This is a genomic window from Rothia sp. 27098_8_27, from assembly GCF_041432805.1.
Classification (GTDB): Bacteria; Actinomycetota; Actinomycetes; order Actinomycetales; family Micrococcaceae; genus Rothia; species Rothia mucilaginosa.
This window is the reverse complement of sequence record NZ_JAPWAJ010000001.1, coordinates 576,714-634,384: the sequence shown is the minus strand read 5'-3', so window position 1 is coordinate 634,384 and position 57,671 is coordinate 576,714. Positions and strand designations below refer to the sequence as shown.

The following is a 57,671-nucleotide window of genomic DNA, read 5'->3' as shown; positions in this document are numbered from 1 at the left end:
TGGGTACAGTACGCCGTCACGGGTTCGATCGGTACCGGCGACCAGAAAACCCCCGTGCAGTACAACCAGCTGCCCGCCGACTCTAGCCTCTTCCCGTACAAGGTGCAGGGTAAAATCCCCAGTAGCGACCACGAAATCATGGTCTCTACCTACTTCGCGAAGAAGCACAACCTCTCGCTGAACGGCAAGGTCACCAGCACCGACGTTGTGGAATCCGTCAGCGCCCCCGGTACTGATAAGACCGCCGAATACACCGTCGTCGGTCTGTTCGACCCCGGTTTTGAAGGCTCCACCACCAATCAGGCTGTCTTCATTGGCGGCACCAGCCTTGGCGAAGCCGCCCTGAAGGCAGCCGAGACAGAAAACAAGAGTTCCGCAGCAGGTTACCGAAGCATGGCTGGCGCGAACCTCATCTACCTCAAGTTCAAGGACGGCGTAACCGACGCCAAGCTCAAGAGCCTGCAGGAGTCCCTCAGCAGCGGCGACACAAAGAACGACCCGCGCGTCATGACCGGTCAGAAGCTGCTGGAGGACTACCAGAAGACCATCTCCACGGTCTTCACCTCCATTAGTGTGGTTCTGGGCGCCTTCGCGGCACTGGCTCTGCTGGTTTCCTCCTTCGTCATCTCCAACACCTTCGCGGTGCTGGTCGGCCAGCGCATCCGTGAACTGGCTCTGCTGCGTACCCTCGGTGCCCGTGGCGGCTCCCTCGTACGGATGCTACTCATCGAATCCATTACCGTGGGCGTGGTGTTCTCCCTCATCGGTGCGCTACTGACCTACCCGGTTGGCGCGCTGGTTGGTGCAAACCTCACCACCATCATGATTTCGTACTCAATCACCCCGGTGATTATCAGTACCCTGATCTGCACCATCGTGACGGTTCTGGCGTCGCTCTCCCCGGCACGAAGCGCCCTGCGCATCTCGCCCATCAGCGCGATGAGCGAGCACACCAACCTTGAGGTGCGCAAGCCCGGCAAGGTCGGCCCGATCCTGGGTCTGGTCTTCGGTGCCGCAGGTATCGGCCTGGCTATGCTGGCTCAGAACCAGGGTTCCGGTGAGGGTGCCGGCAATAAGGCCATCCTCTTCATGATGGGGGCCGCGCTGCTGCTCGGTATTGCGGTCTTCCTCCTCACCCCGCTGGTACTGCCCCCGCTGGTACGTGCCCTCGGTAAGGTCACCCGCACCCAGACCGGCAAGCTGGCGCTCGCCAACGCACTGCGTTCGCCCAAGCGCACCGTCTCCACCGGCCGCGCCGTGCTGGTGGGTACCCTGGTCGTGTCGACTGTGCTCACCGGTTACTCGGTGCTGAGCGCCTCGCTGACCAAGGCCCTGGATCAGCAGTACCCGATTTCTGCGCAGGCAAAGTACAGCTCGTACGACCAGTCCGAGGCTGCCTCCACCGTGACCAAGGCGGAGGAAATCGCTTCCAAGGTCAAGGGTATTAAGAACGTTCAGACATCCGCCGTCGGTTACGCAGCCGGTGTGGTTGACTACACCGTCGAATACGAGGGACAGACCGCCAACCAGAATTCCGACCTGGTGGCCTTGAGCTCCTCCGATTTGAAGGCAATCCTGCCGGGCGAAAACTCGAACCTTGCCGATGACACCGTGCTCGTACCGCAGGGCCTCTGGAAGTCCGCTGGGCTGAATGAGTCCAGCCGTCTGAAGGCACACGGCCCGCTCGGCGAAGTGGAACTCAAGCCCGTCAAGTCCGCAACCAAGCAGCACCTGCTGATTGTCAACCCTGCCACCGCCGCCAAGCTGCAGGACGCCAAGAACCCGCAGAAGGTTGCCAACCCTGCCGCTGAGGAAGCTCAGAAGCGTCTGGAAGAAGCAATCGCCAGCGGTGATAAGGAAGCTCAGACGAAGGCAGCTCACCTGACTGTCACCAGCCAGGCAACCGGTAACGACACCGTCGTTCTGGTGCGCGCCGCATCCCCGCTGACCAGTAGCGAGAACGCGACCCTGCAGGCTGACCTGAACCGAGCCAGCCCGGACAGCTCCTTCACCGGTGGTCTGCAGGAACGTCAGACCTACGACCAGCTGCTGACCGTTATGCTGACCTTCACTCTGGTGATGCTCATGCTCGCAGTGGTCATCTCGATTATTGGTGTGGCGAACACGATGACCCTGTCGGTCAACGAACGCCGCCGCGAGAACGCGATGCTCCGCTCGCTGGGTCTGTCCCGCAAGCAGCTGCGCCGCATGATTTCCATTGAAGCGATTCTGATTACGCTCGCCGCAGTGGTGCTCGGTATGGTTTCCGGTGGTGTGATTGGTAGCCTCTCGGCGCAGATTATTATGTCTTCCATGAGTGCTTCCGCCCCGCTCGTGCTTGACCTGCCGTACGTCTGGTACGTGGTCATCCTCATTGTGGGTGTGCTCGCCGCGATGCTCGCTTCGGCTCTGCCGGCGGCTCGTTCGGCTCGCATGTCCCCGGTTGAGGGTATGCGCGGCTAACCCGCTGTATCTGGCATAGTCACAGTACCTGGCGAACCCGGATACTCGGCGTGAGAAAGCCCCGGAGGGTGCCTCGATTAGGAGGCGCCCGCCGGGGCTTCACTGTGTCCTCTAGTCTGCAGTGCTCACTATTCTGTTGTGCTTGTACTCTCAGATTCTTGGAGCTGACCTGCAGCCTGGCTTTGCGCGTATGATGGGTGTATGAGCACTAGCCACCCCAATCTGCGTCGCGGGTACACGCTACCCCATGAAGCGGAGGTTCTTCAGATCCTCCGTGACGCTGGTGTGCGCCGTGCCCGACTCTTCGGCAGCGCCGCCCGCGGTGAGCTGACCGAAACCAGCGACCTGGATTTTTTGGTGCAGATGCCGGGTGTAGCCCCTTTTGACGAATTCATGCAGATGGTCGATGCTCAGCACCGCATTGAACAGTTGACCGGTCGTAGCGTTGATATGGTCACCCGGTTGCGCCCTCGCATCTATGCGGAGGCAGAACCGGACATGGTGGAGTTGCCGCTATAAGAAGTTGCCTGAGCTGATGAGCGACTTTGAACAAATCATCGACGAGATACAAGAAACTACTTAACTAAAGAGCCCCGGAGGGTGCCTCGATCAGGAGGCGCCCGCCGGGGCTTCACTGTGTCCCTATATAAGGGAGCGCTAGTGGGCGATACCCGCCTCATACGCCATAATGACCGCCTGCACACGATCACGCGCACCCAACTTCGCCAACACATGCGACACATGCGTCTTCACCGTCGCCTCCGACAGCACCAGTTCCCGCGTAATCTCCGCATTCGACAAGCCACGCGCAATCAAACCCAGCACCTCAAACTCACGCGGCGACAACTGCTCAATCAACTCACGATGAGGATAATCCTGCACAGGCTCAAAGCTTGTATGCTCAGCCGGAATAAACGTCGCCTTAGGAAGCTCAGAACCAGCAGCCGGGGGAATAGCAGGAACAGACTCGGCGGCAGGAACAACAGGAGCGGCAGGTGCGGGGGAGTCCAGCACCGGAATCATCTGCTCCAACAGGCGGCGAGTCGCAGACGGCGCAATCACCGCATCGCCGCGGTGCACCGTACGAATCGCCTCCAGCAGCTGCTCCGGCGGAGTGTCCTTCAACAAGAAACCGCTCGCACCCGCACGCACCGCCGAATACACGTACTCATCAATATCGAAGGTCGTGAGCATAATAATGCGCACCCGCTCATCCTCGGAAACTTCACGCTCGCCGTCACGCTCCAGAATACGGCGCGCCGCCTCCAGGCCGTCGCAGTGAGGCATGCGCACATCCATGAGGATGACCTGCGGCGCCTGCCCCTCAGACACCATACGGTCAAAAACGTCAATCGCCGCCAGGCCGTCATCAGCTTCCATGACGACCTGCAGGTCCGGCTGGGAGTTGACGAGCATGCTCAAGCCGCCGCGCACTAGGCGCTGGTCGTCAACGAGCATCACGCGGATCGGCTGGGTAGTCTGTGGCGCAGAAGTCTGTGGTGCAGAAGAGTACATAGTTTCAATCCTAGATTACGAGGTAGTAGAGGGCGCGGGTATTAGAGGTCGCGGTAGGGGAGCGCCGCCTCAACGAGCCAGCTGCCATCGGGTTGCAGACCGTAGGTGAGGGCGCCGTGGTAGAGGGCGATACGCTCGCTCATGCCGCGCAGACCGTTGCCGCTACCGGGGACCGGGCGAGCAATGTGCTGAGCTGTGACCGCAGAAACCGGTTCGTTCTGCACCTGCAACTGCAGGCCCTCATCACCCCAGTGAATGGTGACGGTGGTTGCCGCGCCGGGGGAGTGCTTGAGCGCGTTGGTGAGTGCCTCCTGCACGGTGCGGTACGCCGCAAGTTCTGCACCCTGCGGTAGGGGGCGCGCCATGGCGCCGGTGATTCCGGTGAAGGTGACGGGCAGTCCGGCGCGGCGGCTCTGCTCCACGAGGGCGGGCACATCGTTGAGGGTGGGCACGGGCGCGTAGGCGGTCGCCTCGTCCGTGCGGAGTAGCCCGAGCAGGGAACGCATCTGCGTGAGGGAGTCGCGTGCCGTCTCTGCGATGAGTTCTAGGGTCTGCTCGGCAATATCCGGTTCGCTCTGCGCCCGGCTCGACTGCTCAGCCTGTTCAGTCTGCTGCTGAGCCTGCTGTGCGCGTGCGGTGCGGGCGCTCGCAGCGGCGTAGCGTGCCCCATCCGCCTGGGAAATAATGCTGGAGAGCGAGTGCGCCACAATATCGTGCATTTCACGGGCGATTCGGGTGCGTTCATCCTGCGCGGCGAGGCGGCGTTCCTGTTCCTGCTCGTATTCGAGGCGGCGGGCGCGTTCTTTGAACTCTTCGCTGCGCAGTTCGCGCATGCGGCGGGAATCGCCGAGGAACCAGAAGACGGTGAAGATGGATCCGCAGAGCACGCCGAGCATCAGGGAGATGAAGATGCGGGCGGGTATGTCGTCCCAGTGGTAGAGGAACGAGAGCGAGGCCTGCACGGTGACGGCGAGTGCGCCGACCCAGCCGAGAATGAGGCCGCGGAAGCGGGCGCGGCGGGTCCAGTGCCTGCCGATGTGGTAGGCGGCGAGGCTGACGGGCGGGTAGCAGGTGATGGCGAGTGAGTCGGGGAAGGGCTCCACGAGGGTGAGGCAGAGCGCCGCGATGATCACGTAGATGCTGCCGTAGGGGAAGCGGTAGCGGAAGTAGAGTGCGGTGGTGCTGCAGAGCGCGGAGATGACCGGGATCCAGCCGTAGCTGTTGACGAAGGCTGCGGAGAGTACGCAGCAGAAGAACTGCATGTGCGCGACGACGATGACGTTCATCCAGCCGCGTTTGTCTCTGAGGTAGTTTTGCACGCGGCTGGAGGCGCTGATTGCGTCGGCGGGTAGATCGCTGTTTTCTGAGCTGCCGCGGGTATGCGTTACGGCGTAGCCTGATTCGGCTGTCTCTGTGCTGTGCTGTGGGTTCTGCTGGGGTTCGGTGTGCTTAAGGGGCATGTGTCCAGTGTATCGGGGTGGTGGGGTGGGATTGGGAGCCTCTTTTTTGCTCTCACGTGCAGGAATATTTTGTGGGTTTGTGTGTGGGGGCGTGTGCTTGAGTGAGTATGACACGCCAAAAACAGCTATTTTTAGTGACCTTAATTACTTTTTTATAGATTATTTATTCAACTAAAGCTTGAGAGTTTGGGGTTGTATGGGGTTCGAATTCGGGTTTATGAGACCCATAACTCCCTTAAGTAACCTATTTTGGTTGAAAAACCTTCAACCAAGGCGGAGAGTTTAAGGGAAACCCCCTCATCAAACCATTTTTGGAACCATTGCGGTACAGGTTCTTGATGGGTATAGTTTTGGCTGTACCCGAAATCTGCGCCGGTGGTCTATGACCCCGCAGAGCGAACACCAAGCGCTCTGAAACGCGAAAGTCCCTATGTAGGGGACCGGTTACAGCATTATGTCGTTATCACCAGAGGTTAGGCTCAAGCCGACTCACTCACTCGACTTGTTTCAAGTGATGTTTTCTGCCGCGCACGACGGCGGGTGATAACTTTTATTCCTCAAAATGACATCACTCTCGAAGGACATACATGTCTACTAATATTTCTCGCCGCAAGGTTGTCGCTGGCGCAGCATGGGCTGCCCCGGTTGTTGCAGCATCTGCTGCGGTTCCCGCTTTTGCATCTTCCACTGAGTGCGCGTACGCATCTGCTCCCAAGTTCAGCATTTCCGGTCAGCCTTCCGGTGCTAAGGACACCGTGAAGTTCACCGTTCCCGCGAAGGTTGACAAGATTCGCTTCGAGGTTGCTGGTGGCGCAGGTGGCGGTTCCAACCAGGTTGCTGGTGGTTCCGGTGCTCTCGTGACCGGTGAAATGCCCGTCAAGGAAGGCCAGGTCATCGAGCTGGTCGCAGCTTCCGGTGGTGTTGCATACCTGATTTCCGAGCCCGGTGTTGACAGTGCGGCTATCTGGCAGACCCGCCCCGCAACCGGTGGTAAGGGTTACGGTAACGGTGGTGACGTCAACGAACAGCCCGTTCCCGCAGACGCTAAGGCTCGCGTTGACGCTAACTGGTCCAAGCCTTCCGATATGAAGCGTTACCTCTACGGTGGTTCCGGTGGTGGTTCCTCCGCTCTGGTTATCGACGGCACCCCGGTTGCTGTTGCAGGTGGCGGTGGCGGTGCGGGCATCCGTACCCAGCCCGGTACCAACAACATGCCCGCAGGTGACAAGTTCTACAACCCCAAGGCAGTCGACGCTTCCACCACCCGCCTGAGCGACCCCGACGTTAAGTCCGTTCTGCCCGCAGGTGCAAGCGCATCCGCTGCAACCGGTGACAGCGCTGAGACCTCTGTCTCCCACTACACCGTCCTGAAGCCGTTCGCCTCCGATCGTACCGCTATGAAGGTTGCCGGTGGTAACGGTGGCGGTAACGGTCAGGGTGGTGCAGGTGGCGAGCAGCCCATGCTGTACAACGACAAGGGTAACGTCTACGGCGTTCTGGGCTTCACCAGTCAGAACAAGCAGGAGCTCTTCAGCTCCGCTACCGCTGGTGACAAGGGTGGCTCCGGCTTCGATGGTAAGGGTGCAGACGGCGTCTTCGCGTACTCCTACCAGATCGACAACAACGATATCTCCAAGCTGGAAATCGTTCACGCGACCAACCCTGTTAACCTCAAGGATACGACCAGCCTGAAGGAGGAATCCACCCGCAAGTCCTTCAACGGTTACCAGACCGTTGTCTCCGCAGGTGGTGGCGCAGGCTACGGTGGTGGTGGCTCCGGTGCTGCTCGCGGCCTCTCCTCCATCATCACCTCCCAGAAGTGGAACGCTAACGAAGAGCCCACTCGTTACCGCCAGAACGTTGGCGCACTGCTTCAGGCAGGCGCAGGTGGCGCAGGTGGCTCCTACGTTGCTCCCGGTGTTGCCGGCGGTGCCATCGCATCCGCTAACAATGGTGCAAAGGAAGCTGGCGTTCGTAACCCCGGTTACGTGAAGGTCACCCTCTGCGAGCGCTCCTAATAGCGTCTAAGTTCTTACCCTGTGAGAACTCGTAGATAAACAATATTCCCCGGCTGATGATTCAGTCGGGGAATATTGTTTTAACTGGCAGTACCCATCTAGCCCACCCCTCCCTAGCCCAGAGTCTGAGAACCCGCCCGCACACTCTACCGCCCACCCGTGGTGCGTATTAGGGTAGAGGCATGACTGAAGCACGTAGCATCGACCTCGCCGTCATCCCCGGCGACGGCATCGGCCCCGAAATCATTACCGAAGCCCAGCGCATCCTCACCCGCGCCTGCGAGCTCGAAAACATCACCGTAACCCCCACCCACTACAAGCTCGGCGCCGAGCACTGGCTGGAAACCGGTGAAACCCTGCCCGACTCCACCATGGACGCCCTCAAGCAGCACGACGCGATCCTCTTCGGCGCCATTGGTGCAGACCCCCGCAGCGGTCAGATTCCCTCCGGCCTCATCGAACGCGAAATGCTCCTCAAGCTGCGCTTCGCCTTCGACCACTACATCAACCTGCGTCCCTCCCGCCTGTACCCCGGCGCAGTCTCCCCGCTCGCCAACCCCGGCAACATCGACTTTGTGGTCGTGCGTGAAGGCACCGAAGGCCCCTACATCGGCAACGGCGGCGTGATTCGCCAGGGCACCCCGCACGAAATCGCCACCGAAGTCTCCCTCAACACCGCCCACGGTGTGGAGCGCCTGGTCCGCTATGCTTTCGAGCTTGCCTCCACCCGCCGCAAGAAGGTCACCCTCGTGCACAAGACCAACGTGCTCACCCACGCAGGTCGCCTCTACAACCGCTACTTCACCGAAATCGCGGCTGAATTCCCCGAGGTTGAGACTGACTACCTGCACATTGACGCGACCACCATCTTCATGGTCACCGACCCCGCACGCTTCGACGTGATCGTCACCGACAACCTCTTCGGCGACATCATCACCGACCTCGCCGGTGCAGTGACCGGCGGTATCGGCTACGCGGCAAGCGGCAACATCAACGCCGTCGGCGAGTTCCCCTCCATGTTCGAGCCCGTACACGGCTCCGCACCGGACATCGCCCGCCAGAACAAGGCAAACCCCACCGCCGCAATCCTCGCTGGCGCAATGCTGCTGCGCCACCTCGGCCACGACGCCGCCGCAGCCCGCATTGAGGACGCTGTTGAGGCAGATATGCGCGAGAACGGCGCGAGCGTGCGCGGAACCGACCAGGTCGGTGCGGACGTGCTCGCACGCCTCGGTTAATACTTGCCCGGCTAAAACTGGCTCGGCTAAAACGTGAACTACGCTAGTGAAGCCCGGAAGGAACACACCTTCCGGGCTTCACCCGTACCTAGCTACAGAAGATGGGGGAGGGCATCTCCGATACCTAACTTCCAACAAGCCCGCCGAATCCCACCTGTTCACATCCTGAATGGGAGAAAAGGTGCGCATGCGGCAAACGCATCTTTCCGGTACTCTAAACAGGTCAGGCACACCCGCCCGGCACCTCGGCGGTGGACACCATCCACCACTAGCTTTGATGCATCCAACTAGCACAGACCGCTAGATGCACCATCTGCCCCGCACGACAACGCGCCCGGCGGCACACACCGGTCCCTCGCCCCGCCGCGAGAACCGCCACTCAAAGAACGCCCACAGAGGCAACTAGACGAAGAGGAACGCAGAACGATGGCAACCGAATTCAGCCACGAAGCAAACCAGTCACCCGCCACCGCCGAACGCCGCGCCGAAATCCTCGCAAACCCCGGCTTCGGTGACTACTTTAGCGACCACATGGTCACCATCGACTGGGAAGGCGACTACAAGACCGGCGGCACCTGGTACGACGCACGAGTTCACCCCTACGGCCCGCTCGTCCTCGACCCCGCAGCATCCGTGTTCCACTACGGCCAGGAAATCTTCGAAGGCATCAAGGGCTACCGTCACGCTGACGGTTCCGTGTGGACCTTCCGTCCCGAAAAGAATGCGGCACGCTTCGCGAACTCCGCACGCCGCCTCTCCCTGCCGCAGCTGCCCGCCGAGACCTTCATCGAATCCCTGCGCGAACTCGTGAAGATGGACGAGCAGTGGGTACCCACCGGCGACGGTGAAGCCTTCTACTTCCGCCCCTTCATGATCGCAACCGAGGCATTCCTCGGCGTTCGCCCCGCACGCCACGTGCAGTACCACGTGATCGGCTCGCCCGCAGGTAACTACTTCGGTACCCCCGAACCCGTGGACATTTGGCTCTCCACCACCTACGCCCGCGCAGGCGAAGGCGGTACCGGTGCGGCAAAGTGCGGCGGTAACTACGCGGCATCCATGATTGCCCAGACCGAGGGTGAAAAGCACGGCTGCAAGCAGGTCATCTTCAAGGATCCGCACCGCGGCGACGCCATCGAAGAGCTCGGCGGCATGAACGTGTTCTTCATCTTCGGCAAGGAAAACAAGATCGTCACCCCCGAACTGACCGGCACCATCCTCGAGGGTGTGACCCGCTCCTCGCTGATTCAGCTCGCTAAGGACCGCGGCATGACCGTCGAAGAGCGCGCAATCACCCTCACCGAATGGCGTGAAGGCGTGGCAAACGGCGACATCACCGAAATCTTCGCTTGCGGCACCGCAGCAGTGGTCGCACCCATCGGCAAGCTCAAGGCAGAAGACTTCGAAATCCCGGCACCCACCGAGCACTTCGGCGAAATCTCCAAGAGCCTGCGCGAAGAGCTCGTCGGCATTCAGCTCGGCACCGTTGAGGACCGCCACGGCTGGATGACCCGCCTCATCTAAAACGTGAATCTAACGTAACCAGCGAAATCCCCGCAGGATGCCCCGCCCGACTCCGCACGTCGCGCGGCGAGCAACCCGCGGGGATTCGCTGTGCCCGGAAAATGAGGTGCTCGGTAAATGCTGTGCCCGGTGATGCTGTGCTCGGCGAGTATTGCGCGCGGCGTTGATAGCGTGAGGACAGGGGAGGGGAGGCGCACCCCGCCGCCGCCCCTCGATAAACCGCCCCTCGATAAAACCCGACCCGCCGCTCACACCCTCGAAGGCTGGTACCCTAGAAAGTATGCGTATTGCACGATTTACCGTAAATAATGAGCTCCACTTCGGGCTGGTAGAAGGCGACGCAGGCGAAGAAACCCTGCGCGTACTCGCCGGCGACCCCTTCTACTCGGGCATCGAACCGACCGGCACCACCTACCCCATCGACCAGGTGCGCCTGCTCGCCCCGATCATCCCCCGCTCCAAGGTGATTGGAGCGATCGCAAACTGGGCAGGAACCGAGGCACCTGCCTCCCCGCAGTTCTTCCTCAAGCCCAACACCACCGTGATTGGCCCCGGCGACCCCGTGACCCTGCCCGAGTACTCCGAAGCCGTCAGCGCAGAAGGTGAACTCGCCGTCATTATCGGTCGTATCGCCAAGTCCGTGCCTCTTGAGCGCGTGCACGAGGTCATCTTCGGCTACACCGTGGCAAACGACCTCACCGCCCGCGACCTGCTCGAAGACCGCCAGTGGACCCGCGCCAAGGGCTTCGACGGCTCCACCCCGCTCGGCCCCTGGATCGAAACCGATCTGGATACCGACTCGCTGAACATCACCACCTGGGTTGACGGCGACGTCGTGCAGGAAGGCAACACCTCCGAAATGCACTACTCCGTAGCCGAACAGGTTGCCGCAGCCTCCGAAATCTTCACCCTGCTGCCCGGCGACGTACTGCTCACCGGCACCCCCGCCGGCATCAGCGTACTGCGTGACGGCAACGAAGTAGAGGTCGAAGTCGAAGGTATCGGCTCCCTCGTCACCCGCGTGCGCGACTAAGCAGCCCGCCCCCAAAAACGTAACGTACATCCTGAAACACACCGTCAAGGAGACATCATGACCGAATACCACGGTCCCGTACTCAACAGCCCCGCAGACACCCGCGTCCGCTTCTGCCCCTCGCCCACCGGCACCCCGCACGTGGGCATGGTCCGCACCGCCCTCTTCAACTGGGCGTACGCACGCCACACCGGCGGCAAGCTGATCTTCCGCATCGAAGACACCGACGCAGCACGCGACTCCGAAGAGTCGTTCAACCAGGTGCTCGAATCCCTGCACTGGCTCGGCATCAACTGGGACGAAGGCGTCGGCGTCGGCGGCCCCCACGAGCCCTACCGCCAGTCCGAGCGTAAGACCGCAGGCATCTACAACGAGATCTTCGAAAAGCTCGTTGAAGGCGGCTACGTGTACGAAGACTTCTCCACCCCCGACGAGGTGAAGGAACGCCGCAAGGCAGCCGGTCAGGACCCGCAGCTCGGCTACGACAACTACGACCGCAACCTCACCGAAGAGCAGAAGGAAGCCTACCGCGCCGAGGGCCGTAAGCCCGTGTGGCGCCTGCGCATGCCCGACGAAGACATCACCTTCAACGACCTCGTTCGCGGTGAAATCACCTTCAAGGCCGGTACCGTGCCCGACTACGTGGTCGTCCGCTCTAACGGCGACCCGCTGTACCCCTTCGTGAACCCCGTTGACGACGCGCTCATGGGCGTCACCCACGTGCTGCGCGGCGAAGACCTGCTCTCCTCCACCCCGCGTCAGATTGCGCTCTACCGCGCACTCGTCGACACCGGCGTGACCAGCTTCATCCCCGAATTCGGCCACCTGCCCTACGTCATGGGCCAGGGCAACAAGAAGCTCTCCAAGCGCGACCCCGAGTCGAACCTCTTCCTGCTGCGCGACTCCGGCTTCATCAAGGAAGGCCTGCTGAACTACCTGTCCCTGCTGGGCTGGTCTCTCTCCGCAGACCAGGACGTCTTCACCATCGACGAGCTCGTCGAGCACTTCGACGTACACGACGTTGTCGCCAACCCCGCACGCTTCGACGTGAAGAAGGCAGAGTCCATCAACGGCGACCACATCCGTGCGCTCGACCCCAAGGACTTCCGCGACCGCCTCATCCCGTACCTGCAGGCCGCAGGCGTACTCGGCGAAACCCTCACCGAGCGTGAAGAGCAGGTCCTCACCGAAGCTGCCCCCCTCGTCCAGGAGCGCATGCAGCTGCTCGGCGAAGCACCCGGCCTGCTCGCATTCCTCTTCAAGGCTGACGAAGAAATCAGCACCGCAGACGACGCACGCAAGCAGCTCAAGGAATCCGCACCGCAGGTCCTCGCAGCCGCAATCGAGGCTCTGGAGCCCCTCGAGGACTTCACCGCAGCCAACATTGAGGCAGCCCTACGCGCCGCAATCGTCGATGGCCTGGAAATCAAGCCGCGCCTCGCATTCGGCCCCGTGCGCATCGCAGTGTCCGGTGAGCGCATCTCCCCGCCGCTGTTCGAATCCATGGAGATTCTGGGCAAGGAATCCTCCCTCGCACGCCTGCGCAAGCTTGCCGCTGAACTGAGCTAACCATGAGCCAGCCGAATAACCAATCCATCATCGGCAAGGCGCTGCTCAAGGGCACCCTCATGGCGCTCACCAACGCCTGCATTATCTGGCTGTTCGCCTACATTGCCGGCTTTGACCGCTCTGTGTGGATGGTCGTCATCATTATTGCCGGTGCGGCGCTCGCCTACGTGACCGCATTCCTGGAGGCACGCGCCATGCAGAACGCGGCTCGTGGCGGCGACGTGAGCACCTCGTCGTCTGTTGTTGATTCTTCGGATTCTTCTGGCTCTTCGGACGAAGAAGACGACTTCGTGGACCCGGGCCCCGACCCGGACGCAGGCGACTTCGACGCCGGAAGCTCCAGCAGCTCCAGCAGTTCGGACTACAGCAGCTACAGCAGCTCCGACTACTCTGGCGGCGGCGATTCCGGTGGAGGCGACTCTGGTGGTAGCAGCGACTAAGCTCTAGAGAATCCCCTTATCCAGCGGGAATCTGACGACCGAAAGGTCTGAAGAAACCCGGTGGATAAGGGGATTTTTCATAAATTTGAGAATATTTTTTGTGATGGGTGTTTCCTGTAAAACTACTAGTCAGTATGTTTTATATGGGTGAATATGGCTCCATTTGGAGGAGTGTGACAAGAATTTGGTTTGCGCACCCCGGCAAAGGCTCGTATAGTAGTACCTGTTGTTGCGACGAACTGAAAAGTTCAAAGCAAAAACATGCGGTTGTAGCTCAGTTGGTAGAGCACCACCTTGCCAAGGTGGATGTCGCGAGTTCAAGTCTCGTCAACCGCTCCACTGAAGCCCCGAGGTTCGCCTCGGGGCTTTTTCGTTGTCTCTGGTTTTTTAGTTTTTGGAGGTGCGGGGCGGGGGTCCTGCGATCTTTCCCGAGGTTGTTGCTTGGGTGGGTTGACTGCCAGACTGCTTTGGCTATCTGGCTACCGGGCTATCTGACAACCTGACTGCCCGGTCATCTGGCTATCGGGAGGCGGTGCACGAAAAATCTTCAAAAAAATTTGGGATGCAAAGCGTGCAGGGGAGGGGGTAAAACTGCTCTCCGAGCCCCCTAGAAGCTGCTTTGAAGGGTGAAGATCGGCCCCAAAACCCTCTTTTTGAAGAAATTTAAAAAACTTTTTAACCCCAAAAACCCCGGAAACACGCGGAAGTAGCGGGTGTAAAACCGTGAATGTGAGGCGGCTCTCCAGATTTCGGCTTGCACGCCTCCAGAAAGACCCGTATAGTTATTACTCGTTCCGGTGAAAAGCCGAAAGGTGAAAAACGGAACGGTAACTCAATAGAGTAATGGGATATGGTGTAATTGGCAACACGAAGGTTTCTGGTTCCTTTGTTCTAGGTTCGAGTCCTGGTATCCCAGCTAACCTCCTAACGGAGGTTGCGGCCCCATCGTATAGCGGCCTAGTACTCCGCCCTCTCACGGCGGCAACACCGGTTCAAATCCGGTTGGGGTCACACTAGGAAAAAGCCTGGTTTCTTCGGAAGCCAGGCTTTTTTGTTTATATTTGTATCTGTCGGATGATTTTTTAGATTCTACGGTGCCACCGCATACTCCTCGAAAAGCCACAAGTGTTTCGAGAAGCCACTATTTTTGTGGCTTTTCGAAACACAAGTGGCTTCTCGGCGGGAAAGAAACGGGAAGAAAAAAGGGGAGCGCAAAATTTGACCTTCACGCCAAGCCTCGGTATAGTCTTATCCGTAAGCGTGATTGGCGCAGTGGTAGCGCGCTTCGTTCACACCGAAGAGGTCACTGGTTCGAACCCAGTATCACGCACCAATAACCCCCGTTTCAAGGAACGGGGGTTTTATTATGCCCACCGGTATTTGTGCCCACAAGCAGTACAAACCCAGCCGCGGACACAACCACCCGAGAATGAGGTACCCCGTGACAACACCCGAACTCGCCGCAGCCACCGACTACGGACGCATGTACGCGCGCGTCCGCGGAGGAGAACTCCTCGTCCCCTCCATCACCACCGTCATCGGGCAGCACGCCAACGACCTCAGCGGCTGGCACGGGTACATGGCCGCCAAAGCCGCCCTCGAAGACCAGCGCGCATACCGCGCCACCGGATCCCACGGCCTCAAATTCGCCATCATCCGCGACGCAGCCAGCGCCTCCGAACGATACCGCGACGCAGCTGCCGCCCGAGGGGACCGCGTCCACAACTACGCCGAAAACGTCGCCCTGCGCGCCATGGGACGCGAACACAACCTCGACGAAAGCCGCGAACAGCTCATCATGAACGGCGAACAGGCCTACGCCGACCGCTTCGACGAATGGTGGGAAGCGTTCAAACCCCGCCCCCTCGCCGCCGAAGTCACCATCTGGAACGACACCGTCGGCTACGCGGGCACCCTCGACCTCGTCGCAGAAATCGCAGGCCGAACCTGCATCATCGACTACAAAACCAAAGGCACCGACAAACGCGGCCGCGTCAAAGCACTCGACGAAAAAGTCGTCATGCAGCTCGTCGCCGGACTTAAAGCCGAAGAATCCATCGTCGACCCCGACGAAGGCACCTGGGAACCCTGGAAATACGGTGACGCGCCCGTCCTCATGGGCGTGGCACTCGGCGAAACGCAGGTGCTGCCGCAGCAGGCGAACCCCGCCGTGCTCGAACGTAACTGGTACAAGTTCTGCGCGCTGCGCCGCGTCTGGGAATTCGACCGCCAGGTCCAAGAATTTGAAGACCCCGCGCTCATGCCCGTAGTACCGCCGCCCGCGGTATAGGGGAATACCCCGTCCGTTGAAGGTATGGAAGAAAAACATAGGGGAGAGGCTCAAACCCCTGCGGAGGTGAGCCTAGGGAGATGGGCTCAGCGAGGTGGGGCTCAGCCCTCACCCTGCCGCCTCCACCCCCAGCGCCTCGATTCGTTCTAGATTCGCGCTACTGAATCGGCGACAATAGAACAATAGGCAGAACGGCGCACCTGCTGTGAAGAATGCGCCCGCTGTGAAGAACCCGCTACTGGGAAAAACCGCCAGCGCAGTTCTGCCGCCGTATTGAAATCCGTAAGCACATTCCCGGCACACCGCCGGCAAAGGAGAACCATGACCATCCTGAGCATCCGCACCGTAGGCGACCCGGTGCTGCGCAGCGTCTGCGACCCCATCACCGTCTTCGACGACGACCTGGCACGACTCATCGACGACATGCTAGAAACTATGTACGACGTGGGCGGCGTGGGCCTTGCCGGCCCGCAGGTTGGCATCTCCAAGCAGATCTTCACCTTCGGCGGCATTGACGACCGCGAAGGCTACATCATCAACCCCGTGCTCGAAGTCGGCGAAGAAGACCAGGAAGGCGGCGAAGGCTGCCTGTCCGTGCCCGGCCAGAAGTCCGCAACCCCGCGCAAGAACTGGGCGCGCGTGACCGGAGTGGACCGCCACGGCGAACCCCTCGTGCTGGAGGGGGAGGGCCTGTTCGCGCGCATGCTGCAGCACGAAACCGATCACCTGCACGGCAAGATGTTCATCGACCGCCTCGTAGGTGAAGACCGTCAGCGCGTGATGCGTGCCCTGCGCGCCGCAGACTACAACACTGTCGCCGCGAAGACCATGACCGAGCGTGCAACCCGCGTGGGCGGTGCTTTCGGCGGAGGTGGCGCGTTCGGTGCCGGTTCTGCTGGTTCCTCCTTCGGTAGCTTCGGAAAGTAGGCTCACATGCTCAACATCATTTACGCAGGCACCCCCGACGTCGCTGTGCCCCCGCTCGACTACCTGGCGAACTCCGATAAGGTGCGCGTGGTCGGCGTGCTCACCCGCGAAGACGCCCCCGTGGGCCGCAAGCGCGTGCTCACTCCCTCCCCGGTCGCGCAGCGCGCCGAGGAGCTCGGCCTGCCCATCGTGAAGGCAAACCGCTGGAACGACGAAGCCGCCGCATCCATCGCTGAGCTGAACGCTGACGCAGCCGCCGTGGTCGCCTACGGTGCCCTGCTGCCGCTGCCCGCGCTCGAATCCCTGCGCTACGGCTGGGTCAACCTGCACTTCTCCAAGCTGCCCGCATGGCGCGGCGCCGCCCCCGTGCAGCGCGCCCTCATCGCCGGTGAGCAAGAAATTTTCTCCACCACCTTCCTGCTCGAAGAAGGCCTGGACACCGGCCCCACCTTCGAACAGGAATCCACCCCCGTAGCCGCCGACGACACCGCAGGCACCGTGCTGATGCGCCTCGCAACCAGCGGCGGCGCGCTGCTTGAACGCACCTTCGAACGCCTCGAAGCGGGCGAGAACGGCACCGTGCAGGTCGAGGACGAGTCGGTTAGCTACGCCTCCAAGATGAGCATTGCTGACGGCCGCCTCACCTGGACCGAGCCCGCCGAGCAGATCCTGGCACGTTTCCGCGGCGTGACCCCCGAACCTGGCGCATGGTGCGAACTGGGCGAAAACCGCTTCAAGATCGGTGGTCTGGCGGTTGCTGACGAGCGCCTGGTGCAGTCCCTGACCGAGGCGAACGGCGGCCCCCTCGCACCCGGTGCGGTGCGTCTGCACGCGAAGAAGGTACTCGTGGGCACCGGTACCGAACCCCTGATGCTGCTGCAGGTTCAGCCTGCCGGTAAAAAAATGATGGATGCGCCCGCGTGGGCTCGCGGCGCTGGCAAGGACATGGCGGAAGGCCTGGTGGTACTCGCATGAGCAACGAAAAGCGCCCCTACAAGGGAGGACACGGCAAGCCCGGTCATGCTGGCAATGGCAAGCCCGGCAACGGCAAGTTCAGCCAGGGTAGCGGTCAGGGTAAGTTCAATCAGGGCGGCGGTCAGGGTGAAGGCGGTGCGAAGCGTAAGCGTCGCCGCCGCTCCGGCGCTGGCAGCGGCTCTGGTGTGAGCGAGCAGAGCCGCCCGCAGAAGTGGGATGGCAACTCCCGCGGCGAATCGCGTACCGAATCGCGTACCGGCCGCCGCTTTGACGGCCTGACCAGCGTCGAACGCGCCGCACGCCGCGCCAAGACCGAACACGACGACACCAAACGCGGTGGCGGCGGCACCTCCCAGCGCAATAAGAGCGGCCACGAACGCAACCGCCGCTCCATGTCCGCCCGCGAATTCTCCGCGGCGGCACCCTCCGCACGCTCGCGTACCGCAGACACCGCACGCGCAACCGTCTTCGACGTACTGCGCTCCGTAGCGGAATCCGACGCCTACGCGAACCTCGTGCTACCCAAGGCGATTCGTAGCCACCGCCTCGACCACCGCGACGCAGGCTTCGCCACCGAGCTGACCTACGGCACGCTGCGCCACCAGGGCACCTACGACGCAATCCTCAGCCGCTGCGTAGACCGCCCTATCGAGAAGGTCGGCACCACCACCCTGATCGTGTTGCGCATGGGCGTGCACCAGCTGCTGAACATGCGCGTTCCCGCCCACGCGGCACTGAACCAGAGCGTGTCCCTGGCACGCGAAAAGATCGGTGCGGGCCCGGCAAGCTTCATCAACGCGGTGCTGCGCCGTGTCTCCGAGCGCACCCCCGAAGAATGGTACGAACTCATCATCGAGGACGTGAAGGACGACACCGAGCGCATGGCGCTGCTCGCCTCGCACCCCGGCTGGATTGTGCGTTCCATGCGCCAGGCACTCGTCGCGCACGGCCGCCCCGCCTCCGAAATTGAGCAGCTGCTCGAAGCAGACAACCTCGCCCCCGTGGTGAACCTGGTTGCGCTGCCCGGCCTGGGTAGCCTCGACGAGGCACGCGAACAGGGCGCCGTCGACGGCGAGCTGGTTGAAAGTTCGGCGCTGTACGCCTCCGGCGACTTGGCGCGCCTGGAATCCGTACGTGAAGGCACCGTCCGCGCGCAGGATGCCGGCTCCCAGCTGGTGGCACGCGCGCTCGCCGCCGCACCCCTGGACGGCACCGACACCGCATGGCTCGACCTGTGCGCAGGCCCCGGTGGTAAGGCGGCGCTCCTCGGCGCGCTCGGTATTCAGCGCGGCGCATCCCTGGTTGCCAACGAGGCGGCACCGCACCGCGCGCAGCTCGTGGAATCCTCCATGCGCCCCCTGCCCGAGGATAGCTACGCGGTGCTCACCGGCGACGGCCGCCAGATCCGTGAGACCCTGCGCAAGAACGCATCCGACCTGCCCGGATCCATTGAGCCCGGTCAGCTTTTCGACCGCGTCATGGTGGATGTGCCCTGCTCCGGTCTGGGCGCCCTGCGCCGCCGCCCCGAGGCGCGTTGGCGCAAGTCCCCGCGCGATATTGCTGAGCTGCTGCCCCTGCAGCGTCAGCTCCTGGATGCAGCCATTGAGGCGACCCGCCCCGGCGGTGTTATCGCCTACGTGACCTGCTCCCCGCACGCGGCAGAAACCCAGAACATTGTTGCCGAGGTACTCGAAAGCGGCGCGGTCAGCCTGCTTGACTCCGCCGCCGCACTGCGCGAAGTCGCCCTGCATACCGAAGGCGCGAACGGCGAACCCGTGAGCGTGCTGGCGGGGGAGAAGGACCCCGGCCATACCCCCGAGATCAAGGTCAAGAAGGGGGCGCCGGTCGTGAAGGCTTCGGAGAACCCGACCACCGCGCAGCTGTGGCCGCACGTACACGGAACCGACGCCATGTTCCTCGCCCTGCTGCGTAAGAACTAGCCGCTTCACCGCCTAGCATCACCCGCCATACGGTACGGACTTGAAAGGAACCCCATGGGTATTGCCATTAACCCGTCGATTCTCTCGGCGGATTTCGCGAACCTGCAGCGCGAGCTGGAGCGCATTTCCACCGCAGACGCCGCGCATATTGACGTGATGGACAACCACTTCGTCCCCAACCTCACCTGGGGCCCGCCGGTGGTCAAGCGTCTGCGCGAAATCTCCCCGGTGCCGTTCGATGTGCACCTGATGATTGAGGACGCCGACCGCTGGGCGCCCCAGTACGCCAGCATGGGCTGCGAATCGGTGACCTTCCACGCGGAGGCGGCTATCGCCCCCATCAAGCTGGCGCGCACCCTGCGTGCTGAGGGCGCGAAGGCGGGTATGGCGCTGCGCCCGGCAACCGCTGTGGAACCCTACCTGGACATGCTCGGCGAACTGGACATGCTGCTGATCATGACCGTGGAACCCGGCTTCGGCGGCCAGGCGTTCCTGGACGTGACCCTGCCAAAGATCGCCCGCGCCGCCAAGGCGATTGAGGGCGCGAACCTGCCGGTGACCGTGCAGGTGGATGGCGGCATCACCGAAGAGACCATCCTGCGTGCCGCGGAGGCGGGCGCAACCTGCTTCGTTGCCGGTAGCTCGGTCTACGGTGTGGACGAGGCGCTCGGCGGTCCGGAGGCGGCAATCGCCTCCCTGCGTGCGGCGGCCGCATCGGTCAAGCGTTCCGGCGCCGGTTGCGGTTGCGGCTGCTAGCGGTGCTTGCCGGTAACGGTACCCCTGCGTTCTGAATCCGGTGCCTTGATCCGGCGCCCGCATCTATAACCCCGCACCCATAAAACCTCATACGCCCCGTTGTGAAGACTGCGCCCCGTCGCGGCTCTTCGCGGCGGGGCGTTTTGTATGCGCTTGGGTGCGTAGGCGAAGTTACCGTCAAGCGGGTGTAGGGTGGGGAGGACCACCCTTTTAAATGACATAGTGTCAGCAAGACTATGACAAAACGTGAAATATGTTAACCCGCGCAATTCCGCGGTAAAACCGGGCATCCTGACGGTCAGAGAAGCCAAGCTGAACCCGCCTTGATGTAACACTCAGATATCTGTAAGGTTAGGTATAGTTTAGTCATATCTAGGGGGAACTATGTCTTTCAACCGAACCGAGCTGACCGACGCCGAAAACCACGGCGCATCGGGCGTTAACCGCCGCGCCTTCTTCGGCCTGGCGCTCGCCTCCTCGGCTGCTCTCGCCCTCGCAGCATGCAGCAGCGAGACCACCACGACCACCACTTCCGGCGGTTCCACCTCCGGCGGCAACAGCGGCACCCGCACCATCAAGGACATTGATGACGAGAATGTAGAAGTTCCCGCCAACCCGCAGAAGGTTATCGTCCTCTCTGAGCCCACCCTCGACGGCCTGCTTGCCCTCGGCGTGACCCCCGTCGGTTCCGTCTCCGGTCGCGGCCAGTCCGGCGTGCCCAACTACCTTGCCGACCGCGCCAAGGGCGTGCAGATCATCGGCACCGTCGCCCAGGTCAACTACGAGCAGATCGGCAACCTTGATCCCGACCTGATTCTGGTCGACTCCACCGGCGTGGACAAGCGCTCCGAAACCTACGAAACCCTCAAGAAGATCGCCCCCGTGGTCTACTGCGGCTACGCGGGCGGCGACTGGCGCATCAACTTCCGCAACGTCGCCAACGCCATGAACATGGTCGACAAGGGCGAAGAAGTCATCAAGGCATACGAGGCAAGCGCCGCAACGTTGAAGGATCAGCTCGCCCCCAAGTACGGCGACAAGACCTTCTCCATCGTCCGCTGGGCAGGCAACGGCCCCGCCCTGATTCTCAAGGAACTGCCCGCCGGCCAGGTACTCAACGACCTGGGCCTCAAGCGCCCCGAGTCGCAGGATCGCAACGGTCAGGGCCACTCCGAGCCCGTCTCCCTGGAGAACCTGGCAACCATCGACGCGGACTACATGTTCCTGGGCACCCTCGGCGGCGCAAGCCAGCAGAACCCGAACGCGCAGGGCTCCGCAGGTCTGCAGGGCGCCGAAGAAGCACTGAATAAGGCGAAGGAAACCTCCGGCTTCACCAACCTGAAGGCAGTCAAGGACGACCACGTGATTCTCGTGGACGGCTCCAAGTGGACCTCCACCGGCGGCCCGCTACTGCTCGAGGGCATTATCGAAGACGTCAAGAAGGCGCTTCCGCTCTAAACGCCCTGTTCTGAACACCCCGTTCTAAATACCCTGTGAAGCAATCACCCGCTGAAGCTTCCGCCACCCTTCCCGCCGCGACCTAAAAATCGCGGCGGGAAGGGGATGCACGACCCACCACACCATCCTCAAGGACCACAATGACCGAAACTCGACCCGTGCGCACCGCAGCCCGCTACGGTGCCGTCGTGGCTCTCGCCGGCGCGCTCATCACCCCCGGAGCAGCGCTGACCGGCACCACTCTCGCATTCGCGGATACTCCCGCCGCCACCCAGCAGGCTGATAAGGCTACCGTGACCATCTCCACCGAGAAGTGGCGCGAAGGTAAGCTCGTGCTGCGCGGCACCGGCTTTACCAGCACCGCACCCGGTCGCGGCGCAGTGTTCGCCGTGAAGTTCCTCGACGCCCTGCCGGATGAGGCTCACCAGGCGATTAACCCGATTACCAAGAAGGGCGGCAACTCGCCCGCGAACTTCATGGCAACAGCCAAAGAGGACGGCACCTTTGAGGTTGAGGTGTCCTTGCCGACCCCCGAAAACACCGGTCTGACCGCTGAGCAGCTGAAGAACAAGGGCTGGACCGTGGAGGGTACCAGCCACCGTATTCAGGTGCTTTCCGGCTCCCTGGGTGGTACGGATGCGGACGGTAACACCTACGACCGTCGTGCATCTGTGTCGCAGAATATTACGCTGAGCGACCCGGCTCCGAGCCCGGCACCGACCGCAGAGCCCACGGCTGAGCCTTCTGCGACGGCTGAGCCTACCGCTGAGCCCAGTGCAACTGCAGAGCCTACCGCGGATCCCTCCGCTACCGCTGAGCCTTCTGCAACTGCCGAGCCTACCGCAGAACCCACCCCCGCACCGACCGCAGAGCCGACCCCCGCCCCCAGCGAAGACTCGAAAACCTGCGCCCCCGCTGACGGCTCCTTCACCCCGCGCCTGACCATCGAGAACCCCAAGGCGGTTCAGGGCGGCAAGCTGCACCTGACCGGTGACGGCTGGTGCAACCCCGAAGACAAGAAGGCATCCGTTATTGGTCTGAAGATTGACGACGGCAAGGTGTCCCGTAACGACGCCACCGCGGTCAACGACAACCGCACCATCTGGGCTGTCATCACCCCCGATGAAAACGGCCACATCGACACCTGGATTGACCTGCCCACCCGCGACAACGCAGCCTTCAAGAATGAGGAAGACGCCGCAAAGTACGCCTCCGGTGAGCACACCCTGCGCCTGCTGACTGGTAGCCTGCGTGAGGGCGACCGATCCGGAACCTACGGCGGCGCCAACAGCCAGGGCGGCATCAACACGACCTTCACCATCGGTGAGTACGCCCCCGGTGACGCACCCGAGCCGGTCAATGCCTCCGAACTGACCGCTGGTAATGGCGTGCAGGTGAGCCGTGACGGCTCCACCGTGACCGTGACCGTGCCGAACGCTGAACCGGGCACCTGGGTGTACGCCGCGACCTACCTTGGCAACTCCCCGCAGACCCTCTACGGCTCCGGCTGGAAGCGCCTGGATGGCAACCGCAGCTTCAGCTACGAAACCAGCGTGAGCATGCCCGCCGCAACCTACCGCGTGGTCGTGCATAACGGCAACCAGGGCGCTGAAAATGCGGTGCTCGGTTTTGCTGACATGACCGTGGAACGCGCTGTTACCCCTCGTCAGGACGTTTCCCGCGATGAGCAGGACGCCACCGACCAGCTGGTCGAAGAGCTGAACGAGAACCCCGCAACCAGCACCTCTACCGCGCCGGTTCCCATGCGTAACGCGGGCGGCCGCATCAGCACCCGCGCCACCGACGTGGACGCATCCCTCGCCGCGCTCTCGCAGAGCACCGCTCCGGTCGTGAACCGCGTGCAGGCTAAGGCGAAGGTTCAGAGCGCGCAGAAGAACCTGGCTACCAGCCTGCAGAAGACCGAAGCCAACGCGAAGAAGGCTGCGAAGGCAGCCGCTGGTTCGCAGGGCTCGCAGAACACGCAGGGTTCGCAGAACTCCGCCGCAGGCACCAAGGCACAGGGCCCGACCATTGAGGGTACTGAGCTGACCGGTCTGACCAAGTGGCTGGTCAACAACGCCAATAACCTGCTGCTCTCGGCGGCTGGCCTGGTGGTTTTGGCTGCGGCTCTGCTACTGCGCACCTCCAAGAAGTAAGCTTTCTGACCACACATTCACACCGGCACCGGTCCACGCTCCACACTTTTGACCCTGCACCCTTGAACAGGGGCGTGGATCGGGTGCCTCCAACCATTCGGGTCACGACCCGCTGAACTGCACCTCACGAACCCGGTAGCGTTCAGCTTCGACCCCGGTAATTTTGAAAGGACCACCATGCGTGCACCTTTTTCGGGAGCCCCGAAGGCATCCCTGACCTCTAAGGCGCTGACCGCCTGCGCTGCCGCAACCCTGGCGCTGGGCTTGGGCGTTGGCACTGCATCCGCTCTGCCTCCGGGCGGTGCGAAGGCATCCACCCCCGGCACCTCCTCAACCGTTTCCTCCTCCGTGAGTGAGCACGGCGTGATTTCCTTTACCCTAAGCGGCTTCCCCGCGAATGCTGTGGTGTCCGTGAAGGTGGACGACGGCAACCTGTGCCCCTCCGATGCGGCTCAGGGCGCGTGCGTGGTGCACCAGCAGAAGGCCGATAGCAACGGCAACGTCTCCGGTTCCTTCGTTCTGCCGGATGTAGGCCCTGGCACCCACACCCTGCGTTTCCTCGCATCCGGTGAGAAGCGCGACAAGGACGGCAAGTACCTGGGTACCGAGGCGTACAGCAACCGCAGCCCCGAGTTCACCGTGGTGGGTGAGGGCGGTTCGGATAATTCCTCCTCGAACTCTTCGGGTTCTTCCTCGAACCGCGGCTCTTCCAGCTCGAAGAGCAACGGTGGTTCCTCGAACGGCGGCTCGAACTCTAACAACTCAGACTCTGCAGACGAGGCTCAGGGCTCTAACGATTCCAACGAGTCCTCCTCCAATGGTGGTTCGAACGGCTCCTCGAATGGTTCTGCAGGTGGCGCGGCTGAGGCTGAGACAGTGTACACCGACGCTGACGGCAACACCATCACTAAGGAGGAGTACGACCGCCTGAACGCGGAAGCTGACTCTTCCGGTACCTCCGGTACCTCTGGCTCTTCCGCTGCGCCTGCTGCTTCGGCTTCTGCAAATGCCCAGAAGAAGGCAACCGTTTCGGCGAGCGCATCTTCTTCGGCTGTTGCGCGCGGTGCTGCGTCGAGCCCGAGCGCTTCGGCTTCGGGCGCGGCTAACACCGCATCCACCGTTCAGACCGTGACTTACGGTGCTGCGTTCCCGTGGATTGGCGTGGTGGTTCTGGGCGTAAGCATTGTGGGTGCCGCTGCACTGCTGCTGACCCGTAAGCGCTAAGACTTAACGTCGGATGCGGGTGGGGGAATACCCGCCCGCTCCGGCGTTTCTCTCATTATCTACCGGTGTGCCGGGTGCCCCTCGCGTGGTGTGGGTGTGCCGGGTGCGCCTCCCTAGTTTTCTTGTATCGAGCATAAGGAGCATAGTGGCCCGCACGAGCTCATTGTCCCGAGATGTTCAGCAGGAGAGTACGTCCCGTCAGGGTTCTGTGATTCAGGGGCAGAAGTTGGGTAAGCGCCTGGCTTTTCTGTTCTTGTTTGCGGTGCTTTTGGTGGGGGCTGTGGCTGCTTCTTTGCTGTTCGGGTCGAATAATCTTCCGCCGGATCAGGTTCTGGCTGTTTTCAATGGCACTGCTTCTGAGCAGGCGCAGACGATTGTGATGGAGCAGCGCATTCCGCGTACCTTGGTGGGTCTTGCGGCGGGTGCGGCGTTGGCGGTTGCCGGTTCTTTGATGCAGTCGTTGACTCGTAACCCGCTGGCTGAGCCCGGCCTGATGGGTGTGAATGCCGGTGCTGCGGTGGCTGTGATTGCTTCCGTGGTGGTTTTTGGCGTGATGGGTATTTGGCAGTACATGGTTGCTGCGACGATTGGTGGCGCGTTGGCTGCGGTGCTGGTGTACACGCTGGGTCGTGGTCGTGACGGGTCGATTGTGAAGCTCGCTCTGGCGGGTGTGGCGATTTCTGCGGCGCTGTCGGCGATTGCACAGGGCCTGATTTTGGCTGATCAGGATGCATATAACGAGTTCCGTGTGTGGGTTGCCGGTTCGCTGGAGGGCCGCGGTATGGATATCGCGTCGACGGTGGGTCCGGTGATTCTGCTGGGTATGCTGGTGGCGTTCTTTGTGGCTCCTGCGATTAATGCTCTGAGTATGGGCGAGGAGGCGGCGACCAGCCTCGGCGTGAGTGTGCGTACGACCCAGAATTTGACGTTGCTGGCGGTGACGGTGCTTGCCGGTGCGGCGACTGCTGCGGTGGGTCCGATTGGTTTTGTGGGTTTGGCGGTGCCGTTTGTGGTGCGTGCCCTACTCGGTAATGATGTGCGCTGGGTGAATTATGGTTCGGCGCTGTTGGGTCCGGTGTGGCTGCTGTGTGCTGACGTGTTGGCGCGTGTGCTGGTGGCTCCGCAGGAGACTCAGGTGGGTATTGTGGCGACTCTTGCCGGTGCCCCGGTGTTCTTGTTCTTGATGACTCGTCGTAAGGTGGAGGCTCTCTAATGTCGAATTCTTCCGCTGTTTCGACGGCGACCGTCACCACTGCAGCTAATCGTTCTGCGCGTCGTAGCGGCCGCGATTTGGGTGGCCGCCCGGTGTTGACTGTGCGCGGTCCGCTGAGTGCTCAGGTGCCGTGGCGTGTGCTGATTTTGAATGTGGCGTTGGTGGTGCTGATTGCGGCGCTGGCGTTTTGGGGCATGTTGCAGGGTGATTATAAGATCGCCCCGGAGAAGCTGATCCCGGCGCTGCTGGGTGAGGGCAAGCAGATTACGGTGACTTTCGCTCAGCAGCGTGCGGCGCGTATTGTGGCGGCGCTTCTGGTGGGTGCGGCGCTTGGTCTCTCGGGTGCGATTTTCCAGGTGATTTCGGGTAATGCCCTGGGTTCGCCGGATATTATCGGCTTCACGAATGGTGCTGCGACCGGTGCGCTGTTGCAGATTATTGTCTTCAATTCCGGCCCCGTTGAGGTTGCTCTGGGTGCTGTGGTTGGTGGCTTGGCGACTTCGGTGCTGGTGTGGCTGTTGACGCGCCGCACGGGCCTGCATGGCTTCCGCTTGGTGCTGGTCGGTATTGGTGTGGGGTCGACCCTGGCGGCGTTCAATGCGCTGCTGGTGGTGCGTGCTTCGCTGACTCAGGCGCAGACCGCGGCGTCCTGGCTTGCCGGTTCGCTCAATGACATCACGTGGGAGCGCACCTACGCGCTGATGGGTCTGCTGCTCGTGGTGACTCCGCTGTTGCTGATGCTGGTCCGCCCGCTGGGCGCGATTCGTTTTGGTGACCAGGTGGCATCCGGTTTGGGTGTGAGCGTGAACGCGTACCGTGTGGCGGCTCTGTTTATCGGTGTGCTTCTGGTTTCGCTGGCGACCGCGACGACCGGCCCGATTGCCTTTGTCGCCCTGGCGGCACCGCACATCGCGAAGACCCTGTCTCGCAGTGGCGGGGTGGGCTTCACCTCCGCGGCACTTATGGGTGCGCTCATGGTGCTCGGCTCTGACCTGATTGGCCGATTCGCTGTTCCCGGACGCATCATTCAGGTGGGTGTGGTGACCGGCGCGATTGGCGGCCTGTACCTGATTTACCTGATTTACCTCGAAAGGAAGAAGAGCTAGTGAACGCTAGTGTGACGACCCGCCTTGAAGGCGAGAACATGGTGGTTGCCTACGGTGAGCATACGGTGCTCAACGGGGTAGATTTTCAGGTGCCGGAGGGGGAGCTGACCGTTATCCTGGGCCCGAACGCCTGCGGTAAGTCGACCACCTTGAAGGCTCTTGCCCGCGTGAACCCGCTCAAGGAGGGTGAGGTTCGCCTGGACGGCACCCCGCTGCCGCAGATGAAGTCCCGCGCCATCGCCAAGATCCTGGCGATGCTGCCGCAGACCCCGGAGGCGCCTAGCGGCGTGACCGTGGCGGATGTGGTGGCGCGCGGCCGCTACCCGCACCAGTCGCTGCTGCGTTCCTGGTCTGATGAGGACGAGCGCGCCTGCGTGGAGGCGATGCAGGCGGCGAACGTGCTGGAGCTTGCTGCGCGTCCCATTGAGGCGCTTTCGGGCGGTCAGCGTCAGCGTGTGTGGATTGCCATGACCCTGGCGCAGCAGACCCCGCTGATTCTGCTCGATGAGCCGACCACCTACCTGGACATCACGCACCAGATTGAGGTGCTGAACCTGACGAAGAAATTGCATTCTGAAGGGCGAACGGTAGCCGTGGTGTTGCATGACCTGAACCTCGCTTTCAGGTATGCTACTCATGTTGTGTTAATGAAGCAGGGCCGGATTATCGCTCAGGGCGATCCGCGTGCGATAATTACACCGGAACTTATCCAGGAAGTTTTTGACCTGCAATCAGTCATTATTCCTGATCCATGCACTGGCACCCCTTTGGTTATTCCGAAGGAGAACCAAACAATTCATATTGCCGCTGACGCTATTTCGGCGGCCCGCGAAAGCGAATAGTTTTCGCCCCTAAGCCGCGTGGGAGTTAGCACCAACCGTCTCAGTACGGGGGGAAAAGCTCGGCATTGCGCCAAGCAGCGAACGCTAGGATCTGAGGGACCCAGGATCCCCTGCGCGTAGGGCGCCTACCCGGTGCTCGCCCGTCTTTGACGCATGAACGGCTCCGAGCACTGGGTAGGTTCCATTTTGGGAACCCGCAGATGAGGCACCGAGACTGCCGCATGAAACCTTCACTGTTTGAAGGTTTGATGCACGATCTCGGTGCCTCATCTCTTTTAACTTCTGGGCTGGGTCTGGGCTGGTCTTAGGTGGGGTGGGGTTGTGGCGGCTTTGTGCTTGGGTTTTTAGTAGCGTGTGCTCGCTGTCATGAATGTCATGTTGTGGTTCTTTCACTTTTTCCTTTGGCTGGAGTTTGGGTAAGGGATACCATAGAGTGAGGTAGTGGAGGCTAACTAACGATAATGCGCCTCCTCACCGATTTTCACCGATTGAGTGTTTCCACAGACCAAGGAGGAACCGTTGGGCGAGCACGAACCCACCGCGACCGTTCCCGCGCAGAGTATTTCTGCCCAGAACACTTCTGAACAGGCTACTTCGGCGCAGCCGCGTACCGTTGCGCCGACCGTGCGCCCGGCCCCTCCCAAGATCCCGCGCCCCGTACCGGCACCGCGCGTGGACAGCCCCCTCATCAGCGCCATTATCGCCGATGCGGTCAGCCCCGAAGAGCTGAACGCCCGCATCCTTGAGGTCGTCTCCGAAGGCACCCCCATCATCGAGCCGGTGCACCGCGAAGACGGCAGCATCAGTGAGAACGAACGCATCGTTACCTTCCTGTACCACAACGAGCAGGCGGAGCAGGTGCTCATGTTCATCAACCGCCTGACCGATGAGAAGAACCTTGACCGTTCCCTCATGGCCCGCATCGAGGGCACTGGCTGGTGGCAACTGAGCATGCAGATGGAAACCACTTGGCGTGCCTCCTACAACTTCTTGCCGGCGCTGCCCGGCGAGCGCCCCGCCTGGCTGGGCGATGACGACCAGGTGCGCCTGCGCGCCGCCCTGGACTCCGGCGAGGGCGACCCGCTGAACCCCGAGACCGTGTGCAACCGTGTCGGTCGTTGCATGGGTGTGGTGCAGCTTGAGCACGCGCCGGTGCAGGAGTTCATCCTGACTCAGGAAGAGATTGACGCGCTGCCCGCCCCCGAGTGGATGCAGACCTCTGACGGTCACCAGTACGTGCTCGGTCGTGTGGGTGACCCCGCCCCGGATGCGCCGCTGTTCATCCAGTTCGACGGTGAGATGTGGTTCAGCCAGGGCATGGAGCACACCCTCAACCGTGCCCACGAGGCGGGCCGTATTCCGGCGATGCACGTGTTCTTCCTGCACTCTGGCGGTCGTGAGAACCGCTGGAAGGAGCTGAACGGCGACAACCCGGTTGCCGACTACCTGGTGGACATTGCATTCCCGCACCTGGAGGCAGTGCACGGCATTAAGACCGCGCCGCAGAACATTGTGATTAACGGTCAGTCGCTGGGCGGTCTGTCCTCCCTGCTGGCGGTGCTGAGCCGCCCGGAGGCGTTTGGCGGCGCGATCGCGCAGTCTTCGTCGCTGTGGCAACCGCAGGTCATGGACCGCCTGGACGAGCTGGAGGCGGCGGGCGAGATTGATCGCCTGCGCCACCTGTACCTTGAGATTGAGGTGGGGGAGCAGGAGTGGGTTCTGGTACCGCCTCACCGCGAGTTGAAGGAGCGCCTGGAAAAGCTGGGCCTGAAGAATGCGCGTTGCACGGCCTTCAACGGCGGTCACGATTATGCGTGCTGGCGCGGTGCAATTGTGCCGGCGTTGGAGCGTATTATTGCTGCCTGCCGGGAGGCTGAGCGCGCTGAGCGGAGCTTAGCTGAGGAGTAGCGAGAGGTCGCCTATGAATCCTGCACGGGTAGAGCACACCCCGCATGGTGGGCGTGCGGGGGTCCTGTTAGGGTAAACACCGCCGCGCCCGTATCCTAGAGAAGTACAGCCTAAGAGAAGTGCAACACTACCGCGCCGCGAGGGGTGCCGAAGGGTACCCGGCGCAGGTTGCGCACCCGCCCTCATTGACGAGATGGCATCACGCTGCGAACGCACGCAGCACGTGAGCGCTATAGAAACCGCAAACGACACAGAAATCGAGAGAAGATGACCGTAGAACGTAGCCCCCTGGCCCCCACGCCGCTCATCCCCGAGTCTTTTGCCGCGAAGTACCGCGAAGCCGGCTACTGGATTGACCAGACTATCCCCGAGTTCCTGCTAGATACATGCCGCGCAAAGCCGCACTTCCCGGCGCTGGTGGCGCTCTCGCACGCGCAGCTCGATGAGGACGGCAAGCCCCAGCAGATTCGCCTCTCCTACGGTGAGCTGGAGGCGGCAGGTCGTGCCGCTGCGGCGCGCCTCGTTCAGGCTGGCGTGCAGCCGGGCGACCGTGTGCTGCTGCAGCTGGGTAACACTGCCGAGTACCTGGTGTACCTGCTGGGTATTTTCTGGGCGGCGGCGCTGCCGGTGTTCTGCCTGCCGCAGCACCGCACCACCGAGCTCGTGCACTTTGCGACCCGCACCGACGCTGCGGCGCACGTGTTCTCTTCGCTGACCCCGGGCGCAGATTTCACCGCCCTGCACGAGGACGTTGCCGCCGAGCTGCGCAAGAACTCCCTGGAGCCGCCGGTTGCTATTGACGTTGCGGAGCCGCTGACCCCGCTGACCGAAGAGGAGCTCGCTGAAGAGTTCGTGCCCGGTGTCATTCAGAACACCGAGAACCTGCGCGCGAGCGAGCAGGTGGCGTTCCTGCAGCTCTCCGGCGGTACGACCGGCATTTCGAAGCTGATTCCTCGCACCCACGCCGCCTACCTGTACTCGGTGCGCGGCTCGGTCGATATCTGCAAGCTGAACAACAACACGACCATGCTCGTGGTGCTGCCCGCCGCGCATAACTTCACGATGAGCTCGCCCGGTATTCTGGGTGTCATGTGCGCCTCTGGCAAGCTGGTGTTTGCGGCGGATCCGTCCCCGCAGACTGCGTTCCACCTCATTGAGATGGAGGGTGTGACCACCTCCGCGCTGGTGCCGCCGTTGGCTCAGGCGTGGGTCGCCTCCGCGGAGAAGCGCGGCGTGTCCCTGCCGTCCCTGCAGACCCTGCAGGTGGGCGGTTCGAAGCTGGCTCCGGCGGTTGCAGGCAAGATTGAGTCGGTGCTCGGCTGCACCGTTCAGCAGGTGTTCGGCATGGCTGAGGGCCTGGTGAACTACACCCGCTCGACCGACCCGATTGAGATGCGTCTGAGGACCCAGGGCTACCCGATCAGCCCCGACGACGAAATCCTGATTGTTGATGATCAGGACCAGCCGGTCAAGCGCGGCGAGAGCGGTCACCTGCTCACCCGCGGCCCGTACACGATTCGCGGCTACTACCTGGAGGAGAACGCGAACCGCTATGGCTTCACCGAGGACGGCTTCTACCGCACCGGCGACATTGTGCGACTGGTCGCTGGCAAGTATCTTGAGGTGACCGGCCGCGCGAAGGACCAGATTAACCGCAACGGCGAGAAGATTGCCGTGGACGAAATCGAAGAGCTGGCGCTGACCCACCCCGACGTTTTTGACGCCGTGGTCCTGGGCATCCCGGATGAGACTGTGGGCGAGCGCGTGGGCCTGGTCATTGTGCCGCAGGAAGGCGCCGACCTGGGCGAAAACCCGCGCCGCACGATGCACGAGTTCTTCACCTCGAAGAAGCTCGCCGACTTCAAGATCCCGGAGCGCGTGCAGGTTCTGCAGGAGCTGCCCACCACGAACGTGGGTAAGATTTCTCGCCGCGAACTGCGCGCCAAGCTTGCCGAAATTTTCGGCTAAACCGTACGCCCTTATTCCTACCCCTATTGAGGAGAAAAATGTCCGCATTTGAGACCCTGCGCCCCATCATGGAGAAGTACATCGTCGAGCCCGACTCCCTGCAGACCGCTTTTGACGAGCCGACCACCGACCTGTTCTCCCTGGGCATGGATTCTATGGGCGCATTCGCCCTGCTCGACGACCTTGCCGCTGAGGGCGCCGTGATTGAGTTTACCGAGCTGGTGGAGAACCCGACCGTGGAGTTCATCGCCTCCCGCCTGGGCTAAGCGTTACCGCACCCCGAGTGCCCGCCTGCCGCGAATGCAGGCGGGTACCCGGGGTGTTTGCTACTTACCTCGCTTTTATTTGTGCTGTCTTCGCGCCATTTTTTCGTGGCGGAGTTCTTGGCTGAGCTCTGCCGGGCTTGGCAGTGTTTGTCCCTGTCAGCTTAGTTCTGCCAGTGCGAAACGGCGGGGGAGTAGCCCCATCATTCACACACACCTCATCCCTAATCCAGACCCCTAATCCAGACCTTTGAGAGGCCACCATGGGCGTAGCTGATACTACCGCACCCGCTAGCTTCGGGACTGCTTCCGACCTTCGCACCGCCGCGAACCCCTCCGCACAGCACAGCGCTGACAGCCCCTGGCTGCCGCTGACCACTAACGCACGCGGCATCTATTTTGCCGCCGCGATTGACCCGACGAACCCCTGCTACAACACCGCGGAGGTTCTGCAATGCCCCGCAGATACCGACCTCGCTCTGCTGCGTGAGGCGCTGGTGCAGCTCTACCGCGAGAACGAGGGCTTCCGCGTGCGCACCCGCATCGCCGATGGCGCCGCCTCCCAGCAGATTCTGCCGCTTGAGGCGTTCCTCGCGGGCATTGACCTGCTCGTGGATGAGGGGGAGGAGAACACCTCTGACCTGCCTGACTCTGATCTGCCCGCGCCGGTGCGCGCCTGGGCACAGCGCCTGCTCGCCCAGCCCCTCGCCACCGATGAGGGCGTGACCGTGCGCAGCGCAGTGGTGCGCTACGGCGGGTTCCTCTGGGTCTACCACTCCTTCTCCCACGTGGTCGCCGACGGGTTCGCCGCGTTCAACGGCCTCTCCCGCGTGGCGGCGATATACCGCGCCCTGTCCGCCGGTCAGCCGGTTCCGGCAACCCGCCGCATGAGCCTGCAGCAGCTGCTCGACGCCGACGATGCCGCCTCCACCGCCCGTGACGAAGACGTCGCCTTCTGGGAGGCGAGCGGCGCCCTGGAGCAGGAAGACACCTCCCTGGCGGGTCGTACCGCCTCCCCGTCGGCGCAGTCTGTGCGCCTGGCGTTCAGCATTGACGTACCCACCCAGCAGGCCCTGCTGGATGCGGCAAAGCAGCACGCCGTCTCCTGGCCCGTGTTGGCGACCGCCGCCGTCGGCTCGTACCTGGCGCGTGTGGGCGGCTACCCGCAGGCTTCGTTCGGCGTGCCGCAGATGAACCGCATGTTCGCCCGCACCCTGCCGGAGGCGACCCGCGCCCTGGGTACGGCGAGCGCGCAGACCGGCTGTACCGCAGTGAACGTGCTGCCGGTGCAGGTTGCGGCGACCGGCCCCATCGCGGAGTCCCTGCACTCGGTGAAGGAACAGTACGCCCGCAATGCGGAGCATCCGCTGGCTCGTCAGGAAGACCTCGAGCGTACCGCGCGTAACGCCCAGTCCAGGCTGTTTGGTGCGCAGATTAACGTGGTGCCCTTTGACGCGGTGCTGCCGCTGGCGGCGCCCTCCAAGGACGAGTCCGGATTCCCGGTACCGACCGCGCGCATCCACAATATCTCTGCCGGTCCCGTTGCCGACGCGACCTTCACCCTGCGCGGCATGCCCGGCCGCGGCAACAGCATCTCCTGCGAGATTGACATGAACCCGGCGCTCTACACCGCTGAGGAGCTGGAACGTCACGCCGCCCGCCTGCGCGAGTGGCTACCCGCCTACGCGGCGGAGGCGCAGCGCGAGGGTGCCTCCCTGAACAATCTCGGCTTGGCGACCGAGGCGGAGCTTGCGACCCTGCGCGAGCTGACCGCTCCGGCGCTGACCGAGCACCCGCTGGAGTACAAGACCTTGCTGGGTCGCTTCCGTGACGCGGTGGCGGCGCATCCGCAGGCGCTCGCGGTGCTGGATTCTGCCCCCGCGCCCGGTGAGGTGCTCACCCCCGAGTCGGATCGCGCCTACGCTTTTGACCGCGCCCTCACCTACACCGAACTGGACGAGCGCGCCCGTGCGCTTGCCGCGCAGCTGCTGGACTGGGGTGTTCGCCCTTCCGACGCGGTGGGTCTGCGTGTGCACCGCGGCGCCGAGCAGTACGTGGCGCTGTACGCCCTGCTGTACGCTGGCGCCACCTACGTGCCGGTGCTTCCGGATCTGCCCGCCGAGCGTGTGGGCGTGATGATGGAGGACGCCGAGTGCTCCCTGCTACTGCACGGCCCCGGTTTGCACCCGCTGAACGCGGAAGAGCTGAACCCGCAGGAACCGCAGCGTCACGCGAACCTGCCGCAGCATACTCTGCCCCTACTGAGCGACGAGGAACCCAACGGGGAACACTCCTCAGCACCCGCCGCCGAGGAGCTTCCGGGCACGAAAACCGGCCTGGACGAGGACGCTTACGTGCTCTTCACCTCCGGCTCCACGGGCAGGCCTAAGGGCGTTGCCATCAGCCACCGCGCGATTGATAACCGCCTGCGCTGGCAGCAGCATCAGATTCCGGTGGGGGAGGGCGACCGCGTTCTGCACAAGACCCCCATCTCCTTTGACGTGCACGTGTGGGAGCTGTACTGGCCGCTCGCCGAGGGTGCCGCCGTGGTCATTGCCGCCCCGGAGGGGCACCGCGACCCCGCCTACCTGGCGCGCGTGATTGCCGAGCAGTCCGTCACGGCGGTGCACTTTGTGCCGACCATGCTGTCAGCGCTGACCTCTTCACCGGCGGCGCGCCGCATCCTGGCTGATGCTGGCTTCGGCCAGGGTCGAGAGCAGCCCCTGCGCTACGTGGTCTGCTCGGGTGAGGCACTGCAGAAGGACCAGGTGCAGGCTGCGGGCGAGGTTCTGGGTGTGTACCCGCTGAACCTGTACGGCCCGACCGAGGCGGCGGTGGACGTGACCTTCTGGGAGACCTCCACCGACCCGCAGCGCGAGAGCGTGCCCATTGGCGAGCCGGTCTGGAACACCGGAACCCTGATTCTTGACCCGACCGGCCACCCCGTGCCGGTGGGCGTGACGGGCGAACTGCACCTGTCGGGCGTGCAGCTGGCGCGTGGCTACAAGAACAACCCGCAGGCGACCGCGGCGGCTTTCGTGGAGCAGGCTCCCGCCGGTGCGCTCGCGCTGCTGAACGGTGAGAGTCAGCGCCTGTACCGTACGGGCGATTTGGCGTGCTGGGAGATTCTTCCCGATGGTCGCGCCGTCATTGGCTACCGTGGCCGCACGGATTATCAGATTAAGGTGCGCGGTCAGCGCCTGGAGCTGGGCGATATTGAGATGGCTCTTGCCGCGGTTGAGGGCGTGAGCGCTTCGGTGGCTCTGCTGTACCGCGGTCTGCGTGAGCCTGCCCTGGCGGCAGTGCTGGAGGTCGGCGACGTGCCCGCCGAGCGTGCCGAGCAGCTGGTGGAGGCGGCGCGCGAGCATTGTGCGCAGGTTCTGCCGGACTACATGGTTCCGACCCTGTGGCACACTCTGCCTGCGTTGCCGGTGAGTCCCTCCGGTAAGGCGGATCGTAAGCTACTGGCGTCCCTCGACTTGACCCCTCAGACTTCTGATGCTGAGGGTCCGCACGGTCTGCTGGAGCAGCAGCTGTGCTCGATTATTGCCGGTGTGCTGGGTCGTGAGCGTTTCGGCGTGGACGAGGATTTCTTCGCCTCGGGCGGTCATTCGCTGGCGGCTCTTGAGGTGATTGCCGCGGTTGAGGAACAGCTGGGTCTGAGCGTGAGCATCGGTGCGCTTTTTGCACATCCGACCGTGCAGGCTTTGGCGGCGTCCATTGCGGGCGAGCGCGGCGAGGGTGCGGAGTTCGCGCCGGTTCTGCCGCTGCGAGAACAACCTACCGCGCATGACGCTACCGATGCCCCTGCGCCGCTGTTTATCCTGCCGCCTGCGGGTGGTTTGGGCTGGTGCTATGCGGGGTACCTTTCGCATCTTCCGGCTCAGCAGGGTGTGTATGCTGTGCAGGCTGAGGCGTTCTCTGACCCGCAGGCTGGGTTTGCGTCGAGCCTGCAGGAGTTGGCTGAGGGCTACCTGAAGCTGATTGAGAAGACCCTGGCGGAGCGTTCGTTGCCGCGTCGTTTTGCGTTGATGGGCTGGTCTGTGGGCGGTACTGCCGCGGTGCAGGTGGCGGCTTTGGCGCAGGCTGCGGGTGCGCAGGTTGAGCGTGTCATCCTGTTGGATGCGTATCCTTCGGAGCAGTGGCAGGGTGTTCCGGCGCCGGATGAGCAGGAGAGCTTCCGTGCGCTGTTGCGTATGGGCGGTTTGCCGGAGCCTGCCGCTGGTGAGCAGCTTGATTTGCCGGGTACCCTGGAGCGTTTGCAGCGGGCTGGTTCGGCGATGGGTTACCTGCCGGAGGAGAAGTTGGGCGTGTGCTTGGGTAGTATGCGTGCTTCGGCGGCGTTGATGCGTGGTGCTGAGCAGGCGTTCTTTGATGGTGATGTGTTGCTGGTGGGTGTGCCGCATGAGGATCAGCCGTACCTGGATGCGGCGGGTTGGTCGGCGCATGCCTCGTCGTTCCGTGCGGTGCTGCTGGAGGGTACGCACCCTGATCTGGTGAATCCGGCGCGTCTGGCGGAGGTGACCGGCCACTTCGCCGATTAGCCCTCTCTATTTGTCGAGTAATTAATAAATTAAAGGTCCCCGGTTGATGATTCATCAATCGGGGACCTTCTATTTATTGGTTTTTGAGAACCCACTCTTTATATCGGAGATAAACTTCTGATAGCTGCCGTCGCTGTTCTTCTAGTTTTGTTTCATTATCTCGAATGAGCGGTTTTTGATATGAGGCTACGAGGTTGGCAAGACCTTGAGCCATTCCTGTATCTTTACTGCATTGTGCTTCAATGACGCTGAGTCGAATTTCTTCTTCCGATGCAGGGGCATTATTATCACCGCTAGCGCGGGTTGCATTTGATAGTTCTTTTGTACCCCATTCTTCGTCGCCTTTTCGTGGCGTTAGACCTTTATCCGATAGGCATTTCCACCATGCTTCACGGTATTTTTTCCATTCGGGATGATTCATGGCAGCTGCATAGGATTCGCCGTGGATTCGACGATAGGCTTCTCTGAGGCCACTTTGCTCTTCGAGGCTGATGCCGGCAATCTCTTTCAACGTGGCTAAGATTTCAGGCATGCACTGTTCCATGATTTTTGTGTCATATCCCCCGGATGATGGTGCATTCCCGAATCGCTTGTAGTGTCCATATTTGGCGGCGTATTCGGGGTTCCAGAGGCCAAACTCGCGACCGGATGAAACGAATTTCCTGTCTTCTACATCCGGGATATATATTTCGTAGGATTGGCCGTGTTTTGCGAAACAGCGCTGCCTGAGAATTTCCAAGGCTCGACCGTAATACTGGGAATTTTCATCGAAAATGTCATTGTATTCTTCGAGTGGAGTAATGATTCGGTTGTTTTTATAGTCTAGAGTTGCTTGGGCCGTTTCATCACGTTCTAGTTGCGGGCCTGTAGAACAGGATGTGCAGGCTAGCGTGAATGCAAACGTTATAGCCATTGCGGGTTGAAAGATTTTCTTGAGGTTCATAATTCTCCCTCCTTAATTGGATAAAGAATATGCGGCAGTAAAGAAAGCGGGGCTGTATTTTGCTGATTGTTGCAAAGCATATGCCTCGGTGAATATGGGCGTCGAGAGAATCTGGAATCTATGTGAATCCCAGAGCGATAAGCAGAATCTCGGGGGAGTGCCTGCTAGCTTGGGAGTGCACCCATAGCGAAAGGCCAAGACGCTATGGCAGACCACGCACAAGGGTGTTTCTGCAGCGTCGTTACTGCTGGGAGAGTATTCTAGAGCTTCATCATGAACCCCTATGAGTTATGGAGGGTAAATACTCGTAGATGAGTGAGTCGTGCCCCCCCCCTGCTGGTCGGGCACCCTAAAATATCCACCGATACTATGGCGAATATCATAGTTGAAGGGTGGTTAAAGCCTACCACCGGCTAGGTGCGCACGGCAACCAAAACTCCGGTCACGTCTGATTTATTACATGAGAAACGCATAGTCAACGACCATATCAACAGGAATCAGCTCGGGTACCCTGCGCCCCTTCACAGTTAAAACACGAATGCCCCCGGTTGATGAATCATCAACCGGGGGCATCGTTTAGCTTTTACCGCAGAACCGGGGTTCTACAGCTAAATGCTTAGTGCTGCTCCAGCTCGGAGTTAGCGTTCACGTTCAGCAGGTCGTACTTAGCGAATGCCTTCGCGGGAGCGTCTGCTGCAACCTCGCCGCGCTTTGCCAGCATCTGCAGGGTGCGGACAACGACCGACTCTGCATCGATGTGGAAGAAGCGACGTGCACCCGGGCGGGTGTCTGCGAAGCCGAAGCCGTCAGCACCCAGGGTTGCGAAGTCGTTCGGAACGAACTGGCGGATCTGGTCGGGAACATCCGAAGCGAAGTCGGTGGTCGCAACGATCGGGCCAGCAGCGCCAGCTAGCTTCTGGGTCACGTAAGGAACGCGAGCGGGCTGGTTCGGGTTCAGCAGAGCCTCTTCCTCAGCGGCAATGCCGTCGCGGCGCAGCTCGGTCCATGAGGTGACGGACCAGACGTCTGCGGAGACGCCCCAGTCCTCAGCCAGCAGCTGCTGAGCCTTCTCAGCCCACGGAACAGCAACGCCGGATGCCAGCAGCTGTGCCTTGGGGCCGGAGGTCAGCGGGGACTCGCTGATCTTGTGGATACCCTTGATGATGCCCTCAACGTCAACGTTTGCCGGCTCAGCAGGCTGGTGAATCGGCTCGTTGTACACGGTCAGGTAGTACATGACGTTGTGGTCTTCGTCCTTGGTACCGTACATCTGCTCGATACCGCGCTCCACGATGTGAGCAATCTCGTAGCCGTAAGCCGGGTCGTAGATCTTGAACGCCGGGTTGGTGGAGGCCAGGATCGGGGAGTGGCCATCGTTGTGCTGCAGACCCTCACCGGACAGGGTGGTACGACCTGCGGTTGCACCGATGACGAAGCCGCGGCACAGCTGGTCGGCAGCAGCCCAGAAGGAGTCGCCGGTGCGCTGGAAGCCGAACATCGAGTAGAAGATGTAAATCGGAATCATCGGCTCACCGTGGGTGTCGTAGGACGAACCCAGAGCGATGAATGCAGCGGTTGCGCCTGCCTCGTTAATACCCACGTGAACAATCTGGCCCTCGGGGGACTCGGTGTAGGTGAGCATGAGCTGGTGGTCAACGGGCACGTAGTTCTGGCCGTTGGGGTTGTACAGCTTAGCCGAGGGGAAGAAGGAGTCCATACCGAAGGTACGTGCCTCATCGGGGGTGATGGGAGCGATACGGTGACCGAAGCCCTTCACACGCATGAGGTCCTTCATCAGGCGGACGAACGCCATGGTGGTAGCAGCGGTCTGCTTGCCGGAGCCCTTCTTGGTCTGTGCGTAGACCTTGGACTCGGGCAGGATAATCTCAGGCTGGGTGTTTGCACGGCCGGGGATGTAACCGCCGAGTTCCTTACGGCGTGCCTGCATGTACTGCAGTGCCGGGTGGTTTGCCTCGGGCAGGTAGTACGGCGGGTTGTACAGATCCTTCTCCAGCTCCTCGTCGGAGATGGGGATGTTCAGGTGGTCACGGAAGCCCTTCAGTGCTTCCATGGTGAACTTCTTGATCTGGTGGGTGGAGTTACGTGCCTCGAAGAACGGGCCGAGCTCCGCACCCTTAATGGACTGTGCCAGGATGACGGTGGGCTTGCCCTTGGTCTCCATAGCTTCCTTGTAGGCTGCGTAGAGCTTCTTGTCGTCGTGGCCACCCAGACGCAGGTTGAAGATCTGCTCGTCGGTCAGGTCTGCAACCAGTTCCTTGGTCTCGGGGTACTTGCCGAAGAAGTGCTCGCGGATGTAGCCACCGTCTTCACCGCGGAAGGTCTGGTAGTCACCGTCGAGGGTCTCGTTCATCAGCTGGATGAGCTTGCCGCTCTTGTCCTTCTTGAGCAGCTCGTCGTAGTCGGAGCCCCACAGGACCTTGATGACGTGCCAGCCTGCGCCGCGGAAGAATCCCTCGAGCTCCTGAACGATCTTGCCGTTACCGCGAACGGGGCCGTCCAGACGCTGCAGGTTGCAGTTGACGACGAAGGTCAGGTTGTCCAGGTGCTCGTTTGCAGCCAGCTGCAGTGCACCACGCGACTCGGGCTCGTCCATTTCGCCGTCGCCCAGGAATGCCCAGACGTGCTGCTCGGAGGTGTCCTTGATCTTGTGGTTGTGCAGGTACTTGTTGAAGGATGCCTGGTGGATAGCGTTCAGGGGGCCCAGACCCATGGAAACGGTCGGGAACTGCCAGAACTCGGGCATGCAACGGGGGTGCGGGTACGAAGGAATACCGTCTGCGCCCTTGGTCTTCTCCTGACGGAAGCCGTCCATCTGGTCTTCGCTCAGGACGCCCTCAACGAATGCGCGGGAGTAGACACCGGGGGAGGAGTGACCCTGGAAGAAGACCTGGTCACCGCCACCGGGGTGGTTACGGCCGCGGAAGAAGTGGTTCTGGCCCATTTCGTAGAGGTCAGCCACACCTGCAAAGGTGGAGATGTGACCGCCAACGCCGATGCCCTTCTTCTGGGCACGCTGAACCATAATTGCTGCGTTCCAACGAATCCATGCGCGGTACTGGCGCTCGAGTTCCTCATCACCGGGGTACTCGGGCTGCTGGTCGACGGGGATGGTGTTGATGTAGTCGGTCTTGACCAGAGTGGGGACCTTTACGCCCTTCTCGCCAGCCTCCTTGAGCAGTGCGCGAAGGATGTACTCTGCACGCTCGGTGCCGTGAGTCTTGATAAGGTCCTCGAGGGACTCAGCCCATTCCTGGGTCTCTTCTACGTCGATGTCCTTCAGGCCATCAAGAAGGGTGCTCAGGGAGTGCTCGTTCGGTACGTTAGCCAAACTAATCCAACCTCTCTTCTGTGCGGTTGTGAGATCGCCCGCCCCGCGATGTTGCGTTGTCGAACAATCTTTGTGTTTAAGCGCTATAGGTCTGTAAGACCCACATCGCTTCTTATCTCTACTATCTTAGACCTAAAGGCGCCTCTCTTGGTCTCAAATGAGGGTTTTTGTGATGTGGGTTTCGCATTGTGACTATCTGAGTGGAAAATATGCGCATCAAAAGTACTAGTTAGGGTCTTTTTGTACCTAAATAGCGCGGAATGACGGGGTTGGCGGAATGGCGCGGAAAGAAGGGGTATGACCTACCTAAAAGATAATGGTCCAACATGACTTGTTGTGGCTTAGTGTGGGGTGCGGTGGGAAAATGAAAAAAATATTGAGACATAGAACACGTATTATGGATTTGCATGTCGCACCAGAAGCCCGTATAGTTTTTTCTTGTGTTCGCCACTGGAACGAAAATGAAACAGTGAGAACTACGGGTCTTTAGCTCAGCTGGTAGAGCGCCACGTTTACACCGTGGATGTCATCGGTTCGATCCCGGTAGGACCCACCGCTAACCCCGGTACCGCAAGGTGCCGGGGTTTTTGTTTACCCGGTTTTTCTTTACCCGTTACCCGCCGCGAGCTTTACCTATTACCCGCAGCGAGGGTGCCCGGCGGGAAGCTCACGAAGATAATCCAGCCGGAACTGTGATTCCTCCAAGCATAAAACTGCAGTCCACCTATATATAGCCTGCCCTAAGCGCGTATCCTTATATACATGACTGAAAACAAGAAGGCACAGATTGGTGTCACCGGCCTTGCTGTCATGGGCGCAAACCTCGCCCGCAACCTGGCACGTAACGGCTACACCGTGGCACTGCACAACCGTTCCGTAGAGAAGACCGACGCACTGCTGGCTGAGCACGGCGCAGACGGCGACTTCATCCGCACCGAGTCCCTGCAGGAACTCGTCGACTCCCTCGAGTCTCCCCGCCGCATCCTGATTATGGTCAAGGCGGGCGCACCCGTCGACGCAGTGATCGAGCAGCTCACCCCCATGCTCGATGAGGGCGACATCATCATCGACGGCGGTAACTCCCACTTCCCCGACACCATCCGTCGCGAGCACGCCCTGGCTGAAAAGGGCCTGCACTTCGTAGGCGTTGGCGTCTCCGGCGGCGAAGAGGGCGCTCTCTGGGGCCCCTCCATGATGCCCGGCGGCTCCGCAGAGTCCTACAAGCACCTGGGCCCGCTGCTCGAAAAGATCGCAGCGAAGGCACCGCAGGACGGCGCACCCTGCTGCGCATGGATCTCCACCGACGGTGCGGGCCACTTCGTGAAGATGGTCCACAACGGCATCGAGTACGCCGACATGCAGGTGATCGGCGAAGCTTACGACATTCTGCGCTCCATCGCAGGCATTGAGCCGGCACAGCAGGCAGAAATCTTCAAGACCTGGAACGAAGGCGACCTGAGCTCCTACCTGATTGAAATCACCGCAGAGGTGCTCGCACAGGTAGACGCAAAGACCGGCAAGCCCCTGGTTGACGTTATCGTTGACGCAGCGGGCCAGAAGGGTACCGGTCTGTGGACCGCTAAGGCTGGCCTTGACCTCGGTTCCCCCGTCTCCGCTATCGCAGAGTCCGTGTTCGCACGCGCCCTCTCCTCCTCCGAGCGTGAGCAGCGCGAGCAGGCACAGCGCGAACTGCCCGCCGGTCTGATTGCAACCACCGGCATCGGTGCAGGCGACCCCGAGTTCGTTGAGGATGTGCGCCGTGCACTCTTCGCATCCAAGCTCGTTGCGTACGCACAGGGCATGGACCTGCTCACCCGCGCAGGCAAGGAATACGGTTGGGATCTGAAGCTGGACACCATCGCATCGCTGTGGCGCGCCGGCTGCATCATCCGCGCCGAGCTGCTGGGCGACATCATGGCTGCCTACGCAGGCGAAGCACCCGCAAACATGCTTCTGGCACCCGCCTTCAAGAACCTCATGGAGGAGCTCGTTCCTTCCTGGCGTCGCGTGGTGGCTAAGGCAACCGCACTGGGCATCCCCGTGCCGGTGTTCGCTTCCGCGCTGTCCTATTACGACGGCCTGCGCCGCGACCGCCTGCCCGCATCCCTGATTCAGGGTCAGCGTGACTTCTTCGGTGCACACACCTACGGTCGTATTGACGAAGAGGGCGCCTTCCACACCATGTGGAGCGGTGACCGTTCCGAGGTGAACGCAGCGGACATTCACGTTCACTAAGCTCACGTAGCTGAATACGTCAAAGCCCGCCTTCGGCTGGATGAGAATCCGGTCGAAGGCGGGCTTTCGTTATGTCTTGTTCGTTATGTCTTGACGGGGCGCCCCCGAGATGCCTCAGGGGCATCTTGAGGGGTATAGCAGGGGAGAAGACCTGCGGAGCCCGGTGAGGAGCTTGGAGCCTCGTGAGGAGCCGCCAGGTGCGCCTCTACCGCCTCAAAACGCTTGCCAAGCGCTAAATCCACATGGCGGGGTCAATGTACTCCACAGCGTCCACCAGCGGCTTCTTCTTCTCGGGGGTACGCGGGCGATGCTTCGCGGGAATGCCGGTAATAATCGAATCAGCCGGGTGATCATTGACCACCACAGCGTTCGCGCCAATAGCACTATCTGCACCAATAACCACCGGACCCAGCACCTTAGCACCTGCACCAATGGTCACGCGGTCACCAATGGTGGGGTGACGCTTCACCTTCTCCAGGGAGCGACCGCCCAAGGTCACGCCGTGGTACAGCATCACGTCGTCACCAACCTCAGCGGTCTCACCAATGACAATGCCCATGCCGTGATCAATGAAGAAACGGCGGCCAATGGTCGCGCCGGGGTGAATCTCCACACCGGTCAGAAAACGAGCAAACTGCGAGAGAGTACGAGCCAGAGCCTTCGTCTCATCCTTCTGCCAGAGCTTATGGGTCAGACGGTGAACCCAAATGGCGTGCATACCCGAATAGTTCAGCGCAATCTCGACAGCGCCGCGCGCAGCAGGATCGTGCTGGCGGACGTTCTCAATATCTTCACGCAGACGCGCAATAAAACTCATGGGTTCCCTTTCCCTCATCGGTCGCGCTCTGTGTATGCGACCTTTCCAAAGGTACCAACAACGGTGCTCATTCACCTATTCCCGAACTCTGTCGTCGTCATAGTGAGTGCTCTCTATAACATCTCGGTCACAATTGCGTGCGGAACGTAATATTCGGGCTCGGGCGGGTCTCAGCGGGGGAGCATCGCGGGAAAACGCAAACGCTCCGCCCCGGCATGCAACCGGGACGGAGCGTCGAACACTGCGTACTGTTCTAGATGGCGGCCTCACGGGGAGGGGCGCCGAAGACCGGGGCCTATTAGCCGCGGATGTCCTCGTAGAGAGCGGTAGAGATGTAACGCTCACCGAAGTCGGGAACGATAGCCACGATCAGCTTGTCCTTGTTCTCAGACTTCTTAGCCTCCTCCAGGGCAGCCCACACAGCCGCACCGGAAGAAATACCGCCCAGAATACCTTCCTGGGTAGCCAGCAGGCGGGAGGTGCGCATAGCGTCCTCAGCGCTGACCGGAGTTACCGAATCGTAGATGCCGCGGTCCAGGGTGTCGGGAACGAAGTTAGCGCCCAGGCCCTGAATCTTGTGGGGGCCAACGCGACCCTCGGAGAGCAGCGGGGAGTCCTTCGGCTCAACCGCAACAACCTTCACGTTCGGGTTCTGCTCCTTCAGGTACTTACCGGTACCGGAGATGGTGCCGCCGGTGCCAATACCCGCCACAAAAATGTCGACCTTACCGTCGGTTGCTTCCCAAATCTCCGGGCCGGTGGTGTTGTAGTGAATGGTGGGGTTCGCCTCGTTGGAGAACTGGGACGCCAGGATAGCGTTCTCGGTGGTCGCAACGATTTCCTTAGCCTTCTCCACAGCGCCGCGCATACCCTCGGTACCGGGGGTCAGCACAATCTGAGCACCGTAAGCGCGCAGCAGCACGCGACGCTCAGCAGACATGGTCTCCGGCATGGTCAGGATGACGCGGTAACCGCGAGCAGCACCCACCATAGCCAGCGCAATACCGGTGTTACCGGAAGTGCCCTCAACAATGGTGCCGCCGGGCTTCAGCGCACCCGACTTCTCAGCAGCGTCAATGATGGCGCGGCCGATGCGGTCCTTAACCGAACCAGCGGGGTTGTAGAACTCAAGCTTGACCGCTACGTTACCGGGAAGACCTTCGTCCAGTCGGTTCAGCTTAACCAGGGGGGTCTGGCCGGTTGCTTCAACAATGCTGTTGAGAATCTTTGCCATGGGGTGCTCCTTCATGAGCTTGGGGGAGGCCAGCCGCGATGGGGTCTCCGCAATGAATAATCGGTTACGTGGCAACTCTACTACTCACCGGCAGTAGGTTTAAACCTGCGGTCACAGTTCGTAATAATGCCAGAGAAAAACCTCAAGGAACGAGGTTCAGAAAGAGGGTACAGAAAAGCGCCGCACAAACCCTTTCTCGACAAAGGACGATGAATGTGCGGCGCTCTCTAGAAACATTATGTAGCCCAAAAGACAACCTCTGTATATAAGAGTAGTGGTGAACTCTGTTCACCGCAAGCTGGAGCCACAAATTTTATTGCCATCAATGGAAAAAACAGTAGAAAACCGCATCCTGAGATGGAAAAGACGCAAAAGCGGGGGAGAGAACCAGCCTCAGAGGACTAGTTGATGTCCATGTGCAGGTCCCACTTGTTGTTCAAGTAGCGACCAACAGCCTCACCAAACATCTTCACGTGACGCTTGTCAGCCGCCACGGTCTGCTCCTTGCCGTCCTTGAACAGCTTCTCACCCAGATCCACGTTCAGAGTCACGGTCCAGTTGTACGCGCCCTGCGCCAGAACCGGCTGCTTGGTGCCAATAGTCAAAGTAGCGGTCGGGTTCACGTACCAGGTCTTCTTCTCGTCAATACCGGTCTTGGTGGAATCCGCGTACTTCTTCATTGCCGCCAGGGTCTCCTGATCGGTGCTGACCTCGTTCATGTAGTGCATATCGCCGGTACGTAGCAGGTACTCAAACGCCGCACCGAAGTACGCCAGAGCCGCCGCAAAGCCAGCCACCGAATTCTGGTGCATAGCCTCCGGAACAATCGGGGAAGGAACATTCTGCGGCGGGTGCTCAGCGTTACCCGGCTGGTACTCGCCGTGATCCTCCATCTTCTCCAGCTTCGCTACGCCACTGTAATCCTTATTGTCGTTAGGCAGCGGAGAGTTTGCGGCGGTAGCCGAAGCCGACGCAGAAGCGGACGGGGAAGCAGACGCCGAAGCCGACGCAGAAGCGCTCGGCGACGCGGTAGCAGACCCAGAAGCAGCAGAAGCGCTCTCAGAGCCAGAAGCGGAAGCAGACGCCTCAGAAGTAGCCTTAGAGCCACAAGCCGCCAGCAAAGCCATAGAGCTGACGCCCAGCACACCCAGCGCCGCGCGGCGGGTCAGGTTCTCGGACATAGTGATACCTTTCAGTCAGTCGGTGATTGCAACCAGTTTAGCCGCAAACCCAACAGGATACAGAGTTGAGCGGACGAAGCGTGAGAAGCGCCTCGCAGATAAAAGCGTTATGACGAACTATGACGCCGCGGAAGTGGCGGACGCCTCAGTGGAAGCCTCAGTAGAAGCGGCGGCAGAAGAGGGCGCAGAAGCCGAACCGGATGCTGCCGTGTTCGCAGAGGAAACACCGCCCTGAGCAGCGCTACCCTGGGCAGTGGCACCCTGAACAGTGGCACCGTACGCCACGCTCAGCTCCCACATCTTAGAATCAGCGTGGTAGCGACCGCGGAAATCGCACTCCTGAACCGTTACCCGAGAAGCCGGACCCGCCGCAGTAGCAGTAGCAGAAGCAGTAGGGGACGCCGCGTCAGACACCAGCGCATCCTCGGACGGCTCAGTAGGCTCAGCAGACGCCGAAGCGCTCGCCGAGGCAACCACCGGCTGGATCTTGCCCTCAGCCACCGCCTCCGCACCAAAGTCCAGAGTGTACTTGCCCTTAAACAGCAGGTTGCCATCACTCATAATGGACGGCTGCGCACTCGAAAGCGCATAGGAAGCCGACGGGTTCACATACCAGGAACCCTTCTCCACACCCGCAAGAATAGAAGCCGACAGGGCATCCACCTCCGAGCGGGTCTTCGACGACAGCTGAATGCCGGTTGAGAACGCATCCGTGCTACCGGTCTTCACCAGATAATCCATAGCTGCCGCAAAATAAGCAATCGCCTCATGAAAACCCGTCACCGTATTCGCCGACAGAGCATCAGTCACCTTCGGCTTCGGAGCATTACGCGGCGGATGATCCACCGTACCCTGCTCATAATTCACCGCACCCTCATAGTGGGTGTACTCCACCAGACCCGAATAGTTCTTACCATCATCGCTGTACCCATTCGGGTTAGCGCTCGACTTCGAACCGTTCAGGCTACCACCCTGAGAACCCGACTGCTGGCTAGAGCTACCCGAGCCGCACGCGCTCAACAGCGCCGCAGAACCCGCAACAGCAGATGCGCCCAAGCCCAGGCGCAGCAGGGAGCGGCGAGAGAAAGACTGAGAAAAAGAAGACATAAGAGAAAAACCTTGAATCCAGGAAAGCTCGTTATTACCAGAGTAAAACAGATCATGCCCTAACCCGAGTGCGAGTTAGGGCATGATGCCTCATCCATCTGAGGGCTTAAAGGTTGTCACCATTAGAATTGCCGCCATTACCGGAGTTGCCGGAATTGCCAGCATTACCGCCGTTAGCGCCACCACCATTAGCGCCACCATTCTGCGGCTGAGCCGACGCCTGAGCCTCGTACTCATCCTGAATCGTCAAAGTCCAATCATTATCGTGGCGCACACCGGTAATCACCAGACCGCGCTCAGTACGGCGCACCTTCTCAGACATCTCCGCGGGAGCACCGTCAATCACCACGGTTGGACCCAAATCAATCACCAGATCAAAGGTCCACTGCACGCTCTTCTTCACCAGAGTCGGAACAGCAGTGAACGCAGACATCGTCACCTTCGGCGACACAAACCAATCACGATTCTGCGAGCTCTCATTCGACTCATCCATAAACGAAGAGAACGAAGCAACGAACTTCTCATCAGCCTTCGACTCACGCAGCGGAGCCGCATCACCGGTCAGCACCAGGTAGTTAATCGCCGCATACACGAACGCAATCGAATCGTATAGACCCTGCACCGAGTTCTCCGAAGCGCTCGCCGGACGCTTGGGGAACGGCACGTTCTGCGCGGGAGCAGACTCGGTCGCCGGAATGAAATCACCCTTCTTCTCATAGTTGTCGAAGGTGACCTCGCCGCTAAAATCAGTGCGCGAAGAAGCCGAAGGGGAGATCTGAGGGGTATCCGCATCAGCAGTCTCGCTGGAGGACGAGCTACCGCCGCACGCAACCAGCAGGGCGCTCAAAGATACGCCCGCAACGCCCGCACCCGCGTAACGCAGAGCAGTACGGCGGCTGATGCCGGTGGTGGAACTGGGAAGCCCGGAGGTCATGGGGAAAAGCGCCACGGAATACCTTTCGAGTGAGAATCTCAGGTGAGAGACGAGTGAGAGAACGCCTCGACGAGCGGATATCACACGCGGACATCCCTCTAGAGACAGTCCTAAGTATAACGCGCCCCCGCCTTCACACCCGTGCGTACCAGCGCTCAAAGGAGCGTGATATGCCGCCCATCAGCGAACTTACCGCAGCCAGTGAACTCAGTGGAACCAGCGGGAGCATCGCACCGGATGGGGTGAAAGAGGGGACGCGTTCATCGTCTGTTAGAGGAGGGGCTACTGTGCGCCTTCACCAGGAATACCGCCGGGCGCCTCAGCGCCGCCAGCAGCACCGCCCGCATCGGGGGCACCGGGCGCTACGGTCGGCTGAGCCGTCGCAGCTGCAGGCTGAGTCGCCACGGGTTGCGCGGTAGCCGCAGGCGCCTGGGTAGCGGCAGGCTGAGGAGCCTGAGCCGCACCGCCCTGACCAGCAGAACCCTGACCGGCGCCACCATTCTGGGAACCAGTGTACTGACGGGAACCGCCCTGACCTGCAGAACCCTGGCCGGCGCCATTCTGGGCAGCAGGAGCCTGCGCACCACCGTTGTGAGCGGCACCCTGAGCCGCGCCGTTACCCGAAGTGTTTGCGCCGGTATTCGCGCCAGCATTAGCCGCCACGGTGCTGTCATCAGTCACCGTCGGGGTATAGGTCGAGGAAGGATGCGCGCGCGGAGTCTGCTTCGGCTTCGGGGTCAACGCGGGATCGTACTGCTGAGGCGCAATCACCAACCAGCGCTTCGCCTCCTCATCGTACTCAGCGTAGAGAGCCTTAATCTCCTGTGCCTCAGTGTCTTCCAGAGGCTTGGTCGTATTGGTCGCCTTCTCAACCTGCATACCGTGCGCCTGAGTTACGGTGCACGCCCACGCATACTTAGTGCCGCGGGTCGTCGGCTGCTTATCGGTCAGGCGGAAGGTCCACTCGCCGCCCACCAGCCAGTTCGTGCCGGTCGCGTAGAACACGCGCAGCTTCTCCAGCGCCGCACGGTTGGTAGAGTTCTGCGCCTGAACCACCTGCAGAGCAGGACCGGGGTCACCGGTCATGCGGGCATAGTTCACCGCCGCCGCAAAATACGCGAAGGTGGCGCGCAGACCGCGGGCGTTCTTGTCGTACATGCTCTCATCCTCAATCGGGATGGGCACGGCACTAGCCTTAGAATCAACGCTTGCCGGGCCGGCAGTCGGCTCAATCGTGTACACCTGACCGGTTTCCGGGTCGGTGCTACTCATCGGGGCTGCACCGTTGCCCGCAACGTACTTAGTCCACTTCAGCTCGCCCGACAGGTTGTCGTAGGCGCCCGCAATCGAAGCGGAAGCAGTGGGGGAGGCGGTCGCCTCCTCAGTCTTTTTGGAACCGCAAGCGGCAAGCATCGCACCCAGGGCGGCGGTGCCCGTAAGCGCAATAAAGTGGCGGCGGCTGTGAATCATAGTGATCCCCTTGAATGTGCTGTGATGCGGAAGTATCGGTGATAAGTGAAGAGCTCACGCTCCAATTCTCAGCCTAACATCACGCCCCTACAGGAGGGCGCGAAACAGTCACCCGCAGGGCGGGTAGACGCGTATTGAGGCGAAAATGGGCGGACCTCATCTAGCCCCTAGCCTATAGATTTCACGCGTGGCGCACAAATAAAAGCCCTCATCCGTGCCTCATATCACCCAATATGACGGGTTCTTTGAGGCACGGATGTAAAGAAGCTTTAGGCTGAGCCTCGAATATAACGAGTCGCTTTAGAAGAGGTGCTCTCATTCGGGGTCGGGTACGCACTCGGAATATTCGCGGACGGTTCAGCGGTAGCCGCAGGGGCGGCGGTGGCACTCGGGGAAGACTTCGGATCCTCCAGCATCTGCCAGCCCTCTTCACCAAAGTAGACGTAAGCATCCGCCTTCTGGTTGCTGCCGTAGATACCGGTGAGCTGCTCACGCTGACGGGTCTCATGGTTGAACAGGAACGCGTTCTCGTCCACCTTCAGGGTCGCCTTCCAGCAGTAGACGTCCTGCTCAGTGGCGGGCACCGGCTGCGGGGAGCTCAGGTTAATGCACATGGGGTGGTTGTTCTTAGAGACCAGCCAACCAATGTTGTAGCGGTAGATATCGCGGTACATTTGCGCCATCTGACTAAAGTGTTCCTGGCCGGGCAAATCCATGAAGGGATTGGTGTCACCGGTGAGGAGCATGTAGTTCTGCGCCGCACCCCAGTACTGCAGGAAAGCGTGCAGGCCCTCGACGGTGCGTTCCTTAGCTTCCGGGGGCATGGTGGGGCGGGGGACATTGACGGCACGGTGGCTGAGAGTGCCGTTCGAGAAATTCCCGGAACGCTCAAAGAACTGATCCGGCAGAAGAGCCGGTCCGCGACCGTCCAGGGCGGATGCGGGCAGGGGCTCGGCGTAGGTGATGCTGCGCGTGGTGGTCGCAGATTTGGTCTGGGAGCTCTGAGTCGCATGTGCGGCATCAGTGGGAGAAGGTTCAGCGAGTGGTTGAGGGCGAGAAACTGCGCTGGGACTGCAGGCGCTTGTGAGTGCACTCAATGCTGCTCCGGAAGAAAGAGCAAGAAGATGGCGACGTGACAGCGAACCGAACATACGCAACCTTTCGCAAGAGTAAAGATGGGCAGGCAGTAACGGGTAGCTCGGATGCAGTGAACCTCAACGGCAGTTGATTGCAGTTGCGTGAGAGGTCGGTGAGCGTTCCCGATGGGTGTGGCATACCGCGGTGAGTACGGATGCGATAGAAAAGGGCAGGTCAGAAGCCGCCTGAAGGAATCGGTATGGGTTATGACCTGCCTGGTTGTCGTGCTCAATGATTCTAAGCGTACTTTCAGGTTCACAATGACCATATCTGCGCTTGAGCGTAAAAAGTTATCAAATCTTAATATTTGCCCGTTTTATGCGGGTTATAAAACATACCAATGTGTTCCGGATGACCGCATTGAAATATGCCGCTTTCCTGTGAAAACTCAAGGATTTTCTCACCTGCTCTTCTTATGAATAAATCATAAATTGGAGTTGTTGCACCCTGTGCGCAAGTAGTATCTCAACCTCTTCAGGTTGTCCAAACACCTATCAAAAACAGCCCCTCGCACAGCCTGGGCACCCCCATCCGCACAACCTAGCCACAACGCGACCGCGCCAACACCCACACATGGCATGAAGCAGGTGCACCCTATGGGACAATAGCGCTGTGACTACCACCGACTATGCGCAGCTCAAAGCAGCCCGCGAATTGCTCACTCGAATCCCCCTCCCGCTCGACGTAGAAGCCGGCGAAACCCCCGGCACCCCCTACACCGTCACCCACGACGGCACCGCCGAGCACGGCACCGCCACCGCGCGCACCCTGCTCGCCGCCATGGCACGCCAACTTGACGATTACATCCTGCCCCGCAGCGCCAGCGTCGACAACCCCCTCACCATCGTGGTCGGAGGCTCCACCGGCGCCGGCAAATCCACCCTCGTCAACACCCTGCTCGGCGAACCGCTCACCCAGTCCGGCGCGATTCGACCCACCACCCGCCACCCCGTACTCCTGCACCGCGCAGAAGACGAAGCGGCGCTGTCGCCCGAACGCTTCCTGCCCACCCTGCCGCGCACCCGTACCTCCGGCATGAATGCCGGATCGCAGGCACTACCCGGCCTCGACCCGAAGATTGCGCGCGCCCTCATTCCTATTACTACCTCGGCGCTACCGCGGGGCATCGCGCTCATTGACGCACCCGATATCGACTCCGTCTCCGAGGAAAACCGCACCCTCGCCAAGGAACTGCTCTCCGCCGCAGACCTGTGGCTCTTTGTCACCACCGCCAACCGCTACGCCGACGCCGTGCCCTGGGAACTGCTCCACGAAGCAGCCGCACGCTCCATCGCCATCGCCGTGGTGCTCAACCGCGTGCCCGAAGGCGACGAAGAAGCCATCGAAAACGACCTGCGACGCATGCTCGACGAGGCCGGAATCCACGCCGTACTGATTCACACCGTCACCGAACAGCCGCGCGACGAAAGCGGCATGCTCGCCCCCGTCAGCCTCGCCCCGCTGACCCTGTGGATCCGCGAACTCGGCGCCGACGCACCCGCCCGCGCCGCCATCGCCCGGCAGACCCTCGCCGGTGCCGTCGAAACCCTCGCCGGAAACCTGCAGGTGCTCGCCGCCGAACAGGCACGCCAGCAGGCAGCGCACCAGTCGCTTGCCACCATCGCCGCCGAAGAATACGAGGACGCGCTGACCACCATTGACGGGGCGCTCTCCGACGGCTCGCTGCTACGCGGTGAAGTGCTCTCGCGCTGGCACGACTTCGTGGGAACCGGCGACTTCTTCCGCTCCCTCGACAGCACCATCGGTCGCCTGCGCGACCGCGTCGGCTCCGCCCTGCGCGGTCAGCCCGCCGCCGCACAGAAGGTAGAAGACGCCCTCGAAAGCGGCATCCACGCCGTCGTGCTGGATGCGGCCGCACGCGCCTCCGAAAACACCCGTACCCGCTGGCGTGCCAGCCGCGCCGGACGCTCCCTGCTGGCGCGCCTTGATGCGCCGCAGGCTGTTTCTGTTGCGCCGCAGACGGCCTCCGCCGCGCCCGAACAGAACGCAGAAGCTAAGGGTGAGGTGCAGTCCGCCGAGGACATCTTCTCCGCAGCCGTTGCCGAGCAGATTCGCCTCTGGCAGGGCTCCGTCCTCGAAATGATCCGTGAAGAAGGCGCCGACAAGCGCAAACGCGCCCGCTTCCTCTCCCTGGGCGTGAACGCCACCGCCGTGATGCTCATGGTCGCCGCGTTCAGCCTCACCGGCGGCATTACCGGTATTGAGGCGGGTATCGCCGGCGGTAGCGGCGTGGTCGGCACCAAACTGCTCGAGTCCATCTTTGGTGAAGACGCGGTGCGCCGCATGGCAACCCGCGCCCGCACCGACCTGCTCGAACGCATGGCGGATCTGCTCACCGAGCACGCTCAGCCCTTCACCGCCGTACTGGAAGAAACCGACCCGCAGGCTGACGCCGAGGACATTCACCGCGCCGCCGAGCAGGTGCAGGCGATTGCCGCAGAAATGAGCGCCCAGAGTCAAACCACACAGCGCCAAGCCGCAGCCCACACTAACGGCACGGTTGCCCGCTAAACCACTCCGGACAGGCACCCCGCACCACAGACGAAGAAAAAACGCACTATGACTACCCCCGAGAAAAAACTCGAGAACGCCGAGCGCAACACCGAGCGCAACGCCGAGCGAGGCGCCACCCCTGCCGTGGCGACCTCGCCCTTCGCGCGCTCCGTCGCATCCCTGAAGGACGCCATCAGCTACGGCGAAGGACGAGTCCCCGAAACCGTGCTGCTCGACGCCGCCGAAACCCTCGAACGCCTCAGCCAGCGCCGTGAACTCTCCACCGAACACACCGTCATCGGCTTCTTCGGCGCGACCGGTAGCGGCAAATCTACGCTCTTCAACGCCATCGCCGGGCAGAACATTGCCCTCTCCGCTCCCACACGCCCGACCACCTCCACCGTGCAGGCGGCAATCTGGGAGGCAGAAGGCAGCGAAGAGCTACTTGACTGGCTCGGCATCGACAAGCGCGTCTACCCGCAAACTCAGGCGCTCGCCGCCGAAGGAGATGCAACCGAGGGTAGTAAGGCAACCGGGGGAGTAGCGGCACCCAACGCCGTCACCGAACCGGCACCCGGACTCTTCAACCGCATCCGCCGAGCCGTCGGCGGACGCGGCGAAATGCGCACCCGCACCGGCGGCCTCATCCTGCTGGACATGCCCGACTTCGACTCGGTCACCACCACCAACCGCGACCTCGCCGCCCGCATGATGCGCTACGTGGACGTACTCGTCTGGGTTGTCGACCCCCAAAAATACGCCGACGCCGTCATTCACCGCGACTTCATGGTGCCGCTTGCCGCCTCCGGCGCGCAGGCACTCTGCGTGCTCAACCAGGCGGATAAACTCGCACCCGCCGAGGTGCCCGCCGTGCTCGCCTCCCTCACCCGCCTGCTCCAGGCTGAGGGCACCGAAGCGCACCTGCTCGCCGCACCCATCGCCGTCTCCGCGCGAACCGGCGAAGGCGTGGACGTGCTCCGCGACCTGCTCGCCCAGGTAGCCGCCGCCAAGAGCCTATCCCTGCAACGAACCGACGCGCAGCTGCACGCCACCGCCTCCCAGCTGCGCACCTACGCCGGAGGAGAGGGGACCGTGCTCGCCGGAGCCTACGCCCTCGAAGCGGAGCAGAAGCTCGTGAAGGCATGCTACACCTCCAGCCAGGCAGAGCAGGTTCTGGAGGCGGCAACCGCCTCCTACCGCCGCGCCGCGGGTCAGCACACCGGCTGGATCCTCACCCGCTGGATGAGCCGCCTGAAGGCTGACCCCCTGCGCCGCCTACACCTGGGGCAGCAAGAGGAAACGAAGAGTGCATCTAAGGCCGAGAAGTCCGCTGGTATGCTCGGTTCCGATAGCGAGAACGCACCCGAGCTGGTGGCATCCTCGCTACCCCCGCTGAGCGCCGCGCAGAAGGCAGGCATGGCAAACGCTGTTCGCCAATACAGCAAGCAGATGGCGGCGCGCATCGACGAACCGTGGAAGCGCAGCATGAAGGAAGCCGCCCTCTCCCGCGAGGCGGAGCTACCCGAACTGCTCGAACGCGACATGGTGCGCATCGACTACGGTCTGGGCCGCACCCGCGCCCCCTGGGTCATCTTCAATGCCCTGCAGTGGATCGCGCTACTGAGCGCCCTGGTGGGTGTCGGCTGGCTGACCCTGATTTCCGGCATGGCGTACCTGCAGATTCAACTGCCGCCCGCCCCGACCCCCGAAGGCTCTCCGGTGCCCCTGCCGACCCTGCTTCTGCTGCTGGGCATACTCCTTGGCATCGCCTCGGCGGGTGTGGGCAGGCTACTTACCGCTATGGGCTCACGCTACTACGCGCGTAAGTTGCGGGGTCGCCTGCAGACCGGCATGGAGAAGGCGGTGCAGTCCTGCGTGGTCGCCCCGGTACAGCAGGAAGCAAAGCGCCTCAACGCCTACCGCAAGGCGCTGGACATTTAGCGGACCAGCTTCCGAGAAGCAAGAGCACACAAAAGAATCCCTCACCACCTCAAACGAGGCAGGGAGGGATTCTTTTCGTTAGATCTACACGCTACTGAAGCTTAGTCTCCTTCAGTACTCTCAGCGCAGGGAGCCTGCTGAGACGCCGCAAGCTCACGCAGACCGTCCGTAATCGCCTGAGCAGCCTTAACGACCAGCTCGGGGTAGTTGCGGTTCGGCTGGCGGGTCATGCGGTCAATCGGGCCTGAGATAGACACTGCCGCAATCACCTTGCCGCCGGGAGCACGCACCGGAGCAGAGACCGAGGCGGTACCGCGCTCGCGCTCACCCACGGACTGCGCCCAACCGATGCGGCGCACAGCCGCGAGCATGGCGGCGCTGAAATGGGCGTCGCGCAGGCCTTCAACAATGCGGTTCTGGTCTTCCCACGCCAGCAGAACCTGGGCGGCGGAACCAGCCTGCATGGACAGCTGGGTACCGACCGGGATGGATTCGTGCATGCCGGAGGGGCGTGCCGCAGTTGCCGCGCATACACGCCAGTCGCCCTGGCGGCGGTACAGCTGGGTGGATTCGTCAGCTTCGAGGCTGAGCTTCTGCAGAATCGGGTCTGCCACGGTGATGAGCTCATCGGAAATGGTGGCGGACGCGAGTTCGGTCAGGCGGGGTCCGAGCATGAAGCGTCCCTGCACGTCGCGGGCTACGAGGCGGTGGTGAGCCAGCGCCACGGCGAGGCGGTGTGCGGTGGGGCGTGCCAGACCGGTTGCCTTGACGAGGTCACCCAGAGATACGGGTCCTGCCTCGAGGCAATCAAGAATGAGGGTCGCCTTGTCGAGCACGCCAACGCCGGAGGAGCCGTGGGAGTGTACCTCTACCATCTGCTCGTCGGCTGCCATGTGTTCGGGCGGCTTGACGGGGTCAACAATCGGTGCGTTGTGGTGTGTGGATGCGTTGGGGTGACGCATTCCGTGTGCGTTAAAACGTGATGCGGAAGGAGTCATTCTTATATTCTATCTCAGAATATGAAAGATACCCCGGACTTCATGGACTCTTTGGGGTGCAGAGCTGAAGATGGAATCACCCCCTACGGGATAAATTATGAACTTTTCATAATAAGTGTTTGTGTGGGTTTATGGGTGAAAATATGCGAAAAGACGCAGAAAAATGCGAATAATCCCGCAAAATTACCCTGGAGTCATAGAGTAAACCCACATAAAAACACTCGCTAGTTCGGGGTGTTTCTGAGCCGTCTCACAGGCTAAGAATCCGTGAAAAAATATGCGACACGCCGCAGGGAAATACCGATTTGAGGGTCCCATCGGGTACATAATCCGCCCCTCAACTCCGCAAACTTGCGGCACGCACCACACCGAACGCATCCACCGTAGGAACGCATCAAGCAGGAGAAAGCATGACTAGCGAACAGAACGCAACCACCGCGGGCACCCGTCCGCGCACCCTGGCAGAAAAAGTCTGGGACGCACACGTCGTCGTCCCCGGTGAAAACGGCAAGCCCGACCTGCTCTACATCGACCTGCAGCTACTGCACGAAGTGACCTCCCCCCAGGCATTCGAAGGCCTGCGCATCGAGAACCGCCCCCTGCGCCGCCTCGACCTGACCATCGCCACCGAGGACCACAACACCCCCACCGACAACATCTTCGGCACCATTGCCGACCTGACCAGCCGCACCCAGATCGAGACCCTGCGCCGCAACGCCAAGGAATTCGGCGTGCGCATCCACTCCCTCGGCGATGAGGAACAGGGCATCGTGCACGTGGTCGGCCCGCAGCTGGGTCTGACCATGCCCGGCATGACCATCGTCTGCGGCGACTCCCACACCTCCACCCACGGTGCGTTCGGCGCTCTCGCATTCGGTATCGGCACCTCCGAGGTGGAGCACGTCATGGCAACCCAGACCCTGCCCCTGGCACGCTTCAAGACCATGGCAATCAACGTTGAAGGCACCCTCAAGCCCGGCG

General features: G+C 61.6%; 39 protein-coding genes and 5 tRNA genes (2 of these 44 cut by a window edge). 32 read left to right on the top strand and 12 right to left on the bottom strand.

Going from position 1 to position 57,671, the window contains the following annotated elements; all coding sequences use genetic code 11:
* Both O3675_RS02345 and O3675_RS02340 read left to right on the top strand, forming a co-directional pair.
* Positions 1 to 2,463, top strand: partial view of an FtsX-like permease family protein gene (locus tag O3675_RS02345; protein WP_371570720.1) — the 3' portion only. 291 nt of this gene lie to the left of the window's left edge; the window shows 2,463 of its 2,754 coding nt (coding positions 292–2,754); its start codon lies off the left edge, out of view; it ends in the stop codon at positions 2,461 to 2,463.
* A 201-nt stretch (positions 2,464 to 2,664) separates the two neighbouring features.
* Positions 2,665 to 2,982, top strand: a complete 318-nt coding sequence (locus O3675_RS02340; protein ID WP_005505534.1) for a nucleotidyltransferase family protein — start codon at positions 2,665 to 2,667, stop codon at positions 2,980 to 2,982.
* Positions 2,983 to 3,120: 138 nt separating this feature from the next.
* On the opposite strand, the gene O3675_RS02335 is transcribed toward O3675_RS02340, so the two are convergent.
* Together O3675_RS02335 and O3675_RS02330 are read right to left on the bottom strand one after the other, a co-directional pair.
* Positions 3,121 to 3,978: a response regulator gene (locus O3675_RS02335; protein WP_371570717.1), complete on the bottom strand. Its 858-nt coding sequence runs from the start codon at positions 3,976 to 3,978 to the stop codon at positions 3,121 to 3,123.
* A gap of 41 nt (positions 3,979 to 4,019) precedes the next feature.
* On the bottom strand, positions 4,020 to 5,438 hold the full coding sequence (locus O3675_RS02330) for a histidine kinase (protein ID WP_371570715.1): 1,419 nt from the start codon (positions 5,436 to 5,438) through the stop codon (positions 4,020 to 4,022).
* A gap of 587 nt (positions 5,439 to 6,025) precedes the next feature.
* Between O3675_RS02330 and O3675_RS02325 the strand changes: the two genes are divergently transcribed.
* From O3675_RS02325 to O3675_RS02205, 25 genes are all read left to right on the top strand, one after another.
* Positions 6,026 to 7,456: a transcriptional initiation protein Tat gene (locus tag O3675_RS02325; RefSeq protein ID WP_371570712.1), complete on the top strand. Its 1,431-nt coding sequence runs from the start codon at positions 6,026 to 6,028 to the stop codon at positions 7,454 to 7,456.
* A gap of 182 nt (positions 7,457 to 7,638) precedes the next feature.
* Positions 7,639 to 8,694 (top strand): 3-isopropylmalate dehydrogenase, encoded by a 1,056-nt coding sequence (locus O3675_RS02320; RefSeq protein WP_049362080.1) that lies wholly within the window; start codon positions 7,639 to 7,641, stop codon positions 8,692 to 8,694.
* Between the two features lie 426 nt (positions 8,695 to 9,120).
* Positions 9,121 to 10,218 (top strand): branched-chain amino acid aminotransferase, encoded by a 1,098-nt coding sequence (locus O3675_RS02315; RefSeq protein WP_371570710.1) that lies wholly within the window; start codon positions 9,121 to 9,123, stop codon positions 10,216 to 10,218.
* A 280-nt stretch (positions 10,219 to 10,498) separates the two neighbouring features.
* The gene (locus O3675_RS02310) at positions 10,499 to 11,251 is read left to right on the top strand and encodes a fumarylacetoacetate hydrolase family protein (protein WP_005507404.1); all 753 of its coding nucleotides are present in this window, start codon (positions 10,499 to 10,501) and stop codon (positions 11,249 to 11,251) included.
* 57 nt (positions 11,252 to 11,308) lie between these two features.
* Positions 11,309 to 12,820, top strand: a complete 1,512-nt coding sequence (gene gltX / locus O3675_RS02305; protein ID WP_371570707.1) for a glutamate--tRNA ligase — start codon at positions 11,309 to 11,311, stop codon at positions 12,818 to 12,820.
* A gap of 2 nt (positions 12,821 to 12,822) precedes the next feature.
* Positions 12,823 to 13,260, top strand: coding sequence for a hypothetical protein (locus O3675_RS02300; RefSeq protein ID WP_371570705.1), 438 nt, complete (start codon positions 12,823 to 12,825; stop codon positions 13,258 to 13,260).
* Positions 13,261 to 13,523: 263 nt separating this feature from the next.
* Positions 13,524 to 13,599: transfer RNA gene (locus O3675_RS02295), tRNA-Gly, on the top strand.
* Between the two features lie 505 nt (positions 13,600 to 14,104).
* Positions 14,105 to 14,176, top strand: a tRNA-Gln gene (locus O3675_RS02290).
* 22 nt (positions 14,177 to 14,198) lie between these two features.
* Positions 14,199 to 14,271: transfer RNA gene (locus O3675_RS02285), tRNA-Glu, on the top strand.
* A 247-nt stretch (positions 14,272 to 14,518) separates the two neighbouring features.
* A tRNA-Val gene (locus tag O3675_RS02280) sits at positions 14,519 to 14,593 on the top strand.
* Positions 14,594 to 14,701: 108 nt separating this feature from the next.
* Entirely contained in the window at positions 14,702 to 15,550 is an 849-nt protein-coding gene (locus O3675_RS02275) for a cytochrome (protein WP_371570703.1), read from the top strand.
* Between the two features lie 321 nt (positions 15,551 to 15,871).
* Positions 15,872 to 16,477 (top strand): peptide deformylase, encoded by a 606-nt coding sequence (gene def, locus O3675_RS02270; protein ID WP_371570701.1) that lies wholly within the window; start codon positions 15,872 to 15,874, stop codon positions 16,475 to 16,477.
* A 6-nt stretch (positions 16,478 to 16,483) separates the two neighbouring features.
* Positions 16,484 to 17,452, top strand: coding sequence for a methionyl-tRNA formyltransferase (gene fmt / locus O3675_RS02265; RefSeq protein WP_371570698.1), 969 nt, complete (start codon positions 16,484 to 16,486; stop codon positions 17,450 to 17,452).
* Entirely contained in the window at positions 17,449 to 19,392 is a 1,944-nt protein-coding gene (locus O3675_RS02260; RefSeq protein WP_371570696.1) for an RsmB/NOP family class I SAM-dependent RNA methyltransferase, read from the top strand. The genes fmt and O3675_RS02260 overlap by 4 nt, the downstream gene beginning before the upstream one ends.
* Positions 19,393 to 19,446: 54 nt before the next feature.
* A complete protein-coding gene (gene rpe / locus O3675_RS02255; RefSeq protein ID WP_315259728.1) occupies positions 19,447 to 20,148 on the top strand; it encodes a ribulose-phosphate 3-epimerase in 702 nt (233 codons plus the stop codon).
* A 384-nt stretch (positions 20,149 to 20,532) separates the two neighbouring features.
* Positions 20,533 to 21,606, top strand: coding sequence for an ABC transporter substrate-binding protein (locus O3675_RS02250; protein ID WP_371570692.1), 1,074 nt, complete (start codon positions 20,533 to 20,535; stop codon positions 21,604 to 21,606).
* Positions 21,607 to 21,746: 140 nt separating this feature from the next.
* Positions 21,747 to 23,762 (top strand): peptidase, encoded by a 2,016-nt coding sequence (locus O3675_RS02245; RefSeq protein WP_371570690.1) that lies wholly within the window; start codon positions 21,747 to 21,749, stop codon positions 23,760 to 23,762.
* Between the two features lie 177 nt (positions 23,763 to 23,939).
* Complete coding sequence (locus tag O3675_RS02240) at positions 23,940 to 24,986, top strand: hypothetical protein (RefSeq protein ID WP_005505567.1); 1,047 nt, start codon at positions 23,940 to 23,942, stop codon at positions 24,984 to 24,986.
* Between the two features lie 163 nt (positions 24,987 to 25,149).
* Positions 25,150 to 26,199, top strand: coding sequence for an iron ABC transporter permease (locus O3675_RS02235; RefSeq protein ID WP_239662331.1), 1,050 nt, complete (start codon positions 25,150 to 25,152; stop codon positions 26,197 to 26,199).
* Positions 26,199 to 27,305, top strand: coding sequence for an iron chelate uptake ABC transporter family permease subunit (locus O3675_RS02230; RefSeq protein WP_049342128.1), 1,107 nt, complete (start codon positions 26,199 to 26,201; stop codon positions 27,303 to 27,305). Before O3675_RS02235 ends, O3675_RS02230 begins: the two co-directional genes overlap by 1 nt.
* Positions 27,305 to 28,147 (top strand): ABC transporter ATP-binding protein, encoded by an 843-nt coding sequence (locus O3675_RS02225; RefSeq protein WP_371570687.1) that lies wholly within the window; start codon positions 27,305 to 27,307, stop codon positions 28,145 to 28,147. The genes O3675_RS02230 and O3675_RS02225 overlap by 1 nt, the downstream gene beginning before the upstream one ends.
* A gap of 519 nt (positions 28,148 to 28,666) precedes the next feature.
* On the top strand, positions 28,667 to 30,055 hold the full coding sequence (locus tag O3675_RS02220; protein ID WP_303950768.1) for an enterochelin esterase domain-containing protein: 1,389 nt from the start codon (positions 28,667 to 28,669) through the stop codon (positions 30,053 to 30,055).
* Positions 30,056 to 30,322: 267 nt separating this feature from the next.
* Complete coding sequence (locus tag O3675_RS02215; RefSeq protein WP_012903308.1) at positions 30,323 to 32,023, top strand: (2,3-dihydroxybenzoyl)adenylate synthase; 1,701 nt, start codon at positions 30,323 to 30,325, stop codon at positions 32,021 to 32,023.
* Between the two features lie 38 nt (positions 32,024 to 32,061).
* Positions 32,062 to 32,289, top strand: a complete 228-nt coding sequence (locus tag O3675_RS02210; protein WP_005507422.1) for a phosphopantetheine-binding protein — start codon at positions 32,062 to 32,064, stop codon at positions 32,287 to 32,289.
* Positions 32,290 to 32,549: 260 nt separating this feature from the next.
* Positions 32,550 to 36,830 (top strand): amino acid adenylation domain-containing protein, encoded by a 4,281-nt coding sequence (locus O3675_RS02205; RefSeq protein ID WP_371570683.1) that lies wholly within the window; start codon positions 32,550 to 32,552, stop codon positions 36,828 to 36,830.
* A gap of 73 nt (positions 36,831 to 36,903) precedes the next feature.
* On the opposite strand, the gene O3675_RS02200 is transcribed toward O3675_RS02205, so the two are convergent.
* Positions 36,904 to 37,773: a hypothetical protein gene (locus O3675_RS02200; RefSeq protein WP_371570681.1), complete on the bottom strand. Its 870-nt coding sequence runs from the start codon at positions 37,771 to 37,773 to the stop codon at positions 36,904 to 36,906.
* 616 nt (positions 37,774 to 38,389) lie between these two features.
* Positions 38,390 to 41,122, bottom strand: coding sequence for a pyruvate dehydrogenase (acetyl-transferring), homodimeric type (gene aceE, locus O3675_RS02195; RefSeq protein WP_371570678.1), 2,733 nt, complete (start codon positions 41,120 to 41,122; stop codon positions 38,390 to 38,392).
* A 480-nt stretch (positions 41,123 to 41,602) separates the two neighbouring features.
* On the opposite strand from aceE, the gene O3675_RS02190 reads away from it, so the two are divergent.
* Both O3675_RS02190 and gndA read left to right on the top strand, forming a co-directional pair.
* A tRNA-Val gene (locus O3675_RS02190) sits at positions 41,603 to 41,675 on the top strand.
* Positions 41,676 to 41,884: 209 nt separating this feature from the next.
* Positions 41,885 to 43,357 (top strand): NADP-dependent phosphogluconate dehydrogenase, encoded by a 1,473-nt coding sequence (gene gndA, locus O3675_RS02185; protein WP_005505596.1) that lies wholly within the window; start codon positions 41,885 to 41,887, stop codon positions 43,355 to 43,357.
* A 232-nt stretch (positions 43,358 to 43,589) separates the two neighbouring features.
* Here gndA and epsC read toward each other — a convergent pair whose 3' ends face one another.
* The 7 genes from epsC to O3675_RS02150 form a co-directional block, all read right to left on the bottom strand.
* Positions 43,590 to 44,174 carry a serine O-acetyltransferase EpsC gene (gene epsC / locus O3675_RS02180; RefSeq protein WP_005507433.1) on the bottom strand — a complete coding sequence of 195 codons (585 nt, stop codon included), beginning with the start codon at positions 44,172 to 44,174 and terminating at the stop codon, positions 43,590 to 43,592.
* A gap of 298 nt (positions 44,175 to 44,472) precedes the next feature.
* A complete protein-coding gene (gene cysK / locus O3675_RS02175) occupies positions 44,473 to 45,408 on the bottom strand; it encodes a cysteine synthase A (protein WP_005505601.1) in 936 nt (311 codons plus the stop codon).
* 401 nt (positions 45,409 to 45,809) lie between these two features.
* Positions 45,810 to 46,589: a DUF6318 family protein gene (locus O3675_RS02170; protein ID WP_005505603.1), complete on the bottom strand. Its 780-nt coding sequence runs from the start codon at positions 46,587 to 46,589 to the stop codon at positions 45,810 to 45,812.
* Between the two features lie 117 nt (positions 46,590 to 46,706).
* A complete protein-coding gene (locus tag O3675_RS02165) occupies positions 46,707 to 47,696 on the bottom strand; it encodes a DUF6318 family protein (RefSeq protein ID WP_371570673.1) in 990 nt (329 codons plus the stop codon).
* A 106-nt stretch (positions 47,697 to 47,802) separates the two neighbouring features.
* Positions 47,803 to 48,645 carry a DUF6318 family protein gene (locus O3675_RS02160; RefSeq protein ID WP_303986370.1) on the bottom strand — a complete coding sequence of 281 codons (843 nt, stop codon included), beginning with the start codon at positions 48,643 to 48,645 and terminating at the stop codon, positions 47,803 to 47,805.
* Positions 48,646 to 48,912: 267 nt separating this feature from the next.
* Entirely contained in the window at positions 48,913 to 50,100 is a 1,188-nt protein-coding gene (locus O3675_RS02155) for a DUF6318 family protein (protein ID WP_371570671.1), read from the bottom strand.
* A gap of 269 nt (positions 50,101 to 50,369) precedes the next feature.
* Complete coding sequence (locus O3675_RS02150) at positions 50,370 to 51,197, bottom strand: DUF6318 family protein (RefSeq protein ID WP_371570668.1); 828 nt, start codon at positions 51,195 to 51,197, stop codon at positions 50,370 to 50,372.
* A 652-nt stretch (positions 51,198 to 51,849) separates the two neighbouring features.
* Between O3675_RS02150 and O3675_RS02145 the strand changes: the two genes are divergently transcribed.
* Together O3675_RS02145 and O3675_RS02140 are read left to right on the top strand one after the other, a co-directional pair.
* A complete protein-coding gene (locus O3675_RS02145; protein ID WP_371570665.1) occupies positions 51,850 to 53,769 on the top strand; it encodes a dynamin family protein in 1,920 nt (639 codons plus the stop codon).
* Between the two features lie 48 nt (positions 53,770 to 53,817).
* Entirely contained in the window at positions 53,818 to 55,692 is a 1,875-nt protein-coding gene (locus O3675_RS02140) for a GTPase (RefSeq protein ID WP_371570662.1), read from the top strand.
* A gap of 101 nt (positions 55,693 to 55,793) precedes the next feature.
* On the opposite strand, the gene O3675_RS02135 is transcribed toward O3675_RS02140, so the two are convergent.
* Positions 55,794 to 56,690, bottom strand: coding sequence for an IclR family transcriptional regulator (locus tag O3675_RS02135; protein ID WP_371326332.1), 897 nt, complete (start codon positions 56,688 to 56,690; stop codon positions 55,794 to 55,796).
* 410 nt (positions 56,691 to 57,100) lie between these two features.
* Between O3675_RS02135 and leuC the strand changes: the two genes are divergently transcribed.
* A protein-coding gene (gene leuC / locus O3675_RS02130; protein ID WP_049337924.1) for a 3-isopropylmalate dehydratase large subunit crosses the window boundary here: on the top strand, positions 57,101 to 57,671 show its 5' end (the start). The gene runs 872 nt beyond the window's last position; the window shows 571 of its 1,443 coding nt (coding positions 1–571); its start codon is at positions 57,101 to 57,103; the stop codon falls past the right edge of the window.

Excerpts from the sequence above, each read along its gene's own strand:
- O3675_RS02230 (WP_049342128.1), top strand. The coding sequence starts at position 26,199 with ATGTCGAATTCTTCCGCTGTTTCGACGGCGACCGTCACCACTGCAGCT.
- def (WP_371570701.1), top strand. The coding sequence starts at position 15,872 with ATGACCATCCTGAGCATCCGCACCGTAGGCGACCCGGTGCTGCGCAGC.
- O3675_RS02330 (WP_371570715.1), bottom strand. The coding sequence starts at position 5,438 with ATGCCCCTTAAGCACACCGAACCCCAGCAGAACCCACAGCACAGCACA.
- O3675_RS02340 (WP_005505534.1), top strand. The coding sequence starts at position 2,665 with ATGAGCACTAGCCACCCCAATCTGCGTCGCGGGTACACGCTACCCCAT.
- O3675_RS02260 (WP_371570696.1), top strand. The coding sequence starts at position 17,449 with ATGAGCAACGAAAAGCGCCCCTACAAGGGAGGACACGGCAAGCCCGGT.
- O3675_RS02205 (WP_371570683.1), top strand. The coding sequence starts at position 32,550 with ATGGGCGTAGCTGATACTACCGCACCCGCTAGCTTCGGGACTGCTTCC.
- O3675_RS02200 (WP_371570681.1), bottom strand. The coding sequence starts at position 37,773 with ATGAACCTCAAGAAAATCTTTCAACCCGCAATGGCTATAACGTTTGCA.
- O3675_RS02240 (WP_005505567.1), top strand. The coding sequence starts at position 23,940 with ATGCGTGCACCTTTTTCGGGAGCCCCGAAGGCATCCCTGACCTCTAAG.
- O3675_RS02155 (WP_371570671.1), bottom strand. The coding sequence starts at position 50,100 with ATGATTCACAGCCGCCGCCACTTTATTGCGCTTACGGGCACCGCCGCC.
- O3675_RS02320 (WP_049362080.1), top strand. The coding sequence starts at position 7,639 with ATGACTGAAGCACGTAGCATCGACCTCGCCGTCATCCCCGGCGACGGC.
- gltX (WP_371570707.1), top strand. The coding sequence starts at position 11,309 with ATGACCGAATACCACGGTCCCGTACTCAACAGCCCCGCAGACACCCGC.
- O3675_RS02250 (WP_371570692.1), top strand. The coding sequence starts at position 20,533 with ATGTCTTTCAACCGAACCGAGCTGACCGACGCCGAAAACCACGGCGCA.
- gndA (WP_005505596.1), top strand. The coding sequence starts at position 41,885 with ATGACTGAAAACAAGAAGGCACAGATTGGTGTCACCGGCCTTGCTGTC.
- O3675_RS02300 (WP_371570705.1), top strand. The coding sequence starts at position 12,823 with ATGAGCCAGCCGAATAACCAATCCATCATCGGCAAGGCGCTGCTCAAG.
- O3675_RS02245 (WP_371570690.1), top strand. The coding sequence starts at position 21,747 with ATGACCGAAACTCGACCCGTGCGCACCGCAGCCCGCTACGGTGCCGTC.
- O3675_RS02170 (WP_005505603.1), bottom strand. The coding sequence starts at position 46,589 with ATGTCCGAGAACCTGACCCGCCGCGCGGCGCTGGGTGTGCTGGGCGTC.
- cysK (WP_005505601.1), bottom strand. The coding sequence starts at position 45,408 with ATGGCAAAGATTCTCAACAGCATTGTTGAAGCAACCGGCCAGACCCCC.
- fmt (WP_371570698.1), top strand. The coding sequence starts at position 16,484 with ATGCTCAACATCATTTACGCAGGCACCCCCGACGTCGCTGTGCCCCCG.
- rpe (WP_315259728.1), top strand. The coding sequence starts at position 19,447 with ATGGGTATTGCCATTAACCCGTCGATTCTCTCGGCGGATTTCGCGAAC.
- O3675_RS02135 (WP_371326332.1), bottom strand. The coding sequence starts at position 56,690 with ATGACTCCTTCCGCATCACGTTTTAACGCACACGGAATGCGTCACCCC.
- O3675_RS02215 (WP_012903308.1), top strand. The coding sequence starts at position 30,323 with ATGACCGTAGAACGTAGCCCCCTGGCCCCCACGCCGCTCATCCCCGAG.
- epsC (WP_005507433.1), bottom strand. The coding sequence starts at position 44,174 with ATGAGTTTTATTGCGCGTCTGCGTGAAGATATTGAGAACGTCCGCCAG.
- O3675_RS02310 (WP_005507404.1), top strand. The coding sequence starts at position 10,499 with ATGCGTATTGCACGATTTACCGTAAATAATGAGCTCCACTTCGGGCTG.
- O3675_RS02165 (WP_371570673.1), bottom strand. The coding sequence starts at position 47,696 with ATGTCTTCTTTTTCTCAGTCTTTCTCTCGCCGCTCCCTGCTGCGCCTG.
- O3675_RS02210 (WP_005507422.1), top strand. The coding sequence starts at position 32,062 with ATGTCCGCATTTGAGACCCTGCGCCCCATCATGGAGAAGTACATCGTC.
- O3675_RS02335 (WP_371570717.1), bottom strand. The coding sequence starts at position 3,978 with ATGTACTCTTCTGCACCACAGACTTCTGCGCCACAGACTACCCAGCCG.
- O3675_RS02140 (WP_371570662.1), top strand. The coding sequence starts at position 53,818 with ATGACTACCCCCGAGAAAAAACTCGAGAACGCCGAGCGCAACACCGAG.
- O3675_RS02315 (WP_371570710.1), top strand. The coding sequence starts at position 9,121 with ATGGCAACCGAATTCAGCCACGAAGCAAACCAGTCACCCGCCACCGCC.
- O3675_RS02325 (WP_371570712.1), top strand. The coding sequence starts at position 6,026 with ATGTCTACTAATATTTCTCGCCGCAAGGTTGTCGCTGGCGCAGCATGG.